The sequence below is a fragment of the Kitasatospora sp. NPDC002227 genome (genome assembly GCF_040296285.1).
GTDB lineage: Bacteria > Actinomycetota > Actinomycetes > Streptomycetales > Streptomycetaceae > Kitasatospora.
Map to the genome: position 1 here is coordinate 56,013 of NZ_JBEOWY010000013.1, position 45,800 is coordinate 101,812.

51 protein-coding genes (1 of these 51 only partly in view) are annotated in these 45,800 nt (G+C 71.6%); 19 read left to right on the top strand and 32 right to left on the bottom strand.

Features of this window, described 5'->3' with window-relative positions:
- Positions 1 to 490, bottom strand: the 5' portion of a protein-coding gene (locus tag ABT095_RS14480; protein WP_350529710.1) for a helix-turn-helix domain-containing protein. It extends 1,358 nt beyond the left edge of the window; the window shows 490 of its 1,848 coding nt (coding positions 1-490); the start codon lies at positions 488 to 490; its stop codon lies beyond the left edge, outside the window.
- A gap of 185 nt (positions 491 to 675) precedes the next feature.
- On the opposite strand from ABT095_RS14480, the gene ABT095_RS14485 reads away from it, so the two are divergent.
- On the top strand, positions 676 to 1,617 hold the full coding sequence (locus ABT095_RS14485; RefSeq protein WP_350529711.1) for a helix-turn-helix domain-containing protein: 942 nt from the start codon (positions 676 to 678) through the stop codon (positions 1,615 to 1,617).
- 201 nt (positions 1,618 to 1,818) lie between these two features.
- On the top strand, positions 1,819 to 2,631 hold the full coding sequence (locus ABT095_RS14490; RefSeq protein ID WP_350529712.1) for a hypothetical protein: 813 nt from the start codon (positions 1,819 to 1,821) through the stop codon (positions 2,629 to 2,631).
- Between the two features lie 240 nt (positions 2,632 to 2,871).
- On the opposite strand, the gene ABT095_RS14495 is transcribed toward ABT095_RS14490, so the two are convergent.
- The 6 genes from ABT095_RS14495 to ABT095_RS14520 all read right to left on the bottom strand — a co-directional run bounded on the left by ABT095_RS14495 (position 2,872) and on the right by ABT095_RS14520 (position 9,284).
- Complete coding sequence (locus ABT095_RS14495; RefSeq protein WP_350529713.1) at positions 2,872 to 3,615, bottom strand: hypothetical protein; 744 nt, start codon at positions 3,613 to 3,615, stop codon at positions 2,872 to 2,874.
- 145 nt (positions 3,616 to 3,760) lie between these two features.
- Positions 3,761 to 5,425 carry a DUF4209 domain-containing protein gene (locus ABT095_RS14500; RefSeq protein WP_350529714.1) on the bottom strand — a complete coding sequence of 555 codons (1,665 nt, stop codon included), beginning with the start codon at positions 5,423 to 5,425 and terminating at the stop codon, positions 3,761 to 3,763.
- A 392-nt stretch (positions 5,426 to 5,817) separates the two neighbouring features.
- Positions 5,818 to 7,440 carry a hypothetical protein gene (locus tag ABT095_RS14505; RefSeq protein WP_350529715.1) on the bottom strand — a complete coding sequence of 541 codons (1,623 nt, stop codon included), beginning with the start codon at positions 7,438 to 7,440 and terminating at the stop codon, positions 5,818 to 5,820.
- The gene (locus ABT095_RS14510; RefSeq protein ID WP_350529716.1) at positions 7,397 to 8,173 is read right to left on the bottom strand and encodes a hypothetical protein; all 777 of its coding nucleotides are present in this window, start codon (positions 8,171 to 8,173) and stop codon (positions 7,397 to 7,399) included. The genes ABT095_RS14505 and ABT095_RS14510 overlap by 44 nt, the downstream gene beginning before the upstream one ends.
- A 160-nt stretch (positions 8,174 to 8,333) precedes the next feature.
- The gene (locus ABT095_RS14515) at positions 8,334 to 8,519 is read right to left on the bottom strand and encodes a hypothetical protein (RefSeq protein WP_350529717.1); all 186 of its coding nucleotides are present in this window, start codon (positions 8,517 to 8,519) and stop codon (positions 8,334 to 8,336) included.
- A 96-nt stretch (positions 8,520 to 8,615) separates the two neighbouring features.
- Positions 8,616 to 9,284, bottom strand: a complete 669-nt coding sequence (locus ABT095_RS14520; RefSeq protein ID WP_350529718.1) for a hypothetical protein — start codon at positions 9,282 to 9,284, stop codon at positions 8,616 to 8,618.
- 407 nt (positions 9,285 to 9,691) lie between these two features.
- Here ABT095_RS14520 and ABT095_RS14525 point away from each other — a divergent pair, with 407 nt between their 5' ends.
- Positions 9,692 to 10,258, top strand: a complete 567-nt coding sequence (locus tag ABT095_RS14525) for a hypothetical protein (RefSeq protein ID WP_350529719.1) — start codon at positions 9,692 to 9,694, stop codon at positions 10,256 to 10,258.
- A gap of 91 nt (positions 10,259 to 10,349) precedes the next feature.
- On the opposite strand, the gene ABT095_RS14530 is transcribed toward ABT095_RS14525, so the two are convergent.
- The 21 genes from ABT095_RS14530 to ABT095_RS14630 form a co-directional block, all read right to left on the bottom strand.
- Positions 10,350 to 11,354 (bottom strand): hypothetical protein, encoded by a 1,005-nt coding sequence (locus tag ABT095_RS14530; protein WP_350529720.1) that lies wholly within the window; start codon positions 11,352 to 11,354, stop codon positions 10,350 to 10,352.
- Between the two features lie 220 nt (positions 11,355 to 11,574).
- Positions 11,575 to 12,147 carry a hypothetical protein gene (locus ABT095_RS14535; RefSeq protein WP_350529721.1) on the bottom strand — a complete coding sequence of 191 codons (573 nt, stop codon included), beginning with the start codon at positions 12,145 to 12,147 and terminating at the stop codon, positions 11,575 to 11,577.
- Positions 12,148 to 12,321: 174 nt separating this feature from the next.
- Positions 12,322 to 12,885: a Pycsar system effector family protein gene (locus tag ABT095_RS14540; RefSeq protein ID WP_350529722.1), complete on the bottom strand. Its 564-nt coding sequence runs from the start codon at positions 12,883 to 12,885 to the stop codon at positions 12,322 to 12,324.
- A gap of 93 nt (positions 12,886 to 12,978) precedes the next feature.
- The gene (locus ABT095_RS14545) at positions 12,979 to 13,569 is read right to left on the bottom strand and encodes an AAA family ATPase (protein ID WP_350529723.1); all 591 of its coding nucleotides are present in this window, start codon (positions 13,567 to 13,569) and stop codon (positions 12,979 to 12,981) included.
- A 204-nt stretch (positions 13,570 to 13,773) separates the two neighbouring features.
- A complete protein-coding gene (locus ABT095_RS14550) occupies positions 13,774 to 15,102 on the bottom strand; it encodes a hypothetical protein (protein ID WP_350529724.1) in 1,329 nt (442 codons plus the stop codon).
- A gap of 57 nt (positions 15,103 to 15,159) precedes the next feature.
- Positions 15,160 to 15,522, bottom strand: a complete 363-nt coding sequence (locus ABT095_RS14555) for a hypothetical protein (RefSeq protein ID WP_350529725.1) — start codon at positions 15,520 to 15,522, stop codon at positions 15,160 to 15,162.
- Between the two features lie 663 nt (positions 15,523 to 16,185).
- Positions 16,186 to 16,386 carry a hypothetical protein gene (locus ABT095_RS14560; protein WP_350529726.1) on the bottom strand — a complete coding sequence of 67 codons (201 nt, stop codon included), beginning with the start codon at positions 16,384 to 16,386 and terminating at the stop codon, positions 16,186 to 16,188.
- Positions 16,379 to 16,726: a hypothetical protein gene (locus ABT095_RS14565; RefSeq protein WP_350529727.1), complete on the bottom strand. Its 348-nt coding sequence runs from the start codon at positions 16,724 to 16,726 to the stop codon at positions 16,379 to 16,381. Before ABT095_RS14565 ends, ABT095_RS14560 begins: the two co-directional genes overlap by 8 nt.
- The gene (locus ABT095_RS14570; protein WP_350529728.1) at positions 16,723 to 17,187 is read right to left on the bottom strand and encodes an HAD family hydrolase; all 465 of its coding nucleotides are present in this window, start codon (positions 17,185 to 17,187) and stop codon (positions 16,723 to 16,725) included. Before ABT095_RS14570 ends, ABT095_RS14565 begins: the two co-directional genes overlap by 4 nt.
- A 592-nt stretch (positions 17,188 to 17,779) precedes the next feature.
- Positions 17,780 to 18,805, bottom strand: coding sequence for a hypothetical protein (locus tag ABT095_RS14575; RefSeq protein ID WP_350529729.1), 1,026 nt, complete (start codon positions 18,803 to 18,805; stop codon positions 17,780 to 17,782).
- Between the two features lies 1 nt (position 18,806).
- Positions 18,807 to 19,268: a hypothetical protein gene (locus ABT095_RS14580; RefSeq protein WP_350529730.1), complete on the bottom strand. Its 462-nt coding sequence runs from the start codon at positions 19,266 to 19,268 to the stop codon at positions 18,807 to 18,809.
- Positions 19,265 to 20,449, bottom strand: a complete 1,185-nt coding sequence (locus tag ABT095_RS14585; RefSeq protein ID WP_350529731.1) for a hypothetical protein — start codon at positions 20,447 to 20,449, stop codon at positions 19,265 to 19,267. The genes ABT095_RS14580 and ABT095_RS14585 overlap by 4 nt, the downstream gene beginning before the upstream one ends.
- Complete coding sequence (locus tag ABT095_RS14590; RefSeq protein ID WP_350529732.1) at positions 20,446 to 20,577, bottom strand: hypothetical protein; 132 nt, start codon at positions 20,575 to 20,577, stop codon at positions 20,446 to 20,448. The genes ABT095_RS14585 and ABT095_RS14590 overlap by 4 nt, the downstream gene beginning before the upstream one ends.
- 48 nt (positions 20,578 to 20,625) lie before the next feature.
- Positions 20,626 to 21,282: a hypothetical protein gene (locus tag ABT095_RS14595; RefSeq protein ID WP_350529733.1), complete on the bottom strand. Its 657-nt coding sequence runs from the start codon at positions 21,280 to 21,282 to the stop codon at positions 20,626 to 20,628.
- 264 nt (positions 21,283 to 21,546) lie between these two features.
- Positions 21,547 to 21,774, bottom strand: coding sequence for a hypothetical protein (locus ABT095_RS14600; protein WP_350529734.1), 228 nt, complete (start codon positions 21,772 to 21,774; stop codon positions 21,547 to 21,549).
- Between the two features lie 180 nt (positions 21,775 to 21,954).
- The gene (locus tag ABT095_RS14605) at positions 21,955 to 23,829 is read right to left on the bottom strand and encodes a hypothetical protein (RefSeq protein ID WP_350529735.1); all 1,875 of its coding nucleotides are present in this window, start codon (positions 23,827 to 23,829) and stop codon (positions 21,955 to 21,957) included.
- 179 nt (positions 23,830 to 24,008) lie between these two features.
- Positions 24,009 to 24,470, bottom strand: a complete 462-nt coding sequence (locus ABT095_RS14610; RefSeq protein WP_350529736.1) for a hypothetical protein — start codon at positions 24,468 to 24,470, stop codon at positions 24,009 to 24,011.
- Positions 24,470 to 24,718, bottom strand: a complete 249-nt coding sequence (locus ABT095_RS14615) for a WhiB family transcriptional regulator (protein WP_350529737.1) — start codon at positions 24,716 to 24,718, stop codon at positions 24,470 to 24,472. Before ABT095_RS14615 ends, ABT095_RS14610 begins: the two co-directional genes overlap by 1 nt.
- 143 nt (positions 24,719 to 24,861) lie before the next feature.
- Complete coding sequence (locus ABT095_RS14620) at positions 24,862 to 25,374, bottom strand: hypothetical protein (protein WP_350529738.1); 513 nt, start codon at positions 25,372 to 25,374, stop codon at positions 24,862 to 24,864.
- Positions 25,375 to 26,253: 879 nt separating this feature from the next.
- Positions 26,254 to 26,451: a hypothetical protein gene (locus tag ABT095_RS14625; protein ID WP_350529739.1), complete on the bottom strand. Its 198-nt coding sequence runs from the start codon at positions 26,449 to 26,451 to the stop codon at positions 26,254 to 26,256.
- Positions 26,452 to 26,527: 76 nt separating this feature from the next.
- Positions 26,528 to 26,893: a helix-turn-helix domain-containing protein gene (locus tag ABT095_RS14630; RefSeq protein WP_350529740.1), complete on the bottom strand. Its 366-nt coding sequence runs from the start codon at positions 26,891 to 26,893 to the stop codon at positions 26,528 to 26,530.
- 218 nt (positions 26,894 to 27,111) lie between these two features.
- Here ABT095_RS14630 and ABT095_RS14635 point away from each other — a divergent pair, with 218 nt between their 5' ends.
- From ABT095_RS14635 to ABT095_RS14660, 6 genes are all read left to right on the top strand, one after another.
- A complete protein-coding gene (locus tag ABT095_RS14635) occupies positions 27,112 to 27,591 on the top strand; it encodes a UTRA domain-containing protein (RefSeq protein WP_350529741.1) in 480 nt (159 codons plus the stop codon).
- Entirely contained in the window at positions 27,588 to 28,376 is a 789-nt protein-coding gene (locus tag ABT095_RS14640) for a GntR family transcriptional regulator (protein ID WP_350529742.1), read from the top strand. Before ABT095_RS14635 ends, ABT095_RS14640 begins: the two co-directional genes overlap by 4 nt.
- Before the next feature lie 1,159 nt (positions 28,377 to 29,535).
- Positions 29,536 to 32,064 carry a hypothetical protein gene (locus tag ABT095_RS14645; protein WP_350529743.1) on the top strand — a complete coding sequence of 843 codons (2,529 nt, stop codon included), beginning with the start codon at positions 29,536 to 29,538 and terminating at the stop codon, positions 32,062 to 32,064.
- A gap of 185 nt (positions 32,065 to 32,249) precedes the next feature.
- Positions 32,250 to 32,852, top strand: coding sequence for a hypothetical protein (locus ABT095_RS14650; RefSeq protein WP_350529744.1), 603 nt, complete (start codon positions 32,250 to 32,252; stop codon positions 32,850 to 32,852).
- A gap of 290 nt (positions 32,853 to 33,142) precedes the next feature.
- Positions 33,143 to 33,373: a hypothetical protein gene (locus ABT095_RS14655; protein ID WP_350529745.1), complete on the top strand. Its 231-nt coding sequence runs from the start codon at positions 33,143 to 33,145 to the stop codon at positions 33,371 to 33,373.
- Between the two features lie 189 nt (positions 33,374 to 33,562).
- A complete protein-coding gene (locus ABT095_RS14660) occupies positions 33,563 to 34,294 on the top strand; it encodes a hypothetical protein (RefSeq protein ID WP_350529746.1) in 732 nt (243 codons plus the stop codon).
- Between the two features lie 128 nt (positions 34,295 to 34,422).
- On the opposite strand, the gene ABT095_RS14665 is transcribed toward ABT095_RS14660, so the two are convergent.
- Positions 34,423 to 34,644 carry a hypothetical protein gene (locus ABT095_RS14665; protein ID WP_350529747.1) on the bottom strand — a complete coding sequence of 74 codons (222 nt, stop codon included), beginning with the start codon at positions 34,642 to 34,644 and terminating at the stop codon, positions 34,423 to 34,425.
- 96 nt (positions 34,645 to 34,740) lie between these two features.
- On the opposite strand from ABT095_RS14665, the gene ABT095_RS14670 reads away from it, so the two are divergent.
- The 3 genes from ABT095_RS14670 (at position 34,741) to ABT095_RS14680 (ending at position 35,685) form a co-directional block, all read left to right on the top strand.
- On the top strand, positions 34,741 to 34,902 hold the full coding sequence (locus ABT095_RS14670; protein WP_350529748.1) for a hypothetical protein: 162 nt from the start codon (positions 34,741 to 34,743) through the stop codon (positions 34,900 to 34,902).
- Between the two features lie 124 nt (positions 34,903 to 35,026).
- Positions 35,027 to 35,362 carry a hypothetical protein gene (locus tag ABT095_RS14675; protein ID WP_350529749.1) on the top strand — a complete coding sequence of 112 codons (336 nt, stop codon included), beginning with the start codon at positions 35,027 to 35,029 and terminating at the stop codon, positions 35,360 to 35,362.
- Complete coding sequence (locus ABT095_RS14680; RefSeq protein ID WP_350529750.1) at positions 35,359 to 35,685, top strand: hypothetical protein; 327 nt, start codon at positions 35,359 to 35,361, stop codon at positions 35,683 to 35,685. Before ABT095_RS14675 ends, ABT095_RS14680 begins: the two co-directional genes overlap by 4 nt.
- 718 nt (positions 35,686 to 36,403) lie before the next feature.
- Here the strand turns inward: ABT095_RS14680 and ABT095_RS14685 are convergent.
- Positions 36,404 to 36,631, bottom strand: a complete 228-nt coding sequence (locus ABT095_RS14685) for a hypothetical protein (RefSeq protein ID WP_350529751.1) — start codon at positions 36,629 to 36,631, stop codon at positions 36,404 to 36,406.
- 503 nt (positions 36,632 to 37,134) lie between these two features.
- Here ABT095_RS14685 and ABT095_RS14690 point away from each other — a divergent pair.
- The 6 genes from ABT095_RS14690 to ABT095_RS14715 all read left to right on the top strand — a co-directional run bounded on the left by ABT095_RS14690 (position 37,135) and on the right by ABT095_RS14715 (position 43,095).
- Positions 37,135 to 38,400 (top strand): ParB/RepB/Spo0J family partition protein, encoded by a 1,266-nt coding sequence (locus ABT095_RS14690; RefSeq protein WP_350529752.1) that lies wholly within the window; start codon positions 37,135 to 37,137, stop codon positions 38,398 to 38,400.
- A 24-nt stretch (positions 38,401 to 38,424) separates the two neighbouring features.
- Positions 38,425 to 39,369 carry a ParA family protein gene (locus tag ABT095_RS14695; protein WP_350529753.1) on the top strand — a complete coding sequence of 315 codons (945 nt, stop codon included), beginning with the start codon at positions 38,425 to 38,427 and terminating at the stop codon, positions 39,367 to 39,369.
- A 275-nt stretch (positions 39,370 to 39,644) separates the two neighbouring features.
- The gene (locus tag ABT095_RS14700; RefSeq protein ID WP_350529754.1) at positions 39,645 to 40,016 is read left to right on the top strand and encodes a hypothetical protein; all 372 of its coding nucleotides are present in this window, start codon (positions 39,645 to 39,647) and stop codon (positions 40,014 to 40,016) included.
- Between the two features lie 121 nt (positions 40,017 to 40,137).
- Positions 40,138 to 40,533, top strand: coding sequence for a hypothetical protein (locus ABT095_RS14705; RefSeq protein WP_350529755.1), 396 nt, complete (start codon positions 40,138 to 40,140; stop codon positions 40,531 to 40,533).
- A gap of 5 nt (positions 40,534 to 40,538) precedes the next feature.
- Positions 40,539 to 41,057, top strand: coding sequence for a hypothetical protein (locus ABT095_RS14710; protein WP_350529756.1), 519 nt, complete (start codon positions 40,539 to 40,541; stop codon positions 41,055 to 41,057).
- 673 nt (positions 41,058 to 41,730) lie between these two features.
- Positions 41,731 to 43,095 carry a DUF2637 domain-containing protein gene (locus ABT095_RS14715; RefSeq protein ID WP_350529757.1) on the top strand — a complete coding sequence of 455 codons (1,365 nt, stop codon included), beginning with the start codon at positions 41,731 to 41,733 and terminating at the stop codon, positions 43,093 to 43,095.
- Between the two features lie 170 nt (positions 43,096 to 43,265).
- On the opposite strand, the gene ABT095_RS14720 is transcribed toward ABT095_RS14715, so the two are convergent.
- Together ABT095_RS14720 and ABT095_RS14725 are read right to left on the bottom strand one after the other, a co-directional pair.
- The gene (locus ABT095_RS14720) at positions 43,266 to 43,496 is read right to left on the bottom strand and encodes a hypothetical protein (RefSeq protein WP_350529758.1); all 231 of its coding nucleotides are present in this window, start codon (positions 43,494 to 43,496) and stop codon (positions 43,266 to 43,268) included.
- An 83-nt stretch (positions 43,497 to 43,579) separates the two neighbouring features.
- Entirely contained in the window at positions 43,580 to 44,224 is a 645-nt protein-coding gene (locus tag ABT095_RS14725) for a hypothetical protein (RefSeq protein ID WP_350529759.1), read from the bottom strand.
- Here ABT095_RS14725 and ABT095_RS14730 point away from each other — a divergent pair.
- A partial coding sequence (locus tag ABT095_RS14730; RefSeq protein ID WP_350529760.1) for a tetratricopeptide repeat protein occupies positions 44,195 to 45,800 on the top strand: 1,606 nt, incomplete at its 3' end. The genes ABT095_RS14725 and ABT095_RS14730 overlap by 30 nt on opposite strands.

The following is a 45,800-nucleotide window of genomic DNA, read 5'->3' on the forward strand; positions in this document are numbered from 1 at the left end:
GCGGTGCCTCGGCGGGTTCGGGCTGCACGGGCGCTTCCGCGGCGGCCCGGTCCGCCGCGGCGGGGAAGCCGGGCGGCAGGTAGGTGGCGACGAAGTCCGTGAGGGCGAGGCCGTAGTGCTGGATCAAGAACCGCTCGGAGACGGTTGACGGCCGGCGGCGCGCTTCGGGAAGCAGTTGGTACGCGGCGAACGGGCCCGCGAACAGGGCGATGGCGGGCACCTCGTAGTGGACGGCGACCCGCTCGCAGTCGCTCAGCGTCCAGCCGGTCTTGCCGTCGAGGCGGCGGCTGGTCTTCGGACGGTCGAGGCCGATCGCCTCGGCGAGCTTCGTGATGGACTCGCCGGTCCCGTCGAGCAGCGCCTTGATCGCCAGCCGCACGGATTCGTCCAGCCCGGCCGGCTCCTGCGAGTCCGGCACGCAGGCAGCGATCTCCGACAGGCCCGCAGCGGCCGTGGCGAGCGCACCCACCGTGCGCAGGGGTGAAGTCATGGCAATATCATCTCATGCTCGTGCAGAAAATGCAAGTCAGTGTACTCAAATCTCGTACGTGTGATTTATGCACGAGCTTGCGGTGATCCCTATTCACTCGAAAGGGTCAACACGGCCGAGGCGGCGGGAGCCGGCCGATAGCCTGCTGCCCACGCTGGCCGCGCGGCGCCGGCCCGAGGACGTGGGTGCGCAGCATGCTGGAGCGGTGGGACAAGAGCAGTGAGCGACGGCTGCTGCGGGCGGTCGACGCTGCCACCGCACTGCTCTGCGAAGGAGTGGGCCCGGTGGGCCTCACTGTCCTGCAACGGCTCCTGGCCACCGCGTTCGAAGCCGGCGCGGGCACCACGGACCCGGCCCTGGAGCTCCAGATCGCTGGCGACATCGTCAACTCCCTCTGCTACGACGAGCCGTGGGACGAGCCGCAGGCCCGCGCCTGGCTGGCCGACGCACACCTGCAGCGTGCGGCGCTGCGGGCCACGGCCGCCGGGGAGGACCCGGTCCAGGCCCGTGCCGAGCTGGAGGGCCACCGCTGCTGGGAGATCCACCAGCTCGACGCGCTGGCGCGCCGGCTGCGCCTGTTGCACGCCGCATCCGGCCAGAGCGCGAAGTGGCTGGCGGAAGGCGCTCGGGTGGAGTACCACCACATCGCCCGGTGGATCGCGGGGCGCACCCGTCCGGACGCCCGGCAGCGTACCGCCCTGGCCCGCACCCTGGGCATCGCCGCCGGGTGGTTCGGAGTCCAGCGCGACTCGGTGCCCGACATCGGCCTCTACCGCTCGGTCACCGGGTGCCCCTGCGGCGCCGGTGCCGACCGCTTCGCGCTGGGCACGGTGAACGGCGAGACGCTCAAGACGTCCTGGACGAGCCAGGGCTGGTTCTGCGTCGGCTGCGGCACCCCGTGGATGGCCGAGCACGACGGCCGGATCTACGCCGTACCCGTCCTGAGTCCGGTCGGCGGCGAGCTGAGGTTCCTGGCCGTGCTCGACACGGTCAAGAGCCCGGCCGCCTGCGGGCCCGAACTCGCCCTCCCCTGGCCGCCGGCCCACTGGACCGCCCCTGCAGGGCTCCACCGCCGCGGAGCCGCGCAGGTCCCCGCCCTCTACCGGGCGGCGCCCCCGCGCCCGTAGCGTCGGCCGCTCGGGCGATCGCGGGACGTTCCGGGGACCGCGGCAGGGGCATCGCTCACTGGCAGCATCTGCCAGCCTGCGGTTCGGGTGGGCTCCGCAGGCTGGCCTGGGCATCCACCTTGTAGCGATCGCTACACATTGAGCGTAGCGATCGCTACAGTGGTCCGGGAAGCCGAGAACCCGTCAGAGGAGCTAACCGTTATGGGACTTGAGGTCATCGAGGTCGAGCGCTCGCAGCCCGGCGTCCGCGAGCAGGGCGTCTACGTCGCCGCAGCCCCCTGGGGCTGGCTGGAGTGGCGGGACCGATCCAACCGCAACCACACCTGGCGGGAACGCGGCGGCCGAATGTGGCTGATGGATGGGCGGTCCACCCTGGCCTACGCCGAGCGGCAGTGCTCCCGTGACGACTGGGAGGCCGAGACCAAGACCGCCGCCGGCCTGGTCGAGCCCTGGCTGCGCGTGCTGCGCATCCTGGCGGCCGTGCCCGCGCTGGAGGAGCAGATCGCCGAGCTCCCCCAGCTCGGGAACGTCGCGGCAGACGACCACGACGAACTCCTCTACGGCGAGAACGACTACATCGTCGGGGCCATCCGCACGCTCACCGAGGCGGCCACCGACGAGGAGTCCGAGCAGGCCACGGGCGCCCCGACCGGTGCCCCCGCGCTCGGGTTCCCCGCCCGTCCGGGGCGAATCGACATGCGCAAGCTCGCCGGCCTGGTCGCCGAGCGGAAGTCCGCCGAGCTCCGCACCGCCCAGCTGGTCGCCCTGGCCGCCGCGGACCTCGGGGCGCCCGCCCCGACGGGCTGGGAACTGCCCCGGCCCACCTGGGACCCGATGGAGGAGGGGGCGCCGCTCGGCCGCCACATCGCCCGGAACCTGCTCGCCGGATGGGCCGCTGGCCGCGACCTCCGCGACCCGCTGCTCGCCTGGGCCAAGGCCACCGGCGTCACCGCCACCGAGATGCAGGCGGTGAGCGGCATCGCCCGCACCACCATGAACCGCGCCGGGAAATAGCCCTGCCTGTCCGACTCGCCGCCTGCGGTCGAGCTGGCAGTCCTGATCTTGGCGAACCAAGGCGTGGAGAGCCTGGTCGGGCAGAGCACCTGCTGCCCGGCCGGCAGGCGATGAAGGCCGCAGACGACTCCGACGAGCGGGCCCTGGCCGGCGCCGCGAACGCCCACGCGACGGCCGACCTCCTGCTGTGACGGTGCCGCCTGGCGGCGTCAGCGGGCCGACCTCCCCGGACGCCGGGTCCTAGAAGCGGCCCTCCTTGTCCAGGTTGATCAGCATGACGATCCACACGGCGGCGGCCCGGACCACGCCCAGGGCCTCGATCCGGGTCAGCTTCACGTCCTTCTGGCCGCCACCGTGGCGCACCCACGGCATCGCGGAGCCGAAGTTGTGGAGCTGGTTGATCGCCTGGCACAGCGGGGTGCGCTCGCCCTCGGGGAACAGGCGTCGCAGACCCGCATTGATGTCCTTCTGTCCGGAGGCGATCTTGACGACGCCCTCCAGGGTGTTGACGGCCAGTGCGACGGCCAGGCGGTCGTCGCCGGCCTTCTGGGCGACCAGGGCCTTGGCCCAGTGCTCGCGGGCGGTGGCGTACTTCCCGGCGAGCAGGGTCAGCGGGCCGGTGGTGGCGTCCTGGACGTCGAGTTCCTCGGCACCCTCGTCGTCCTCGATGAAGGAGCCGTCGATCATCACGAGTCCGATCCCGGCCTCCTTGAGGATCTTGTTGACCCGTTCGTCGTAGGACGACCACAACCCCCTTCCGTTTGAGCGCAGAGCCTGCTCCAGCAGGTCGAAGACCTTGGGATCCGGCAGCCGCTGCAACTGCTCGTTGACCCACTCGGGCAGGTCCCGGCCCCACAGGCCGGCGGGCACCGGGACGTCGAGCCAGGCCGCGAGGGTCGGTACCGCGTTCTCCTCCTCGGCGTGCACGAGGTCCTGGAGGACTCGGCGCAACCCGGGCGGGGCTACCGAGCGTTCGTGACCCATCGACGTTCCTCCTGATCAGCGCGGTGCTTCAGGGGCATTGTGGCCGACCGGTGCAGCCGGGTGCAGCCCGTTTTGCGCGGCGGGACGGAACGGTTGACGACCGCACCCGCCCCGCCGGGGCGGCCCGGTTGCGGCTGGCTCTCGCTCAGAGGGGGCCGTCCGTCGTCGCGGGTGCCGTGCGCTGCCCGTGGGCATGGCTGAGCAGGTACAGCGCGGCCTGCAGAATGAGCGCGGCGTGGTGCCTGGGCGGGGTGTCAGTCAGGCCGTGCAAGGTGTCGTTGCGCAGGTTCATTCCGCGGTCGGAATCGACCAGGAGGAGTTCCAGTGCCCTGCTCCAGTCCGCCGGGTACCTCGCCTGCTGCATGCTCTGGAGCAGTTCGTTCAGCATGGCGACCCCACCGGGCCGGTGACCCTGGGCCACAGCGACGACGGAGACCCTGGGGCGCAGGAGCTGCCGGAGGATGTCCTCGACCCTGGGCAGGGCGACGCACACTGCGGCGTCGAAGTCCTCCAGCCAGTAGTGAAGGAAGGCACGGGCGAGGGCTAGTGCCCGAGGCTGGGGCAGCACCGTCTCGTGGACCAGGGCGGCGGCCACGTCGAACTCATCGGGCCGAAATCGCTCGTGGATGCGGTGGAGCTGAATGGCGGTCAGCACCCCGTACAGCTGCAGGCCGTGAACCTGCATCGCCACGGCGGCGGCGTCGGGGGCGTCGACGGGCGGGTGGACGAACACCGGCCCGGCCGGGTTGATGCGCGAGCGCGGGATCCGCAGCAGGCCCTCGAGCGCGCCGTCGGCCTCGGCCTGTTCCTGCGCGCGCATCGCCGGGTGGGCGTCCGGCACGGTCAGCCACAGCGCACTCCGCAGGTCGGGGGCGGCGTCGACCAGCGCCCGCTGCCCGGCGATCAGGAAGGGCGGGATGGTGTGCACGTTGCGAATGGTGGTCCACTCCACCGTGGTGTGCTGCAGGGCCCTCTCGGCTCGTGCCCGCAGGCTGGGCAGGCCCCGCTTCTGCGCCTCGGTCGCCGCCCGGGTCCGGAAGTACAGGCGGCGGTGCCCGGAGTCGGTGTCCTCGGCTGCGTCGAGGAGGGCGTGGACCACGGCGGAGTCGATCTCGGCGTAGCGGCTCTGGGGCGCGTCCCTACGCAGCACGTCGAGGAAGCCAATCCGGTCGTCCACGTCCTGGACGAAGCGGTCGGCCGCCCGCTCGGCGAAGTCCGCCACGTCGTACTTCATGGCCTGCAGCCCCTTCAGGACGACCAGGAGGACCCGGCCCTCGTCCTCGGCTGCGCCCAGGAGTCGCTCGGCGAGGGCGACGGCGTCCGTGATCGCCTGGTCCCGGAGGTCGTGCTGCTTGAACTTCAGGGCCAGCTCCCCCGCCGTCGTCAGGCACGCGGCGGCCCGCGGGAGCGCGTGGCCGACCTGGGCACCCGTCAGGAGGTGCCGCGCCGCGTCGAGGTAGCCGCCGGCCGCGCCGCGGACATGATCGGGTGTTCGGCCGTGACCGGCGTCGAGCAGCAGGTGGTGGAGGTGGCCACGAACGAGGGGGTTGTCCACCTCGTCCGCGTACAGGCTCCAGATCTCCAACTCGACCGGTGACGGCGGGGCCGGCGGCGTCGGCCCCGCTTCCTTCCGGGCCCTCGCCACGTCGCGGGGGTGACGGAGCAGGGCCGCAACGAGGGCGTCCCGCTGCTCCACAGCCGCGTTCGAGCCGGCGTCCATGGTTCTGAGCGCGAACGCGGTAGCGGTGTGGGAGGTGGAGTTCTGCGCCTTCGTCAGCATGGTGAGCACGCTCGGCTCGATCCGGAGCACGGGGGCCTCGCTTTCGTCACCAGCAGTATCGGAGTCGGCGCAGCCCGGGCCCACCCGTTTTCGCGCCTCCGGCTCAGGTGTCCTGCGCCTTGGGCAGCAGCGTTCGAGCGCGGCGCCCGTTGCTGGTGGTCGGGGCGACCCCACGGGCCCCCGGCCCTACTCGAGTCCAGCTGCCTGAAGTTCGGCCAGCAGCGCACCGACCACCCCGGGCGCCGGGTCGTCCCTGCACCCGTGCCGCGGCCTCTGCGATCCGGTTGCGGGCCACCTCGCCCAGATCGCGGGCCTCGGCCCCGAGCTGGTCGAGGTAGGCGGTGTGCCCCGGTGGCGGAGTGAGGTCGTCCATACCGACATGATTGACCATCAGGACACCCACCTGCGGGCCTTCGGACCGCTCAGGCCAGTTCCACCTCCAGGAGGACCGGGTGCGGGCCCTGTTCGTTGCCGCGGTTGTCGGCCAGCAGCAGGACTCGGCCGTCACCGCGAAGTACGAGTGCCGTCGCCCGGTTGAGGCCAGGTAGGCGGCACACCAGTGAGTGCCGGTTGGTGGCCACGTCGGTCCGGTGGACTACAACGGCCGCCCCGCCCGGGTCTGGGCCAGCGCTGAGGATGGTCTGCGCGTCCAGGGCGAGCAGCGCGTCGCAGCGCGCCGGCGGCCCGTCGCGCCAGGTAGCCGAGTCCAGGGCCATCTTCTGCTCGATGTCGAGGTGGCCGCTCCTGCTGCCGCCGACCAGGTAGAGCCGGCCATCGGCGGTGAAGACGACATTGTCGACCTGACCGCTGAACTCGATGGTGTGCCGTTGCTCGTCGCCGAGCCGGTCGCCGACCCGGACCAGGGTGTGGGAGCCCCGATAGACAGGGCCTGTGGGGCCGGTTGTGGAGAACGCCCATACGCTGCCGTCGGGGTGGGCGAGCAGGCGCCCAGCGCCGGTGATCGCGCCGGCGAGCGCTTCCAGCTCGCCGTCCCTGCGGGACACGACGACCTCTTCGGTCAGCACCAGGAGCTCGCTGTCGCCGCGGAGCTGAGCGCTGCTCCCGTGCCGTCGACCCGCGAGTACGAGGTCCTCCCTGGTCACTGGGTCACCAGTCGTGATGTTGAGACGGTGCACGCCGCCGTAGGTGGTCACCAGTACCTCGTGCTCGCTCACGCCGGTGAGACCAGTCGCCTCTTCGAGTGAGACGCCCGCCCACAAGGGGCGGACCGTTACTCCTGGGGCGTACTCGGCGCTTGGCAGAACGGTGTCGGGCGCTGCGGCGCGCCAGCCAGGCATGAAGGTCGGCAGGTCCGGGGTGAGCAGGTTCGTGACGCTCACGTAGGAGCCGCCGCGGCGGGCGGTGACGGTGTGCAGGCGGTCGAAGAGCTGGTAGGGCGTGAACAGGCCCGACACCAGTATCTCGACGTGGGTACGGTCCAGCAGCACCACGGTCGGGTCCGTCTCGGCGTTCCTCAAGACCAGGTCGATGTAGCCGGACATGGAGAAGAACGCCGGGCGTACCCCCGGCGGACGGGTCTTCAGGCGCCTTTCGATCTTTCCGATCGGGTCGTCGTTCACCGCGTCGTTCAGCCACTTCGCCTCGGCGATGTAGCGGACACCGTCGACCGCGAAGACCACGTCGATCTCGTCACGGCCGTCCAGGCCTCGGTTGTCCGCCCGCGCCTCGGCGCCGCCCGCAGTGAGCACCTCGGCGAGGAACTGGTTGAACTCCCGGCCGCGTTTCGCTTTGGCGACCTGTGTGTCCGGGACGTCTCGCAGTGCGCGGTACCTGTTGATCAACTGAAGTCGCTGAGAATCCACACCGGCATTGTGCGGCCCGGCGCGCCGCGCAGGGGGCGGGGCGGGCCGGGCCGTGACCGAGCGCAGTGCATGGCTGGTCCTGGGACCAGGGCATGGCCGCCGCTGTTGGCGCCGATCGCGGTGGTGCGACATAACGAAGGCCACGCCCGGGATGGGCAGGGCCTTGGCGGCGCGGGGGTCAGAGGGCTGACGCCAACGTGATGGCGTGGCGGCCGGCTGCATCGGCCCGCTCGATCGCCTTCGCGTGCCGCTCCTGGTCCGGGCCGGAGCGGGTGGGCGTCAAGCTGATCGCGTCGGCCGCCTCGATGGCTGCGAGGTAGACCTCGACGGCCGCCGCGAACGAGTCCATGGCCGCGCTGCTGCGGCTGGCGGCCATGTCCTGCGCCAGGATCCAGAAGCTCTTGGCGAGCGCCTTGTGGTCGGGACCGTCGACGGAGGTCAGGAGATAGGTACTGGCTGCGACACTGGCCAGTGCCCGCCGAGCCCGCACAGCCGATGCCCAGGTGGCGCGGTCGAGGTCCGGGCCGGGCAGCAGGTAGTGTCCCCGGGCCTTGGCAAGGTGACGGGCGACCGCGGCGCGTCCTCCGTCGACCCGGGCCCGCAGCAACTCCAGGGTGGCACTGATGATCACCACCAGGGCGGCCATCGACACGATCATGGGCTGGAAGAAATGGGGCTGCTGCGCGTCCGGCTGCATAGCGGCCATCATTCGGGGCATCCACCAGCTCAGCCCTACCGCTACGGCGGTGGCGAGGACGGCGCTGATGAGAACCCCGCGGGCACCCAGCGCCAGCCGCCCGTAGTCGAAGCCCGCGGTCCGGGGCAGGGGTGCGGACGGGTCGGTGAGCACCTGGGGGTGCTGTCGTGCGAGCAGACGCACCGTCTCCCCGACCTGCTTCGGCAAACCGGGATCCACGATGACGGCATCACCCTGGCCGGACCGGAACAACCCCATCAGCACTCCCCATCGCAAGCCGCCACATGGCGGTCCGCTCATTATGGGGCCGTCGGCTGACAAGCCCCAGGGTCGAGGAGGTCCGCGAAACCGGCGTGCGACGGGGCACACGCGCCGGACGACGCCGCGCAGGAGGATCCAGCCCGTACGCGCCGAAGACCTACTCGAACCCCGAGGCCCGCAATGCGGCGAGCTGCTCGCCGACTGCCTCTGGCGTCGGGCTCTCGTGCACTCGCGCGGAGGCTTCCTCGATCCGGCTGCGGTCCTCCGCACTCAGATCACGCGCCCGGGCCCCGAGCTGGTCAAGATGAGCGGTGTACCCCGGCGCGGGGGTGCGGTCGTCCATGCCAACATGATGGCCCGTCAGGCAGTGCCGCGGAGGGGTTCACCGATCCGGGGGCACGGAGCCTGACGGCCGGCCTGGTTGGCGGCGTGACAGGGGCTACCGCACCGGGGGCTCGTCGCCCTCGGCCCCGGACCCGGCCTCCCCCGGGTGCTCGTCGATCTCAGCCTTCACCGCGGCCCAGCGCGCCGCGCTCGCGTCCAGTTGCTGCTCCCGCCGGGCGCTGTCGCGTTCCCGGCGCCGTGCCCGCACGTAGGCGGCCACCGGCTTGTCGGGCGGGCACTCGGCCGCCCACCGGACTTCCTCGGCCAGGTCGGCGGCGACCGGCATGGCCTGCTCGGTAGCGGCGGCGGCGTAGTGGAGTGCCTGGGCCACCACCGCGAGCACCGCGTCAGCGAACGCGGGGGTGGTGAGCTTGTCGGTCGCCGCGATGTACGCCATCGGAAAGTGCATCTCCGCCGCGGGGGCCATCATCGCCCACTCGCCGGCCGGCAGCTCGGTCGGGTGCAGCCTCTGAACCAGCATGCTGGCGTGGGCGTCGACCCGCCGCTGCAGGCTCTCGTCGTCCGGATCACCGCTGAGGTGGTCGGCTTGGCCGACCTTCACGTGCACGGTGAGCTGGCCGCAGGCGTAGCGGGCGGTCAGGTCCCGGTCGATCTGCACCTGGTCAAATCCGGAGCCCAAGGCGAGAGGTGCGACCTGCCGCAGCCCCGGGAACGCCATGGTGACGGCGGAGACGATCTGATCGGTGGCGGTGCTCTTGAACACGGCGGCTCCTCGTAGATGGTGACGGGGGTGCACACCCGTGGCGGGGCCCGGGTGTCGCCCTGCGCCGTGCAGGGAGGGCAGTGCGCGCCCGAAGGGGCGTTGAATGATCCAACCCCGCGCATGCGGGGAGAAGTCGGCCAGCCATCACCTGGCCGGCGGCTGTCGCTGAGTGACGGGCCGCCCTGCGTCATGATGGCAGATCGCCGGGGCGGGGGGTGCCGCAGCGGGTAGTGGCCGCGGAACTGCCTGGCCGGAGTCCACCCGGCCGGAGCCTGGCGGCCTCGGCGTTCGCCCGCCGGGTGCGACCCTCGCTCCCGCTGCACCGCTCAGCCGTCTCCGCGACGGGCTCGCGCCCCGCGTGCCGCCAAGGGCGGTGTCCGGCTTCCGGCCGGCTCGTTGGACGGGGTGTGCGCAGCCGAACTCCTGCCCGCGCCCGGGGCCTTGGCCCCCTGGCAGCGGCCAACCTGGCAGAGGTCACTGACCCGGGCGGGCGGCTGTCGCCTGCGGTCTCCGGCACGGTCTCGGAGCAGCGGGCCGCTCTCGCCTCCTACCAGGCCGCGGTTGCAGACCTCCGGGAGGAGCTGGACGGGGTCGACGAGGAGGTGCTCCGGGGCGAAGCGGTGGAAGGCCGGTGCCACGGTGACGAGGGCTTCGCGCATTCGGTGGACCGGACGGTGAAGAAGTACCTCGAGCTGGCGGCGGACTGGGACGCGCGGCTCCGGGAGCTCGGCCGGCACCTGCTCTGGCTGTGTCCGGGTGGACTGCCGGAACGGCTCGCCGAGTTCGGGCAGGCCGAGGCCCGCGCGATCCAGGAGGCGGTCACCGGCGTGCACCGGGCCGTCACGGTACTCCACCATGGGGAGAGCGGGCCCGACGTCGACCGGCCGGGCTGGTGGCTCCCCGCCGGGGACGTCCCCCAGGTGCCGTCCGGCGGGCGCGTCCTGAACCTGCCCGGCGCGGAGCGGGCCAGCTGACCCGGCCGCCGAGCACAGCTCCAGCCCCTGGGCACCGGGACCGGCTCGCAACGAGGCCGGCCGCCAGGCGAAGCGGTCCTCCCCCGCTGCTCTAGGGGAGCTGACGGTTGGTGTCCGAGCGGGTCGGCAGCACGGTGGCTGCGGCGTCCTGGGCCGCCTGGAGCGCGTCGGCGAGGGCCTCGCTCACCACCGCGGCGGACGCGCTGAGCGAGGTGATCCCCTCCACCCCGATCCGCGCGGCGGCGGTCCCGGCCACCAGATCGCGCACCTCGGCGCTGCGCGCCTCGATCCCCTCCGCCACCGCCTGGTCGGCGGCGAGCCGGTCGACCTCCTGGGCTCGGGCAGCGTAGTCCTCCAGCGCCTCGACCTGTTCCTTGGCTCCGGCCAGGACAGCGTCGAGCACCTCTCGCTCGGCCGCCAGCAGCTGGTCGACCTCCAGGCTGTCGGCGACCGCCGCGGCGGCGGCCTGCGCGGTCCTGCTGTAGCGGTGAAGGGAGTCGGCGAGGTCCCACAGCAACTGCGAAAGCCGGATCTGGTTCGCGGCGCCAAGGCCGCCCAGGTCGTCCTGCTGGAGCCGGGAGGCGAAGATGGTGTCGGCCGCGTGCTGCGCCCGGCCGAGCAGCAGGGCGGCGTCGTTGCTCAACCAGCTCGGATGGACGTAGCGGCCACGGGCCTGGTCGATGTGGTGGTTGATCTCCGCGTCGTGGCCCGTGTCCAGGAACACCTGGAGAGCCGCGAACGCGGCCCCGGCGATGAACAGGATCAGCCCCATCGCCAAGCCGGCGTCGACCGCGTTCCGCATGAACTTGTCGAAGGGCTCGTACGTGCCCATGTCGATGTCCTCGCCGAGCCCCCCGCACGCCTTGAAAATCCAGATTCCCAGCGCAAGGGCCCCGCCTCCCGCGGCCGTCCCCAGGCTGCGGCGCAGCAGCTTCCCGTTGGTGCGGGAGCGAAGTCCCAGCCGGCCCGTCTCGTCGGCGTCGGCGAGGAGTTCGGGGCAGGCGTCGGCCACGTGGACCAGGGCGTGTTGCGTCTGGGCCGGGACAGCGGGGTCGAACACCGGCCTCGCCTCGGGCTGCTTGCTCAAGTCGGCCATCGGTACTCCCGGTTCGCGCATCGTCAGTAGCCCGCTGCGGTGGGCCGCGAACGTGCAGGCCGGTCGAGGGCCGCTGCTCCGTCCTCGACCGACCTGCGGGCATGGTAGCGCCCGGCCCTGTCGGTCAGCCCAGGGTTTCTCGGCGGGCGGTGCGGGCGGCGCCGCCGGTCGTGGCCGGCCGAAGGCGTCGCCCGTGTTCCTGTGCGGCCGGTGGTGCGGACTACTGCACGCCGGCCATCAGCACGCGGCGCAGGTACTCGTCCGCCATGCTGCGCGGCCACTGGGAGACGGGGTGCGGCATCCTGTCGAGAAGCCAGGCCCAGCCGCGGGCCTCGACCGCATCCAGCGGCTCGTCGGCGTCCTCGCGGGCGTCCAGGACGTCGTAGGTGGCGGCCGGGGGCGTGCCCGTCGCGAGGGCGTAGCGCTGGCGGCCGAGGTCGATCTCGGCCGCCCAGCCCGTGCCGTGCCAGACCGCGAAGTACCGGCCGACGCTGGCCGGGCCGACGCGGTAGAGGCTCTCGGCGAGGACGTTGCGGCACCACGCCGTGGCGGTCTGCGGGTCGGGGAACCGGGTCCACTGGTTCATGGTGTGCGGTGCGATCTCCCCCAGGCACCCGAGGACGTCGCGCCGGCCGAACACCCCGAAGTCGGTGCTGACGGCCTGGACGCGGTGACCGCGGTACGGCAGCTCGAGGAGCACGGTGCCGGCGGCGAGGGCTGCGGCCAGTTCTCGGTCGGAGGGGTGGCCGTCGGGGCCGTCGCCCTGCTGCTGGGGGTGCGGAAGTGCGTTCACGCTTGTGGTCCCTTCTGCGCGCCGTCCGGCGCGCGCGATGTGCCGTGCAGCTCTCCCGGACTCGTGCTCCGGCCACCGGGTTGCCGCCGGAGGTCGGGCCGGACCGATTGTGGCCGGTGCGCTCCGCGGGCGGCACCGTTTCCCGGCAACACCCGCGGAGCGCACCTGCTGGGGCTACGCGGTGAACTTCGTGATGATCGCGGCCAGGCCGATGGCGACGATGGCGAGGATGGAGCTGACGTTGGCCCAGATCAGCAAGGTCATCTTCCATTCGACCAGCCGGCTGAGCTTGTGCAGGCGCTCGGCCCGGTGGTCGACGGCGAGGGCGGCCGGGATCTCCTCCGGCCTCATCGCCGCCCAGCGGGTGAAGCTCGTGGACCGGGTGCGGTCGAGACGGGGTGTCACCACCACGGTGGCCAGCACCGTGGCGACCAGGGTCGCGGCCATGCCGACGGAGGCCAGGACGAGGGCGGCTGGCGGCATCTTCGGCATGAGGGCGATTCCGGCGATCGCCGCAGTGGCGGAAGTGAAGATCAAACTGCTCTTCGGCTCCGTTCGCAGCAGGTCGCCGGTGACGGCCGCCAGCTCGTCGGCGAGGGCATGGTCGGTGGTGTAGGCGGACGGCGTGCCGCCGACGCCGGCGGTGGTCTCCGCCGTCGCGCTGCCGCTGGGGGTCGGGTTGGGCACGGTGGGGGTCTGCCCGGCGGCCTGGCCCGTGGTCGCGTTGGTGGCGCTCATCCGTAGTTCTCCTTCGTGGTGGTGGGGCGGGCTGGGGCCGGGCCGCGCCCGGAGGCGCTGCCCGGCGGTTCGGTGCGGAGCTCCGCGTGCTGGTCAGGTGCTGCGGTGGTGGAGGATCTCGTCGAAGCCCTCCACTCGCAGGAGTTCCAGGAGTTCGGCGGCGTCGCCGATCTCCCGGTGCTGCTCGCGCAGGACGTCCTCCGGTACGCGCAGGTGATCGGGCCTGAGCGCGTTTCGCTGGACGCTGGTCTCGACCGGGGTGTCCACCCAGAGCGCGACGGCTCGGCGGCCGTGCGCGTGGGCGAGGTCGACCAGGTGCCTCCTGTGGTGACTCAGGCTGGACACGTTGTCGATGTACGTCGTTCGGCCCCGGCTCAGACGCATGGTCAGCAGCTGGTGCTGGAGCAAGATCGCGTCGGCGGTGGCCGACTGGTCACCGGCCGCCGAGATCAGGGCGCGGAGGCGGTCGAGGCTGACGACCTGGTCCTGGACGCCGGCCAGGAGCGAGGACTTGCCGGAGCCGCTGGCCCCGATCATCACCACGGCATCCCCGGCTCGGACCGGCCCGAGGACCTGGCCTTCCGGAACCTGGTGACCGCTGTCGAAGGTGGTGGTGCGGACGCTGCCGGCCGCTGTGCCGCGCTCGACCTGGTGGTCGTGCTCGGACGGAGTCGTGGTGGTCATCGAGGGGTTCCCTTCGCTGTGGAACGGCAACGGCCCCGTCCGCACCGCCGTCCGGCGGTCGCGGGCGAGGCCGTGGTGGCGGTGGTCACGCGGCGGGCAGGGCGCGGAGCACAACCGGGCGGTCGCCGGTGCGCTGCCGCGCCATCGTGTCGGGCTTGCGGGAGCGGGGCTGCCCACCATTGGGCAGCCCCGGGGTGGCGTGCGTCACTTCCGGCGCCCGCGCCAGCGTCGGCGGGCGCCGGTCTCGGGCTGCTCCGGCTGGGAGCGGACGAGGACGACCGGCATCCAGCCGTCCCACGCCTCCACCCCGCCGATCCGGCTGCGCAGCAGGGCCACGGCCTCCGGGCTCATCCCGGCGAGATCGCCCAGGCGCTGGTCGCGATCCGCGGTGCCGTCGGCCGGGTCGCTCCAGCCGTCGATCGTCAGCAGCAGGCCCGCGACCGCGCGGCGCAGCTGGGGGGTGCTGTTCTGGGCGGCGAGGTCGGCCAGGCGGCGGAGTTCGGCGCGGGCTTGCTCGCGCTGGAAGGTGCGGAGCCGGGCGAAGTGGGCGGGCAGGCCGACGAGCCGTACGCCCTGGTTCGCGGCGGTGCGCTCCTCGCCGGGCTGCAGCAGCACGGCCAGATCCTCGTTGGTCCAGCCCGGCTGCAGGCGGGCCTCGACTCCGGGGTGCTCGGCGTACCAGTCGGCGGCGTCCACGACCCGCAGGCCGGCGGCGGCGGACTGCCGGAAGAGGTGCAGCCCGATCCTGGCGCTGGTGACCAGCAGCGTGAACCTCGGCGTCGCGGACTCCGGGCGGACCAGGCTGTCCCCGGAGCTGCCGTGCAGCTGGTAGACGGTCTCGCGGGCGGCGTCGTCCAGTTCGGCGTCGCCCGCCAGCGCGAGGGCGCCGGGGGCGAGACCGGGGTTGAGCCGCTGCAGCTCGCTCCACGTGAGGTAGCGCTGCTCCCTCTCGGCCCGCTCGTCCAGCGCCCGATTCAGCTCGGCCTCGTCGGGCCGGTCGTCGGGGAAGTAGCGGCGGACGTCCTTGACCAGGGTGGCGATCAGGTCAGCGGCGGCAGCGGCGGCCGGCGTCCAGTCGAAGCACCCGGGACGGCCGGGGACCGGCGCGAACCCGTCAAGCATCTCGGGGATGAAGAACTTCAGCACGGTCATCAGGTTGTTCATCTGCGCCGCGCTGGCGTAGCCGAAGACGAGCCAGTCGTAGCGGTCGATCAACTCCGGCTCCCTGTTCGGCAACTGACTGCCGGCCGTCACCGAGACCCCCGACAGGAGGTGCTTCGGGAAGTCCTCCGGGTCCTTGGGGCCGGAGTAGAGGGTGCGGCTCTCGTAGGTCGCGTTCCACCGGGCGGTCAGGTCCCCCGACTCGGGGTCGAAGCTCACCTTGATGTACTCGGTGGCCTGGCGCCCGCGGCCGTACGCCTCGTTGTCCCGGGGCGGCCGGATCCAGGTGTCCGGGCTGACGAGGCGGACGGTGACGCGGCTGTCGGCGGTGCCGGACTGGGTGGTGGTGCGGGCGGTGGCGGTGGTGACCATGGGTGTGATCTCCTCGGTGGTCGGCGCTGCGGAAGGCGGTCGTCGGTGCGCAGCGGCTCAGGTCTGTTGGGTGGCGCGGGAGTGGTCCGGGCAGGTGGCCAAGGCGGCGAGCCGCAGGGCCTCGGTGGCCTGGCCGGTGAGGTGCACCGCCCGGTCGAGGGCCTCCTGCGCGGTGCGAGCCTCGGGTGTGCCGGGCAGGTTGGTGCGGGCGAGCGCGGCGAGTCTGTGGACGTCGGCCAGGAGCTGCGTGTGGTCGTGGTGCGCCTTCACCAGCGGTCGCTGAAGGTCGGTCGGCTTGCTGAGCGGTGTGCTGGCGGGGCGTGGGCGGTGCCAGTTCGACCGGGGCCGCCGCATTGATGCGTTGAGGAGCAGCATCATCTGCACGGCGGTGAGGATCGGGCGGCGACTGGGTCTGAACACGGCGGTGGTCTCCTGGTACTCGATCGTGCGGCCCGGACCGGGGCAGGCCGCCCGTGGCGACCGTGCGCAGGCTGGCGGCCGGCTGCGGCCGGTGGTACGTGGGCATTCTTTTTGTGGTGCTGCCGCGCTGTCCCCGGATCGCTGGGTTTGCCGCACGATCGGGCGTGCGGCAGACCCCGGGCAGCGCGCAGGTCTGGGGCTTCAGGCGCCGTAGAGCAGGACTCCCGCGACCGCCAGGGCGTATGCGGCGAGGCGCGCAGGGGTTCCGTCGGCCTGGACGAAGCAGCCCAGGCCCAGCACGGCGATGACCCCACCCAGTAGCCGGAGCGCCAGCAGGCGCGATCGCGGTCCCTCGGACGGGGGGAGCCAGGGACTCACCACGGACCGAAGGGCCCGCACGGGACGGGAGTTCCGTGCGGTGGGCAGCATCAGGGCGAGCAGGAGCGCGGCGAGAGCCAGGAGCGCGGCAACTCGCAGGAAGGTGGACAACGCGGAGACTCGATTCTTCGGGGGTGCTCGCCAGCGCCGCGCCGACGAGCACGGGGTGGATGGGCCGGGCGGGCCGGCTGCACCAATCGCAGCTGGCCCGTCCGGCCCGAGGAGATGCAGGAGATGGCACTGCCGAGGTCCGGCAGGTGCCCGTCGGCGTAGCGGCGGCGTGCTCTAGCCGCCGCTGATCACCCGGGCCATGGCCTCGAAGGCGTCGAGCGCCCGGGTGTCGAAGGGCCCGCACTGGGCTTGGATGTCCGCACCGAGCTGGTTGTAGAGGCTGGCGGCCTCGCGGCTCCTGCCTTCCTGCGCGGCTTGCTCCGCGGCGGCCGTCCGGCGCTCGATCTCTTCGTCGTCGAGGCCGTGGTCACTCACCGGGGACCGTCTCCACCGGAAGGGCGGCACCGGCCGCTCCGCCGGGGCCGGCGGCCCGCTGCTGCGCCGGATCGGGACCGACCCGCTGGCGCAGCCGGTGCAGTTCCGCCTCCAGCTCCAGCAGACGCAGCAGCACGTACGGGGCGCGCTGCCCCAGGACACCGACGAGGTTCTGGCAGAACAGGTCATCGGGCTCGTGCTCGTGGCCCTTCATCTGCAGGACGATCTCGGCGGTGGCCGCGATGATCGCGGCGGGCGTGGCCGTCACGTCCGCCGCCTTCAGCGCCTTGATGAGGTCGGCGCGGACGGCCGGCTGCAGGAGCTTCAGTTCCCCGGTCACCCCTGCCTCCCGGCGGACAGGATTTCCGAACGGTTGTAGGGGAGGGCGGAGAGGGCGGTCGTCCAGCCACCCGCCGCCTGGTCGAACCGGACGGCGTTGTCGTCGACGTACGCGACCGCGCCCGGCTTGACGTTGGTGACCAGCACTCGGCTGTCCTGCCAGTAGGCGTGCCGCTGCGCGCACACGACCGTCTCCAGTCCGGTGTGCTTCTCGACCCAGCGGGCGACCTCGGGGTGCAGGTCGTGGTGACGGGCGGTGACGATTGCGAGGGACCATCCGCCTGCGGCCCGGAACTGCAGCTCCTCGAGGGCGCCGGGGATCGGCGGTCCGTAGACCTCGCCGCCGCGCCATCCGTCGTTCTGGTCGTGGATGACCCCGTCAAAGTCGATCATGAGGGTTCCGGCGGACGGGGAGCCGGCCCTGGCGAGGGTCAGCGCCCGGTCGTACAGCCAATCGGACATGTTGCTTCCTGTTCTGAGGTTGGGTGCTTGCCGGCCGTCCGAGATGCCCTGGGCAGACGTCGGGAGGGGTGCGGCAGCTGGTGCTCCCGCACCCCTCCCGGGGCTGGTAGGGCGGCGGTAGGGCCGGTAGGCAGGTCGGTAGGAGTGCAGGTCAAAGGGGTGGTAGGCGCGGTCGGTAGGGGATGCGGGTGGCCCTGCGGCGCCGGGGGAGAGGACCTCTTGGAAGGGGCTCGGGAAGTGCCGATGCGCGGGCCCTGCCGCCCCTCGTCGAGCGCTCCTGCAAGCGTGGCCGGGAGGGTCGCTGGGGAGGCCGGACGAGGCCCTCCGGGGGCCTGCCCGCCACTCCCTCAAGGCCCCCCGCAGGGCGGTGCCGCGGGCCCTCCCCCGGGGGCCGGCCGGGCCGCCCGGGAGCTCCTCCGCGAGGGCTCGAGTAGGGGGTCCGACGGGGGTGGCTCACGCCTCTCCCCCGCCGGCCGATCAAGGCCCGACGGTCACCGAATGTGACGGCACCTGAAGAGGAGGGATGACCGGAGGAACCCGCGGTCCATGCCGGGCTCACGCCCCGTGCGGTACGCCCTGCGCGTGCGCAGGGCTAGACCGCGCCGGCGGTGCGCTCCAGCGCGGGCTCGGCCTCGTCGTCCCTGGGGGTGTTGTCGCGCACCTGCTGCAGGGGCGGCACCGGAGGTCGGCCCAGGTACGCGGTGAGGTCGTCGTACCGCACCGCGTTGCGGTTCTTCTTCCCGGCCGGGGTGGGCAGCTTCGTCTCCCGCAAGGGGATCTGGAGGCTGCGCAGGTACGCCCCGAAGTCGGCGGCGTCCCAGCTCCGCAGGGCTCCCTCCTCCTGGAGGCCGTGGAGCAGGACGTCGACGTGAACTCCGGCGAGCCCCTTCTGGTGAGCGACCGCCACGGCCTGCTCCACGTACCGGCTGATGGTCGCGGCCATCTGCTCCGGAGTCACCTTGGGCTTCTCCGCTGCCGCCTCGTCAGCCGGCTCGGCGTCGTTGTCCTCGTCCTCCTCCTGCTCGTCCTCCTCCTGCTCGTCGGCGGAGGCATCCGGCGCCAGGGGCGTCGGGTCGTAGATCCACGCCGCGCCGCAGGCGAAGACCACGGCGACGGTGACCGTTACCAATGGCGAGGCCCGGCCGAAGTACCAGCTGCCGTACCCGGCTGCGGTCAGTGCTGCTCCCCGTGCCAGGGGCGGCCCGAGCGCCGCCACCAGCTGCTCCCACAGGTCCTCCAGGTGCCCGGACGTCCCCTCGGCGGGGCCTGCGGGCTCGTCCGGTTTCTCCTCGGGCTCCCCGCCGCTCCCCTTGCCCGTGGCCTTCCGTGTGCTCTTCGGCGGCTTGCCGGTCTGCTTGTCGGCGTCGCGCCGGGCGGCGAGCGCAGGTGCGAAGACCGCCACGAAGTCGCCCTTCCTGACCCACAGCCACGTCTTCTTGACCAGCACCAACGAGCCCCGGAGCAGGCCGAGGTAGGCGTGCGATCCGATCACGTAGACCTTGAGGTCCGGGACGGAGAACAGCGGCGGGGCCTCGCCCGGGGCGGCCTCCAGCGGTGTGTCGGCGGGGGCCTCCAGCGGTGCGGCTTCCCCGTCCGCCGTCTTGGTCGTGTTGGTCATGTCAGCTCCCCAGGTTCCAGGACTGCACCAGGTGGGTGATGGAAGTGGGGACGATGGCCAGCCAGCTGCCCGAGATGCCCCACAGGATGGCGACGGTGTAGCCGCCGACGATGGCGCCCAGCCGCTTGTGGTCCCACAGGCAGAGCCAGCCGGTGACGATCGCCGAGACGGCTCCGGCGCCCCACTTCACGATCAGCCCTCCGAACACGGCGTGGATCACACCGGCGAAGATGTTCCAGCCGGCGGCGTCGTAGAGGCTGGCCGAGAGGAAAGCCAGGATGGAGAAGAACTCCCACTTCATCTTGCTGTCGATCTTGCTGCGGAGCTTCTTCGACCGGACGAGGAAGAAGATCAGGGCGGTGATGGTGGCGGCGGCACCGGCAGCGGTGAACGCACCGAGGCCGAATCCGCCGAGGTTGGTCGCGTGCCCGGGGTCGAAGGTGGGCGGGGCGGAGAGGTTCACAGGGATGCTCCAGTCACGGTGTGGACGATCGGGGTGGTGCAGACCGCGACGATCGCGGTAGCCATCGGGATGCGCGCGATCCAGCCGGGCAGGGGGCGCATGTTCCGGGTGAGCCAGGACAGCCAGGCGCTGACGGCCAGGACCCCGGCGCCGGCGGCGGCCGGGATGCCGAGGGTGCCCAACCAGCCCTGCCGGGCGAGGAATTCGGCGATCTCACCCCGCATCCCCCACCCCCACATGTCGGCCGCGACGATCGCGGTGGCGCGGACCACCCAGCGGCGGACGGGGATGACGTCGCAGACGTAAGGGGCGACGAACCAGGCGGCGGCCGAGGCCCCGGCGATGACGACCAGGGCCCCGACGCCGGCGGGGTCGTGGATCGCGACCTCCAGCGGGTACGCAGCCCAGGGCATGAAGCCCAGCCCGCCGCCGACGACGGCCGGGCTCAGGTACTTCACCGCCCACCGGACCCGCGGGCGGTTCAGGCCGCTGGACTTGCCCGCCGGGCGCAGCACCGGCGGGATACGGTCGAACCAGCGGGGCGGCTGCGCCTGCTCGTCGCCCACGGTGAGCTCGACCGTCACCTCCTGCTCGATCGGCTCGGCGTCGGGCTCGGGCTGGGCGGTGTCGTGCTGGCCCTTCCTCAGGCAGTCGCCGCCGCAGTGGAAGCCGCAGATCCCGCAGCGCCCTGCCGGGGCCGACGGGTCACTGGATGCCGCCCCGGTACCGGGAGGGGTGTTCCCGCCGTCGGATCCTCCTCCGCCGGCGCCCTGCTGCGGGGCGTGTGCCGGGCGGGCGGGGGGTGCCGTCGGCTGCTGCGGGATCGTGGTCCTGACGGTGACCCTCGCGGTCACCGGGGGTACGGGCGGCGGCGTGGGAAGGTCCGCCGGAGTTTCGGGGACGGCGGTGTCGTTTCGGGCCATGGCCTTCGTCGCCAGGTCCCGCCACCAGGCCGGGTTGGGGTCGTGCGCGGTGTCGGGAACCGGCGGCCGGGCCACGGGCGGTGCCGCGTCGGTGATCGTCGCGAGGCCGGCGCGGTCCTGGTGGTTGAAGGGCGGGAAGTCGGGCATCGGGGGCTGCTCGGCGGCGGGCAGGACCCGCGTCGGAGTGATCACGCGGGCGTCCGGCGGGGTGCTGTTGCCCTCGTCGGCGGCGCCGGGGGCGAGGATCTGATCGGTCATCGCGCCACGCCCCGGCCGAGCGCGTGGACGATCAGCGCGCTGAGCAGTGCCCCGTACGCGGCGGCGGCGCCGGTGAACAGGAGGGCGAGAAGGATGGGGGTGAAGTACTGCATGGCCTCGGCGAACATGGCGTGGCCTTCCGGATCGGTCGTGGGGTGTGGATTCGGGGACGTGGGTCAGGTCAGGCGGTACACGGCCGTGGCGGCCAGGTCAGTGACGGCGAGCAGCAGGCCGAGGTAGAGGCCGAGCGCGACGGTGTCACCGCGGGAGCTCCCGGTGGGCCTGCCGCTGAGCCAGTGGCCGGTGACAAGGGCGCCTACCAGGGCCAGTGCGCCGAGCCAGCCGGGGGTGGCCCGTATGAGCAGGGCGACAGTGGCGGCGACAGGGACGGCCGCAAGGTGCTTGGCAAACCAGGTGCTCTGCTCGCCGGCTTCCTCGTTGAGGCCGGCGGTCACGGGCATCGGCAGCGGGCGCGGGTCCGCGGCTGCGGCAATGGCGTTGGCCTGCTCCCAGAGCCGGGTCGACTGCAGCCCGGGGTACTGGGCCCGCAGCCGGGTGCGCAAGTCCGGGAAGCGGCCTTCGTCCGGGGCGTCGGCGCGCTCCTGCGTCAGCAAGGCGGCGATGGCGTGCGGGTCGGGCGGCAGGAGCGGCAGGCTCTGCCCGCCGGGCTTCCAGTCACCAACGGTGATGACGGCGTCCCGGTGGCGGGGGCGTTCGTTGCGCTCGGCCTGAAGGTTGAGGGCGATCACGGCGGCCTGCTGGCGGTCGTCGATGGGGCCGATGCGGACGTCGGCTCGGTCGGTGTGGCTGATGCGGATCTCGTGGGCGGGCATGGCGAAGCTCCGGTCGGCAGATGGCGGGTCGAGCGGCGGGGTGGAAGTGAGTGGCCTGCTCGGCGCGGCAGAGCGATTGCCGGTGGGTGCCCCGCTCCCCTGTCCGAGGTCGGGCATCGTCCACACGGTCGGTAGGCGTCGAGTAGGCCGATATTCGCGCAGGTCAAGGCGGTAAGCAGGGGCCTACCTACCGGCAGGTCGCGGGCAGGGCGGGCGGCTTCCGCAGTGGCCGGCCGGGGGGCTGGCCACCACGGGATGGGCCCGTCAGGCAGCTCGGGCCGGGTGCTTCGTGTCGGTGCGGGGCTGCGGCCGGGGCGGCTCGGCGGCCTTCGGGACGGCCGTGTCGGGGGTCGTTTCCAGGAGCGTCTGCGCCTCGTCGGCGGCCTCCTGGCGGGCGCGGATCCGGTCCGATATCGGCCGGATCACCACCAGCCCCAGCAGGGTGGAGCCGCCGGCGAGCGCGGCCGAGACCAGAACGTGGCTCAGGGTCATCGCGGCATTTCCTAACTCTCAGTCATCGAATCTGGGGTGCCGGGCGGCCAGCAGGAACGTCGTGCCGGCCTGGAGCTGCCGTTCTGGACCGCCGCCGGACGGAGCACGGGGGCGGCGGCCCAGAAGGGCGAGGTGCCGGGAGCGGCGTAGCGGGAGTCCCGACGCCCAGGGCCGGAGCAGTCAAGCTGCGGCAGCGGCGGCACTCGCGAACTCCCTCTCCTTGGGCTGGGCGGGGAGCCGGTTGTCCGCCGCGGGTGCGGCGGACGCCGAGTCCTGCGCCGGCGCGCTCTCCGCCTCGGTCTCGGCGGCCAGGGTGGGGGCCAGCTCCATCGCGGCCTTCGCCTTGATCTGGCCGACGCCCAGACGCTTCTTGACCTCTCGGATGCTCAGCGGCAGCTGCCCATCGGCGTTCAGGTACGGCAGCAGCTTCCGGGCGCGGCTGAGGTCGTCCTCACCGTCGTCCTCGAACTCGTCCCCGCTGTCCTCGCCGTTCACCGCCGTACCCGTCGGCGGCTGAGCCGTCAGGGCGGGCGCACCCGGGTGATCGGCGGAGGCGTGGCGGTCCGGCTCGTACACGCTGTCGGGGCCGGGCACGTACTCGTGCTCGACCGCCTCGGCGGGGCCGGGCGTACCCGCCTGGGGTGCGCCCGTACCCGGCTCGGCGGCGGGCGTACCCGCACCCTGGCCGGTCGCACCGGCCGTGACCTGCGAATTCATCCCGGGTACACCGTCAGCAGGCGTACCCGTACCCGGCACTGCGGGGGCGGGGTACACGGTCGTACCCCACTGCGCCGTACCCGGGTACGCCGCCGTACCCGGCTGTGCCGTACCCGAGTACACCGCTGTACCCGGCTGCTCCGTACCCGGGTACGGCTCTTCGACCGGCCGGGTACGACCCTCCGTACCCGGGTACGCAGGCATCGGCGTACCCGCACCCGCCTGTCCCGCCGCCGGGTACGGGGCGGCAACGGCCGGGTACGTCTTGTACTCGGGTACGGGCCCGCGGGTACCGCCGGCCGTGTCCTGAACCGGCGGCGTACCCGGGTAGAGCCCCGTACCCGGCTCGGCCGTACCCGGCCCGTCACCGACGTAGGACCGAAGTACGGTCTCGACCGCCGCGCGGCGGCGGAAGTCGACCGCCGCAGTGTCGGGGGTACGGACCAGGCGCTCGAGGTCGGCCAGGATGTGCGTCTGGTCAACCAGCGCGACCCGGGCCTGAGCAGCTTGCGCGCGACGGACCGCCCGGGCCCGCGCCCGGTCTGCAGACCTGCGCTGCGCCCCGGACTCCTTGTCCTTGGCCCGCTCGTCCATCAGCCGCACCCTGTACAACCGGGTGGCGGCGGTCTGGATACGGACCCGGCGGGTGGCGTCGGCCTGGGAGAGGTTCTCGTCGGCGGCCAAGGCGAGCGCCACCTTGACGCCCTCGACGGGGTGGAGCATCCGCACCATGCGGATACGACGGTCGAGCCAGTCGCCGGCCCGGCGAGCGAGCTCGCGGGCCGCAGTCCGCTCCTCCAGGCTGCCCAGCTCGAACAAGATCGCGGCGATGATCGGCCAGGGCGCGCGGGCCACGGCCTCTCCGAGGGTCGCGCCCTCGGAGGCGGAGAAGGCGGAGGAGATGAGGGCGAACACCCATACCAGCGCACCGCTGATGCCGGGCGGCTGGCCGGCTCGGGAGCGGCGCCGGGCCCGGGCGCCGCAGATGTAGGCGGCGACGTCCAAGGCGACGAAGGGGAGCCAGTCGAACGGAGAGGACAGCCCGATCAGGTCGCGGCCCATCTTCCGCAGTCCGTTCGAGGACAGCCCGGCCGCGGCGGAGGCGACGGCGACGGTCCACAGGTCGTCGGAGCGCCGGCCGCGGGCGTCCGCGCGCAGGTTGCGCTCGGCGATCTGCTCGTCGGACATGGTCAGCTCGTCCTCGTAGGTCCGCTCCGCCTTGCGCCAGCGGTGCAGGATGAGCAGCGCGGTGGCGACGGCCACCAGGACCCCGGCGAGCAGATCGGTGTGCGAGGCCAGCCAGTGGGGGGACGGCAGCAGGGAGAGAGGGGTGGACATTTTCTGGGTCTCCTGGTCGGGCCCGGTGGGCGGGAAGTGCGGGACACGGCCGACTCGGTGGGGCTCGAATCGGCCGGCTGTCCAGCGGGGAAGGGGAAGCGCCCACCGGGTGCGGCTGGGCGGGTCGGAGCAGGCGCGGTGGAACCGGCGCCGAGGACGCCGCCGAGATGCAGGCGGACTCACACCGGCAGGTGACTGCCGGTCAGGATGTGGTGGACCAGGCCGAGGCCGAGCCGCGCGGAGCCTGCGCAGCCCTCGGCCCGGCGGTCGGTGAGCAGGAGGTAGGCCAGGTCGTCGAGGCGGTTGGTGAACCGGGACATCTCTGCGCTGGTGGCCGCTCCCGGCCGGGCACGGCCGGCACTCAGGAACGCCTGGAGGCGCAGCAGCCGGACCAGCCTGCCCAGCTGGAGGAACACCGCTCGCAGCTGGCCGTCCACGGAGACCACGGACTCGTTGGTGTCCAGGTCAGTGATCGCGTTGAGGAACTTCAGCGTTGCCGCCAGGACCTGTGACCGAAGTCCCGGCCGCTCCAGCGCACGGCGGAGCAGCACGGGGTCCGGCGGGTGCCGCTCGAAGCGCTGGGCGGCGGCCTGCGAGGCGCCGACCAGACGCTCGGCGCGGAAGGTGACGAACGGTGGCATCAGGTCCGGGCCCGGTTCCGGGCGGCGCGGCGCTTCATCGCACGACGCTCGTCCTCGCTCATGCCGCCCCAGACGCCGGCGTCCTGGTTGGTCTCCAGTGCCCTCTGCAGGCACTGCTCCATCACGGGGCAACGCCTGCACACGGCCTTGGCCTCCTCGATCTGCAGCAGGGCCGGGCCGGTGTTGCCGATCGGGAAGAACAGCTCGGGGTCCTCTTCGCGGCAGACAGCGCGGTGAATCCAGTGCATCGTCGTCTCTCCTTCTAGGAATGGCGGGCCGGCCCGGTTGCCGGGCGGCGGATGACTCGGGTGAAGCCGTGGTCAGGTTCCGGGCACCCAGCGGCCCGGGCAGGGCTTGAGGTGCTGGGCCTGACGGGTGGACCGCGCGTCGCTCACCGCGGACCGCCGTCCTCGCGGACCGGGAGGCCGTCGAGCGCGGCGAACCGGCGCATCAGATCCGCCTCGAGCAGATCGAGAAGAGTGGGGTCGGCGGCCAGCACCGCGTCCTGCACCGGCCGGCACCCCTCGATCGGGACGTCGGCCGGGCAGCACAGACCCGCCAGGTGATCAGCGCGGGCCTGGTCGAGCGGCGACAACGGCGCCGGGTCGGCGCCGTCCACGAGCTCGGGCAGGTAGACGCTGTCGGGCCCAGGCACCATCACCGTGACGGTGCCGTCCAAGCAGGAGGCCCGGTAGGCCCATCGCCCGGCGCGGACGGCCAGCCAGAACTGCAGCCGGTCCACCCTGCTGGCCAGGACGTGGAGGTGGAAGGCGTCCAGCAGGCCGGTGGCCCCGGAGGCGCCGAGCGCGAGAAGGGCAATGCCACCCTTCACGGCACGCAGCGAGCCGATCAGGCCGCCGCGGAAGAAGCACGGCACCTGCGGTGCCGGGGAGAAACCGTCCATAGCGACTCCGTTCGGACCTGTCCGGCCCCGCAGTGGGTAGCCGGGCCGGCGCCGGGTGTCGGTCGCAAGCGCTGCGCCTGCGGAGGCCGGGTGATCCGGAACCCCCCAGAAGCCGTACGGAGAAAGGCGGTTGGCGCCCATCTCGGCTGCGGATCCTGGGCAGCTCCGGAGCGAACTGCGACTCGGCCGCCGCTCCCACGCGGGAGCGGCGGCCGAGTCGAACAGGTACTCCGGGTGGAACTAGGAGTGCGTGACGGCCGCGCCCCCGTGTCAGGGAGGCGTGACGGCCGCTTACCGCCCGGCCGAGGCCGGGCGATCGCGCCTGGATGGTGAGCGGGGAGGCGGGCCCCGCGGCCAAGGTTCGTGCGTCTCGATCAAAGGCTTGATTGATCACCTCGCAGCGGCGTCACGCTCGCGGCTGCGGGGTCTAACTCTTTTGCCACACTGTTGAGTTGAGAAGTAGGCGGGCACTTCCATGGAACGGCCCCCTCGGGCCGGACTTCCGGGCGCGTCGTGGTGGTGCAGAGTGCTGAGGCCCTGACGGGCCCGCCGCACACTCCCGGCGCCGCTCTATTGGCATGGCCATGACAGAGCGGTTCCGAGAGCACACGCCGGGACGGCGTACTGCGGGTGGTGATCTACGAGGCGCGCTGCGCCTACTGCGTGCCGCTGCCCTGTGGTACGGGCTCCGGCACGGGCTCCGGCTGCGCCGGAGCCTTCGACCAGGCCAGGAAGAGGTCGGCCTGCCGGGCCTGCTGCTCCTGCTGAGCTTCCACTACTGGTCGCCCCCCTCCGACTCGGCGGACGAACCCTCCGACGAACCGGAGTCCTCCGGACCACGGCCCCCGATGTAGCTGCGGAACTCGGGCTTGAGCGTCATCAGGCACCCCCGCCCTCGACCGTGTACGGGCCGCCGAAGTTGCGCCGGGTGTGCTGCTCGGCGCCGGGCTGGTTGTAGGGGTCCGGGGTGTACGCGCGCTGACCGAAGTCGGCGCTGCGCGGGTCGAGGATGACCGGGGCGGGCGCGGGGTGCACTCCTCGTGATTCTGCGGGCGTCGGCTGGTGCATGATGTTCATGTGGATCTCTCCTCGCGAGTTGATTCCCGGAGACCTCGGTGACAGCTGCTCAGGCGGAGCCGAGGTCTCTTGCTTTTCAACTACTGCTGTGCTCCAGGCCGTCGGCCTGCTGCTGCCTGACCTTTCGCATCTCGTCGATCGACCAGACCGGGATGCGAATCCCGCCGCCGCGCCGGCCCGTCCCGCCCTCCTGCGGCGGATCCGACCCCAGGCGTTTGTGCGCCAGCAGTCCGGCCTTGATGTAGCGGTAGATCGTGCAGGCGTGCACCCCGAGGAGCGTCGCAGCCTCCTGGACCGACACATCCGGTCTCGGCGCCGCCTGCTGGCGGACCGCGGACCGGCGTGCTCGCCCTTGGTGGCTGGCCAGACCGAAGCGAGCTCCGGAGCTGACCGCAACACTCCTCGCAGGCGAACGCCCAGGCGCCGAACGGGCGGCATCCATGTGCTTTCTCCCCTGCGTGGATTCCCAACACCTGAACCGTACTGCTTTTTGCGAAAAGCAGCAAGCTTCTCATTGGGTCTCCGTGCGCCTGCCTGGGCTTAATCTGGAAACCAGCAAGGTGGGACGACTAGGACAGTGGGGGTAGAGACATGGGCGGAGCTGGGTGGACAAGCAGCTCATCGCGGTACGTGGGCGTTGAAGCCCCTGGTGAAGCGTGGGTGGAGGAGGCGGCCGAGGCCGGCCGCCGGGGGACCCACCGGATCGTGGAGGCCGGGGTGGTCGAAGCACCCGACAGGGTCGCGTACCTCCTTGGCGTGCCGACCGGTTCGCCAGTTGGCGTCCGGCGCCGCGCGGTGGACCTCGACGACGTGACCGTGGAGCTCACCGACTCGTTCTTCCAGTTCGACGTGGCCGACGGAACGGCGCTGATTCGGCCTGCCAAGATCAAGGGCGGCCCAGAGAAGTTGCTCCGCGAGGCCGGGATCGAGATGCCTTGCGTCGCCGAGGAGATCGAGGCGAGGCCGGCCATCCAGTCCGAGATCGACCAGCTGCACCTGCCGGCCGACGTGTGGGTGCTCGTGATGCACAGGACCTGCGCGACCGCGGACGGCCGCCCGATCCAGGTGGACGTGGTGGTCGCCTCTGCCCTCCACCAGCGCTTCCGCTACGAGATGTACGCAGACGGGGAGGCATTGTGACAACTGATCAGGGCCGGCCGAGGAAGGCGGATCGGGAGGACCCGCGCGCTGTTCACCAGCGCATCGCGGCTGACCTTCGTGACGAGATCCTCTCGGGCGAGCTGCCGCGGGAGGCGCGGCTGCCCTCCACGGCTGTTCTCATCGACCGCTTCGGCGCCTCTAATGCGTCGGTCCAGAAGGCCGTGAACCTGCTGAAGGACGAGCACCTCGTGACGTCGCGCGCAGGGGCCAGTACCACGGTGACCTACAGGCCGCGACGGATCATGGTCCCCGCCGCTTACTCGGCTCCGGCGGCACCGGGTGAGACGTACCGCTGGATCTCGGAGGCGGAGGGTCAGGGCTACAGGGCCACGATCGAGCTGCTATCCGTCGGGAAGGTGGCGGCTCCGCGCGAGGTCGCGGCTGCCTTCGGTATCGAGGCCGGGGAGCTGGTTGCCCGCCGGGCCCAGATATTGCGCCTGGATGATCAGCCGGCCGAGCTGGTGCACTCCCACTACCCGCTGGCGATCGCAGAGGGAACTCCTCTCCTGGAGTTCAGGAAGATCCGGGGCGGCACACCGGCGCTTCTCGCGGCGATGGGCCATACGCCGGCGCCGGATGGGACCGTCGACCGAATCTCTGCATGCATCCCGACCCAGGAGCAGTTCGTTGCCCTGCATTTGCCGGGAGAGCTGGTTCCCGTGTTGCGGACCTTCCGGGTCGTGCGCAGCACCAAGGACGTGATCATCGAGGTCACCGTCATGGCGAAGGCGGGCCACCTCTACGAGCTCCAGTACACGTTCTAGAGGGTCGCCTTGCTGCTTTTTGCGAATGGATGTACCGTCAGCCAGGCATGATCGCGCCAGCGGTGGCGCAGCGACACACGCGAGAGGCCAAGCAAACGCATGGCGATTGCCGTGTGTGATGGGTTTAGGATCAGAATCCGGCCGTAGTGGCTGACTGGGAGTTGGAATCCCCAGCAAGCTGGACAAGTCGGACAAAAAGAATAGGCCCCCTTGGGTCGCCGGCGGGGTTGGAAGTCCCGCACGATCGGCGGCCGGGGGCCAGAGTCGGGGGCCGTGTATCAGACGGCTCCGGGTGACTCGTCGCGAAACACCTAACTCGAGGATGGTGTAGCGCTGTGAATCAGCGTACCTGGATTGTGGTCTCGGGGTGCAACAGCACCCGGCCGATGTCGCGCAGCGGAACGCCGCGCCCGGCCAGCCCGGTCCAACCTGTCCTCAGGACTTCCCCGCTGAGCGCCGCCCTGCGGCCTGCTGCGGGGTTCACTACTGCGCGTGACGCCCGATCGGGACGTATCCGCGTGGAACAGCTCGCGCTCCGAGTCGTCAGGAGCGCGGGTTTCGCCGTAGCTGCCGAGTGCAGTCGGCCCGGTGCGGGGGTGTGGATGACCTAGCCCCTCAAGGGGCGGCGCCCATCTCGCTGTTCCTCCCTTGCCGGGGAGGACTTCGCGTAGCGCCGCCCGGGAGCAATCCGGTTGTCAGCCGGCTCGCGCCCAGATCGTCCATGTGAGGGACCGCCCTGGCAGGGGCCCGTCGCCTCTCGCACCCTTATTCGGTTTCTTCCCAGGAACCGCGTCAAGCCCGGTGAGGGCTCTTCTGCGTGCTCTCGCCAAGAGGCGATGAACGAGGCCATCATGCAGCAAACGGCTGCCGTTTGCCACTTCGGCATGCCCGAAAGTCCGTTGAGCCGCTGCTTTTCGGACTTCCTCCTCGCGCCCTTGCGCCGTCGTGCGATGGCGCCGTTCGGTGCTGCCCGGTCGGCCGGACAGGGGCGTGGGTGGTGAGCACACCAGCGCGCGCGTACGACGGACCGCCGGCTCAGGTCCCCCCACAGCGAGCGGCCGGCCCGGCCCTGCGGCTGGTCCCTGGCCAAGGCTCCGAGGCACCCGCCCCGCACCCGCTCGTCCTCTCGCCGATGATGCGGTCCCGGCTGAGCGCGGCGGTGCGAGCGCTGCTGGCATTTCCCGGCCTGAAGGAGCAGAACGACTCGGTCCGGCTGGCCGCGGTGGTGCTGATGGCCCGCACCCCGGTCACGACCGGCGTGGTGGAGATCCGCAAGGCGGAGTTGGGCCGCTGGTGCGGCACGGGCCGCGACAACATGAAGCACGTGCTGCGGGCGCTGCGGGGTGCCGCCCTGCCCGGCGACGTCCAGCCGGTGGCGGCGAGCGTCCCCGGCACTTCCGACGGAGGTGAGGACTCCCTGCGGCTGAAGGTCCTGCCGCTGTGGAGCGCGATGTCTTCCGCCCTGGGCCCGGCCGGGCGCTGCCCGGAGACGGGGGAGCGGGATCCGCTGGCCCTGAGCCAGCGGGAACTCGCGGTCCTCTTCCGCGTGGTCGAGCACCTCTTCGCGCCGGGGTGGGCCTTCCGGGACGGCCGCGATCCGGTGGTGGGTCTGCTGGCCTCACGCACCGGTCGCGGAGCCAGCACGGATCGACTCGCCCTGCTGCTGCTGGTGCTCTCGGCGTCAGCCCGGGGCCGGGTCCGGATGTGCGGCGGCCGGGTGGACACCCACGTCGGACGACCGGCGGTGACGCTCTCGCGGATGCTGGGCTGCTCCCCGGCTGGCGCCGCGCACGTCCTGGTCCGCCTGGAGGAAGCAGGCGTGCTGACCCGTCCGCGCCGTGGCGCGTCCGGGCTGCGCTCGCGTGCCCGGATCGTGATCCCGGCAGTGGCCGCCGCGCACCAGGACGACAACGCCACCTCGTCGGCCGGCCCGGCGCTGCGGTCCGTCCCGGAGCCCGCCGCTGCCCGGACGAAGGCGTCGTCCTGCCCGAAGGCCGCGCAGCCGCCAGCTGCCCGGGAGCGGCCGTCCGCAGATCGCTGGTGGGAGTTCTGCGGCGAGCCCGAGCTCGAGGAGCCGCCGGTCGCCGATCCTGCCCTGGAGGACGGGTTCGACACCGACCTCGGCTTCGCCGGCAGCCCCGCCGCTGCTACCCCACCCCAGTTCGCCGCTGCTGTCGGGGAGAACACCCAGGTCACCGGCGCGCCGGAGTCTGAGAAGCCTGCTGTAGGAGACCTCGCGGCTGCTACCCCCCTTCACGCCCTGCACTCTCCGGTGGTTGAGGTAGGTGGTCTTGCTCGCGCTGTAGATGGCTTTTCCGGCGCGTGCGCCGTTGGGGCTGAGGATGTCCGGCCGGAGCGCGCGGGTGCGCGCGAGGGCGAGCCCGGTAACGCCGCACCGCAGCTGACCCTTTTGGAGAGCTCCGGCCACCCGCTTCGCGGGGAACAGCCGAACCCCGACTCGACCGACTTTCAGCAGCGCAAGCAGACCCCTGGCCGGGAACGGCGGGGCCGGCACCTGCAGTCGGTCTCGGCGGTCGCTCCTCCTGCGGACCTTGTCCAGGCCCTCCTCCCGGTTCTTCCGGTCTGGGAGCGCCTCGACCGGCCGTACCTGCGCGACCAGGTGGTGGTCGAAGCCCGGAAGGCCCTCGGACGGATCGCCCTGTGGTCCGGCTCCGGCCTGGCCGTCGACCTGCTGGCCGACCGCCTCAAGGACCGGCTCCACCAGCAGGGCGGTCCCGCGATGGTCACCAACCCGTTCGGCTGGCTGATTCGCAAGGGCCTGACTCAGCGCCAGATCTGCGGCTCCGCGGCGTGCGACGACGGCATCGACCTGACCTGGGGAGCCGACTGCGCGAGCTGCGACGGCCGCCTGGCCGACCGGCGCTCGCTCCGCCGCGCCCTGATCGCCCAGGTCGTCGCATCCACTCCCGACGCCACCTTCGAGGACCGCGGGCCCGCGATCGACGCGCACCTGCGCCGGCATGCCGAGCTGCGGGCGGCAGACCTGGCTGCAGCTCTGGAGCGGGCCGAAGCAGACCGGAAGCGCTCCGAGGAGCGTCAGGCGCAGCGGGCGGCGCAGCGGTTGGCGGCGGAGCTGGAGCGGCAGGCCATGCCGTGCTCGCGGTGCGGCGCGCAGCAGTCGGCCGGGCTGTGCACCGGCTGCTCAGCTCAGCTCGCCGCCCGGGCGGCGCTGGCCGAGGCGGTCGACCTGGAGCTGGCCGGCGGTGCCGACCTGTCCGACCGTGCGAATGTGCGGGAGGTGATCGCCCGGGCCCGGAAGAACCTGGACGCGGCGATCCGGCGGGAGCGGGCGACCAACGGGCTCGGTGCGGATGCCAGCACTGCGGCGCTGGCCCTGAGCGACATGGTGACGGCCCAGAACTGCGCGGGCATCGCCCGGACGTGGGCCCTGCGCGAGCTGGCCCGGAACCCACAGGCCACGGAGGAAGGGCAGATGGCGCACGACGCCGTCATGCGCGTCGCCCACCGGTACGACAACCGCGCCGCCGCCAAGCGCGAGGCCGTGGCGCAGGGGAGGGCCGCGATCCGCCGCACCGCCGAGTACCTCCTGAACCGGCGGCTGGAGAAGATCGCGAAGCTGCGTGAGCACGGACGACCGGTGCAGCCCGCACCACTGAGCCGTCGGGCGGTTGGTGAGGCCCTGGCCGCTGCCGAATCCGGGAGGTGAGCGTGCCGTCCAGGAGGCCCTGCGGTTCGGGTGGAGACCCGCCATGCGGCGGCCTGAGCGGATACGCGGCGACCTCGTCCCGGAGACGGCCTGGTCGACCTTGAAGAACCTCCTCTGCCCGCCTGTCGAGGCTGGAAGACTGTCCCCCGCGGCGGAGTCGAACCGGCCGGGGGAGAGGATCACCAGTGGAAGCGGAACGCTTGGGCCACCATGTCGTCGACGGTGTCGCCTTGGACGTCCCTGCAACTGCGGAAGCGTTCAAGCGCCGATTCGAGGAAGCCTTCGACCGACAGCAGCTCTACGTGGTCGTCGGACTGGCCGGGGTGGCCGGACTGCTCGTCTTCATCGGGCAGTGGGTCGACCTACTCGTCCTCCCGGCTCTCTTCGCCTTCGCCTTCCTGGTGATCGTCATCGTCGGGATCGGCCAGCAGCGCATCCTCGCCCGGGGCGAGCGGAGCATCCTCGCCGGCCATCCCTGGCAGGTCTGGCCGTGCCGCGTGCAGGTACTCACCCGGGCGGAGGCCCAGGCGCTGCCCGGCCGTAAGCGGACCGGTGCCACCGCCGTCCGCGTACACCTCCTCGCCCGCAACGGGGCCGTGGTGCGGTCGGGCAAGACCCGCCTACCCACCAAGCTCTACGGAGCAATGGCCGACGGCATCGGCACGGTGTGGATCTGCGGCGACCTGCGGCAGCCGTACCTCGTCGCTGCTCCCGGCGGCACCGACTGGGCCTATTGCCACCCCGACGCTCCGCCGACCAGCAAGGTCCACATCACCATCCGCATCTGATCAGGCCCCCGCCGTCCCCGTGCTCGGGTCGCGCGCACCGTGCTCAACACGGCGACGGATCGACGTGGCACGCCGGGGTGAGCGGAATCCGCAGCGTTGCGGAGGGCGCTGGCCAACCGGAGCGAGTGGCAGACGCAGACCGCAGACCCAGGCCGGGCCGCCGCCCCGGAACACCAGGACCGGCCGACCGTGCACAGTTGTCCGACTGTCAGTTGCTGCGGTCGCTGTGTGCGGGGTTCGTCCCGGTCTCCCGCGCTGGCCGGTGCGGAGGAACTGACACACTGGTGATCATGAATCAGTCCATCCGACGGCCACTCTGGCAGCCCTTCTCCGAGCCAGCCGCCCACACCCCTCCGCAGGACGTTCAGGCCCGGATGCTCGCCGCCGAGCGGAGCCCGTTCCTGGAACCGACCTTCGTCCAGGACTCCGCCGAGCCGCGCCAGCCCCCCAGCGCCCGGCGTCGGCTCGGCCCCGGCGCCACTGCCGAGGCCGAACCCGCCCCGGAGCCACAGCAGCCCTGACCCCGCCGGATCCACGGCACCCCAGATCCCCGGTCCGAGCCGGTGAACCGCTGGCTGGGCACAGGGAATCGGCCGACCGAAGCCGATCCGGCCGCAGCGATCGAAGGCCCCACGCGGCCCGGTAGCACCTGCGACACTGAGCGTGACATCGCCTGTGCGGCGGGGGAGTCTCCAAGGGAGAGAGCGCAGTTGAGCAGCTACACCCGGCACGACCTCAAGGCCACCTACGACCCGGAGGGCACCCGCTCCTGGGCGAACTTCGTCCTCTACACCGAGCCCGGTTCTGACGTCGTCACCAGCGGCCTGCACCCCGAGACCCGGATCGAACACACCAGCCCGTACGTGCAGGAGTGGGCCGACCGCCTGCACCGCTCGACCCCGAACGCCCTGCACGCCCTCCTGGTCACCAACCAGGAGCTGCCGCGGCTGTTCGACCCGTGCGTGGATGAGAACACCGCGAGTCCCGCCGCCGTCAGCGAGTCCGGCTGCGTCTGCCGGCGCACCTTTACCGACCCCCAGTTCGGCACGCCTGTGGTCGCCGAGCACCACCGCACCGTCAGCGGCAGCACCGACCGGTGGACCTACCAAACCCTCGCCCCCGTCAGCCTGCGTGACGGCGAGAGCGTCACCACCCTGGTCATCGACCGCGGCACCTTCTGGACCAGGACCAGCCGCAACGTCCTGGCCCTCCTCCCCCAGCACCGCGCCAACGAGTACAACGCCGGCTACAGCGGCGGCGGCCCCCGAGCACTCGCCGCCTACCTCCAGCAACTGGTGGAGTCCGACGGCAAGAACACTGCGGCGCTGCACCCGGGCGGCGGAAACCCCGGCCAACGCCTCCTCGAGTTCACCACGAGCAACGCCGCCGCACGCACCCAGGAGCTGACCCTCGATCAGCTGAGGACCATCGCCGGGACCTGACCGACGGGGAGTACGCGGTGCACACCACCATCAGGTACTGAACCGGCCGGCCAGGCGGGCCGTACGACGAACGGCCGGGTGCCCCACCTTCACGGTGGGCACCCGGCCGTTCGTCGTACGTTGTGTGGTCAGGCGGCGCTGGGGCCGAAGCCGTCGGCCCAGCGGTCCTTGAACTTCTTCACGTCTTCGGCGATCTTCCGGCACTCGCGCAGGACCACGTCCACCGTGAGGGCGATTTTGTTGGCCCGGGCCAGCACCTCTGCCGCAGTCGCCCAGTAGTAGCCCGCCTTCCGGAAGAACCGGCGCCAGCCTGTTTCGTCTTCGCTGCCCGCCTGCTTCTTCGCGGCCATGATCCCCCCTGGGGTTGCGCCGCACGGCACCGTCGCGGTCGCCGTGCCCGGCGCCGCGACGGATCGACGCGGCACCGGGCAGAACGATCGGCACCCGTGCCGGTTACGGCCGGCCCGGCCTACAACGGCCGCGACGGCGACAACTGGTCGCTCACCAACGGGCGAAACGACGTCGCGCTGCTCCACCCGTTGACCGACGAACTGCGTCAACTCGTATCCGACCCGACACCCCGCTACGGGCCAGGCCGTGCGGCCTGAACCGGCCTGCAAGCTGGCCGGGATCTCGAGTCCGCTCCCGCGCTCCGCCTGCGAGCGGCTACCGTCGTCAATACAGGCCCGGCCACGCCGGGACACGCCGACGCAGGGAGAGGGTGGTGTGGGGATGAGCGCCCAGCACGCCGAACACCACGGGGGTGGCCGCTTCGGGCTGCCGCCGATGGACACCGCCCAGGAGCTGCGCGCCGCACTCCGGGCCGGCTACGGCTTCCCCGGCGATGCCGAGAAGTTGGACGCCGAACTCGCCGAGCAGTTGCTGCCCAGGGTGCCTGTCGACCAGGTGGCCGAGGTCCACGAGCTGGGGACCGTCGTCGACCTGGTCACCGTCGCGGAGATCCTCGCCGCCTACCGCGGCCGGGTGCACCTGGCCGCGGACCGCGAGGCAATCGCTGCGGCCGAGGAGGCCGTCGTCGAGCTGCTGGCCCGGCAGGGCGCGGAGTGAGCCACCCCGACCAGCCGGACGGCGAGGTGATCGCCGCTGTCACCGACCGGGCCGCCCAACGGGCCAAGGAGCTCGGCGCCGACGAAGTCCTGGAGATCCTGCGCCTCGAGCTGGAGCACCGGCCGCGCCTGGGCCGGCTGATCCGTACGGTCACCGAGGGCGGCCACCTGGTCGAGCTGTACTCCACCCGGATCGAGGCTGACCCGGCGTCCGGCCGCCCGGCCGTCAATGTGGTGCACGCCTACGCCCCCGCCCCGCCGTGGCCCCCGACGGTACGCATCGCCGCTGTTGTTCCGGAAGATCCGCCCCGGCCTGAACTCTGACCGGCCCAGCCTGCCGCGGTACCTGTAACGCAGGCGTTCGGGTCAGACGTACAGGTTCGTGCCGTGGACGGGGTGGCGACCACGCTCGGAGCCAGCCGAGCGAGCGCGGCAAGCAGTCGCCGGTCGTGCTGCGGACCACGGTGACTGGAGCCCGGCCCGCACCCGCGGCTGCGTACTGCGGAGGTTGAGGGAGCGGCGGGCCTGGCTGTTGCGTGACCTCCGCACCGCGCTGCAGCCCCCGTACCCGCAACTGGCGCGGTGTTCCGATCTTGGTCCTCGCCTGCGGAGCTGCGGACCCCTCGCTTCCGTGCCGACGGCGCTGGGCTGCGGTGCGGATGTCCCTGCGCCAGTGATGCGGCCAAGAGGGCATCCCGTGAGCCTATGCTGCTTGTGATGAGCAGATGGGTGCTACGCACCGCATCTGACCTGCTGAAACGGGGGGTTTGCGGAGGCAGTTCCGCAGCGTCTCGCCCGCTACCCGGCGCTGCCTCGGGCAGGTCCTTGAACCCGTGCAGGTCGCTCCGCCTCCTGCCCTGCAGCACCGCAAGAGGCGGTTGACGAGGGAGGCATTGCGGAAGTGCGGTGTGAGCCGAGCGAGCGACGGGGTCCGCACCCGGCTCTGCACCCGCATCCCGCGACCGGCTCGACTGCGTACCTCTACCGGCCGCCGCACGCCTGGCTCCGCACCGGCGTTCTCCGCCCGGCCAAGGCGCGGTGGCTACCGGAGGTCGCTGTGCGCGACGGCGGCGACGCCGTTGCTCTTGGCAAGGTCGTAGATCTGCTGCTTGGGGAAGAAGGAGGTGCGCCGGTGCCGAACGAGCGCGCCGTCCTCGGTGGTGTAGCGGGAGTCAGCCTCACCGAACCACCATTCACACCTCGGGGTGAACCGGGGAGACCGGGCGGCTGCCGAGCCTGTGGGAGCGACCAGCCGGTGCGTGACCTCCATACCCGCACTCTCCTTCCGCACCCAGGAGCCGCCCGGACGCGACTGGATGAGACACTCGCCTCCCGGGATTTCGTCGACGAAACCTGTCGCTCGGGGAGCCCGCAGCGACGTCGCTGCCCTGGCGTTGGTCTCACCTTCGGGAGCCCGGGCGACTGGATTTCGTCGACGAAATCCAGCGAGGAAGCCGTCCAGGGGGCCACGAACGTATGCAGTTCGCCCAAACGAACGGTGCGACTACCTGAGAGCAGCTAGCTTGAGCCGACGAGGGCACGCCGCCGGACAGGCGCAGAGGCGCGCATCTCCCCCGCTAGGGTTCTCATGACTATTCACCCAGCGCAACCGGGAGCTATCGGATGTCACCCCGCAAGACCACGGTACGGGCACCTCAACCGCCAGCTAAGACGGAGCAGGCAGAGGACAGCGCCCCGCCGTCGCCTCCGACATTCGAAGACCGCCAGCCGGGCAGCGGTGGCACTGCACCTCGCACTAGCTCACCTATCCCTGTGCCCGTCAACGACGGTGAGCGGTTCAAGGCCCCGTTGGCTCATGTGGCTCCCAACCCATTGAACATCCGCGAGGAATGGGAATGGGAGACCGACGACTTCGAGGACCTCGCCGACAGCGTTGAGGGGATGGGCGTTCAGCAGGACCCCACCGTCAGCTCGATCGCTGCCTACCGGGCGGCGTTTCCCGCTGTAGCGGCAGAGCTCGGACCGGAGGTCTTCTGGGTGCTCGGCGCCGGCGAGCGACGCTACCGGGCAGCACTCAGCAAGGGCCTGACCGAGCTGCCGATGGTCCTGCGCAATGACCAGCTTGCGGTCATGGACGAGCTGATCTGGACCGAGAACAGCATGAGGACCGGCCTGCACCCCCTGCAGGAAGGAAAGCTCTTTGCCCGGTTCCGCGGGAAGAACCTCACCAATGCGGAGATCGCCGAACGGCTCGGCAAGCGCAATGAGGGACTCAGCGACAGTGCGATCACCAAGAAGATCCGCTTGCTGGAACTCCCGATGGGCCCGACCCGGGTTGCGGTCGGCCGCCGCGAACTGGGCGTCGACCCTGCCTACACACTCCTGGTTCGATATGGCGTTGACGGCGTAGACGCTGCCTTCCAGCGCATGCGTGAGCAGAACATCACCGTCAAGGAACTCGTCGCCCGAGAGTTCCCGAAGCCTGCACCCCCCGCCCCTGCTGCCTCGTCCGCCGCTGGCACCGAAGTAGCAGCCGAGGGCCAGACTGCTGCCGCCGCGCAGCCAGCGGCTGGGGCATCAACTGGTTCCCCCGCCGCCGCCCCCGCAGCCGGCATCCCGGCCCAGGGCGGATCGTCGGCTGCGACCGCGACGCCCCCAGTTCCGGCCGTGGTCAACGAGCCCCAGATTTCGTCGACGAAACCGGCCGGGGCCACGACTGAACCGCAGACCCCCACCCCTGCGGCCGAAAGCAACCGCCTGGCCGCCGCCAAGAACCTGCTTACCGCAGAGCGGGACACCCGTTCCAGGATCGAGCGACTCGCAGCTGCGGTCACTGCCCGCGCCACCGACGCCGAGAAGCACATGGCGGCGCAACTCCTGGACGACTACGACAACGCCGACCAGGTCCTCGTGGCCGAAGCAATCGCGATCGCAGCCGCCGAACTTCGACTGCGCGCACAGGAACCCGCTGACTGGACGGACATCCAGTACCTGCACGATCTGGAGGCGGCCGGATACCAGCCGACAGAAGCCGAGAAGACGCGAGTCCTTCCGGCCGGATCTGCTCATCAGAACTAGGGCCCAGGTGAAGGAGCCAACGCCATGACGATGCAACGACCGCGTCTCTACCCTCCGCCGGGGCCCCTCGTGATCGGATTCGCCAACGAGGGAGGCGGAACCCGGAAGACCGGAACCTGCGTCAACCTCGCGGTTGAGCTGGCCAGCCGCGGGATCTCCACCGCAGTCCTGGACGGCGACCAGACTATGGCGGCCAGCTGCTACCTCGGCTACGGCGTGACGAACAAGAAGTACAACCCCCTTCGGGTCCGTGCCGTCCACGAGAAGCTCGACTCGATGACCAATATCTACGACGTGCTTCACGGCCGCGCCACCCTGCTGGAAGCATCGGTCCCGGCGCGAACCCGGACCGTGCCGTTCCAGCGGTGGGACAAGCTCGTGGACGACGAGGACAGCAGCTTCGCCGAGATCCCCAACCTTCGGCTCATCCTTGGCTCCCGCTCCATGGGCCAGGCGAGCAACGACCTCAAGAGCCACCTCCTGGGCAGCCCCGACGAGCAATGGCTGCGCCGGGCGATCGTGGAGATGCCCCCCGGCGCCGTCGAGGTGATCATGGTTGACTTCCGCGGCACCTTCGACACCTTGGAGTACTCGGAGGTCGCAGCCTGCGACTTCGTGGTCGGCTGTGTGAAGCCCGACCAGAAGGATGACGACACGTTGTCCACGCTGATCGACTTCATCGACGAGGCACAGAAGCGGTACCAGTTCTCTGGCGGCGCCGCCGACCTGCGCTACGTCATGCTCAACGGGATCAAGCGAGGCCAGGGCAACCACTGGGTGGAGATGGAGGAGGAGATCATCGGCTTCTACGGCGACCGAGTCCTGCCGACCATCACAGAGGCAGTGCAGATCGCCGAGAGCGTCAGGGCACAGGAGCCGGTGCTCTACTGGTGCGATCCGGCGTCCCGGCCGGTGAAGGAGTTCAAGGCAGCAGCGGACGTCTTCGAGAAGCTGGTACGGGCGGCCTAGATTTCGTTGACGAAATCGCTGTGGGGCAGGGGAGCGCAGCCCTTGCCCCACAGCTGTTCCTGGCCCAGTAGCGTCACCTGCAACAGTCGGCGGATGCCCTGGCGGAGCCCCGACACGGATCACAGAACCGCGACTTGGCACCTCCGCACCGACGCACCGGAGGCCCGGGAGAAGGGCGGTAATGCTGCTGGCAGTCCGCACCCGGCCCGTACGGACCAAGCGCTGATCGCTAAGGTGGCGCCGGCCCATCCGTCCCGTGAGATCAGGAGACCAACATGCCCCGGCACGAGTTGAAGCCCCTTCCCGAAGCGGAGCACTTCGCCATCGCGATCGGCTGGGACGGACCCCTCGCCACCTTCTACGCCCAGGTCCTCGACAGCGCGGCGGAGGAGGAAGACCAGGAGGTGCTTTGGGAGGGCACCGAGCCCTACCAGTACCCCGAGCCTCATCCCCTGATCGAGCTGCTCCGCCGGTACGCCGAGATCCCGGACGGTCTGGCCGACGACCTGAAGGGCGACGCGGCCTCGGCCGGCGACGCTTTCCCTGGCCGCGCCGCCACCGCTTTCGTGGCCGAGCACTCGCTCCCCCGGGGCACCGACCCCGCCCAGGCCCTGAAGCTCTTTCAGGTGCTTGACCGCGAGCGCTGAGCACCAGTCGCGACGAGCGCCGGCCGCCGCGCCATCCGGACCCCGCCCGGGCCGATGGCCGATGCCGGTCCGGCTTCCGGAAGCGCCCCCGCAGCCCATCCAGTCCCGATAGCGTGACGACATGACGTCAGACGGACTGGACCGGGCCTTTGCCGAACACGGTGACCGGTGGCTGGGACCGCTCTGCGGTACGTGGCCGGACGCCGGCGATGCCGACTGGGAAGCCGTACTCGCCGAGGCCGGCTCCCGCCTCGCCGCCGTCCTGGACCAACCCGCTGGCGCCTCCTACCGAGACGTGGCCGAAGGACTCGCCACTGCCGCCACCGCAGCCCGCGGACTCCCCGTCGCGGATCCGGCCACTACCGCCCGCACCAAGGGGGGAATCCTGGTTCGCCTGGAGCGTGCCGAGCAGCTTGCCGACGAACTTCGCCAGCAGACCATCACCCGGGCCGCGCACGCCGACGGCATCACCGCTGGCCGGGAACCGGAACTGACCCGACCGGAGGCGCAGCGGTGAGGTGGTTGCGGGATCGGGTCTCCCGTCGGCGGGCTGCCCGCTGGCGGGCCGACCTCGAGCAGGGCGTCGTGAAGGTGCCCACCGACCTGGCGCAACGCCAGGAGTACGCCCGGGTTCTGAAGGACTTCAACCTCTACGACCTCCTGCCCCCGGACCTGCACGACCGTACGGATTCCTTCCTGGCAGCCGTGCGCAACTGCGACTCCGTGATGGAGGCCGTCATGGAGTGGAGTGTTCGGCTCGGGCGCCGCCCGGAGCTGGAGCCCGGCGAGTTCGCCGCCCCGGACCCCGACTGGGTCGCCCGCCGAACCGGCCTCACCGAGGGCATGGTCATGACCGCCGTCATGGCGTTCCTGGTGGCCGGCCTCATCCTGGTGCCCCGCGAGGGCGTGTGGGTCCTCGGCCCCCGGGAGATCCCGACCGACCCCCGGGAGATCGAGGCGCTGCGGGAGAACTTCTACGGCGCGCTTGCGACCGTCCTCCGCACCGGTCTTCACTCGGTGGCCCTCGACCAGGAGCCGTAGCGCAGGACCGCTGCCTCGGACCCGGTGCCCTTCCTCGGAGGAGTCGGCTCGGACCGCCCGGTGCGGAGCTCCGCAGCGGAGCCAGTCGGCCGTGCCCGGTGTCGGTCGGCCGCGACTGCGTAACTGCGGTGTCGCCTCCGCAGTGCGGACGCCGGGTGCGTAGAGGTCTCCGCACCCGCTGCGTGGCGGGTGCGGAGGCGCCGTGGCCCCAGCTGAACGGCATCGGCGGGCGGGCTGCGGACGGAGACCTACGTCTGGGCGGCGGGCCCGCCGTGGGGTGAACGAGCGAAGCGGGCGCAGCCACGGCAGGCACAGGACGTTCCGCACCTGGGACGCCCCGGTCGGGGGCGCGGGGCGCCGGTGGTGGACGTTCGGGCGGGGTGCGCAACTGTTCCGGCTGCGCCCGCGCGGCCCGTACCCGGTACTTGCGCGGGACTGCGGGACCGGATCTGAAGTCCCGCAGTCGGGCTGCGGACTCCGCACCCGGCGGCAGCGGGACGGCCTCTCCTGGGTGCGGGGTCCGCAGTGGTGGGAGCTAGATCACGAAGCGGGAAAAGCCGCACAAATAGCCAAAACGGGGCGTAAGGGACAGTGCGAAGCGATTGTCCCGTGCGTCACACGGATGTGGCGTGACATGGTTGGGTCTGGCTCAGGTTTCAGGAGGTAGAACATAGTGACCAGGCCGACTCTGAACTGGGGACACAAGCTGCTGGCCGCAGTGGTGGTGGTGTTCTGCGGTGCCGTCGCCGGCATCGGCTTCGTCGGCTCGTACACCGCCGTACGCGCCCTCGCCGAGCGGCACGGCTTCGGCGACTTCTCGGCGGTCTTCCCCGTCGGAGTGGACGCCGGCATCGTCGGCCTCTACGCCCTCGACCTGCTCATGACCTGGCTCCGCATGCCCTACCCGCTGCTCCGCCAGACCGCCTGGTTCCTGACGGGCGCCACCATCGCCTTCAACTCGGCATCGGCCTGGCCGAACCCACTGGGCGTCGGCATGCACGGCGTGATCCCCGTGCTCTTCATCATCGTGGTGGAGGCCGCGCGCTACGGAACCGGCCGCTGGGCCAACCTGACCGCCGGTGCAAAGACGATGGAGGGCCTCGGAATCACCCGCTGGTTCCTCGCCCCGATCAGCACCGCCCTCCTGTGGCGACGCAAGCACCTCTGGGGCATCCACAGCGCCGACGAAGCCATTCTCCTGGAGCAGCAGCGCCGGATCTACCGGGCCCGTCTGCGCTTCAGATACGGCCGAGGGTGGCGCCGGGCAGCGCATCAGGACGCACTGCTGCCACTGGAGATGGCGAAGTACGGAGTCCCCTTCGCGGAGACCGCGGCCGAGGGGCTCGCCGCCGCCGGCATCACCACCGGCCCGCTGACCAAACCCTCCAACAGCCCCGCCGGAAACACCCTGCCGAGCGGCGAGCGGCCCATGCTGGAGAAGGTGCCCGCACCGGCCGACCGCACCGGGCGGCCGGAACACGGCAGGCAGGCTCAGTTCGAGCCGGCAGGCGAGGACCCGGCCATAGATTCCGCCACCGCCCAACTCGAGCCCGCGGCGGCTCCGCACGCACAGGTCCCCGAGCGCAGCGCCGAGATCGAGCCCGAGACCGCTCCGGTGCCAGTGGCCCCCCAGCAGCTGGTCCTGGACACGGCCGACCCCGCCCAGCAGCCCGTCGTCGCAGTCGAGGTTGAGGCCGAGGTCGAAGCCGAGATGCTTATGCCCGCGCTGCCGGAGGGGGAGGACCTGATCTCCGCCGACCAGCCCGAGCCGGCGGTCGACCAGGAGAGCCAGAACAAGGAAGACCTCTACTACACCTACTGGTGCGAGTATGTCCGCGAGCACGGCGACTACCCCACGAAGAAGCAGTTCGTGGACTACATCTTCAAGAAGCACCGCGTGGCCGGGCAGGGCGGCAACCAGCCGGTCAGTCCCCGCTCCCTCGACCGCTACTGGCCCAACATGCAGTCGCGGTACAAGAAGGAGTTCGAGACCCCGCAGCACAGCGACCCGCTCACCGGTCAGCTGGCCGGAGTCTGAGACCCGCACCTCCACGAAGGCGCCGGACCCCAACCGCGGTCCGGCGCCTTCGTGCTGAACGGGCGATGGTGGCCCGGCCGGGCGACTCTGCGTCGGGCTGACCGCTGGAGTCCAGACCGACTGTCATCTGGGGGAAGGTCAGGAACGTGAGACATTCCGGCGGGTGATCGTCAGCGCGGCGGATTGCGTCGCAGGATCCGCAGGAATATGTCCAGGTGGTCCAGCAGGGTGGTGAGGGTGCGGTGGGCTGCGGTTCGACGATAGGGGCTGCGGGACCATACGGTCGGCAGGATCACGCCGACGTACAGCAGTCCGAACATGACCAGGGCGGCGGCGCCGATCGGTCCGAGGACCCCGGCCGCGTAGCTGAGGAACGCGTGCAGGGCATTACTGATCGTCATGTCGGGCCTCCTGAGAGCGGGTCCTGCCCCGGCCGACTGCCGGGGTAGACGGCCCCGAACATGCCTGTCCAACGGGGTGTCAGTCAGCCTTCCGCGAGCAGTTGGACGATTCCGCGCCATAGCGGCTGGTCGGTTCCTACGCTTAAGCGATGTCCAGGGCGGGCGTTCTGGACGGGTGGACACCTAGGGGCGGCATGAGGAGCGGACACCACGACGGCCTGGAGGCGGAGTTCCGCGCGGATCTGCGCCGACTGGGAGAGCTGCATGGGCGGCATCTGGCCATGACCTTGTCGCAGCGGGTGATTGCCCACCAGATCGGTGCAGCACCAACCACAGTCGGCGAATGGCTGAAGGGCAGCCGCCTCCCCCAGCGGTCGGACGCCCTCACCGAACTCGTCACGCTCCTTCGTGCCGCCCTCGCCGAGGCGCACATTGAGATACCGCAAGGCGACCAACACCTCCTGGACCCCGACACTTGGCGCCACCGGCACCAGGCGGTCGCCGAGCAACGCGCCGAGGCAGTCGGCACAGGAGTGCAGCGCGCCCGGGCGGCCGCCGCGCTCGCGGAAGCCGAAGCCTGCGCGCGCCTCGCCGCCCTGCCCGACAGACCGCGCCCCGTCGCGCACTGGAGCGCGCAGCAGCTCGGCGTCCACCCCGCCATTCTCGGCACCCAAAGCGCCGACGCCGGTGGAGGCTTCGTGCTCCCGGACTACGTCGAGCGCGGCCACGACCGGCAACTACGTGCCCAGCTGGAGGCCGCAGCCGCAGACCGGCAGACGGTACTGGTGGTGGTGCGCGGAGAGTCCTGCACGGGCAAGACCCGCACCGCGTTCGAGGCCATCCAGAGGTGCCTGGCCGACTGGCAGCTGGTCTTTCCCAAGGACACCGACAGCCTCCTCGCACTCCTGGCCGCCAGCGTCCTCGCCCCGCGGACCATCCTGTGGCTGAACGAGGCGCAGGACTTCCTGACAGGCCCCGCGGGTGAGGCCGCGTCAGCCGCACTGCGCCGTCGGCTGGAGCAGCCCGGCCCGGTGGTGGTGCTCGCCACGCTGTGGCCGGCCTATCACCGTGAACTGACCGCCACACCCCCACGCGGTGAGGCTGACGTCCATGCGCGGGCCCGGGCCCTGCTTGGTCCGGTGGCCCCGGTCGACGTGCCGGGAGTCTTCACCGGCCAAGCCCTGCGCAACGTGCGCTCCCGCACCCACCCCTCCCTGGCCACGGCCGTCCGCACCAGTGCGAACGGTGCGATCACCCAGACCCTGGCGGCCGGACCCCAGCTTGTCGACCGCTACGAGCAGGCCGGCACACCCCCGGCCTGCTACGGCAGAGCGGTCATCACCGCCGCCATGGACGCACGCCGCCTCGGCCACACCTCCCCGCTCCCCGCCGAACTCCTCAAAGCCGCCGCCCCCGGCTACCTCACCGACGAGCAGCGCGCCGCGGCCGACTCCGACACCTGGTTCGCCCACGCCCTGGTCTACGCCCGTACCAAGGTCAAGGACGTCGTGGCCGCGCTGAGCGAGGTCCCTCACCCAACCGGCATGGGCGCCCTCCCGGACTTCTACCGTCTCGCCGACTACCTCGACCACCACGCCCGAACCACCCGGCAGCTGGTCTTTCCACCGCATGCGTTCTGGACGGCCGTACAGCATCACGCGGCCACCCTGCCCGAACTCCATGCCCTCGCCGGCGCCGCCGCTCAGCGAGGCCGCTACCGCATCGCCGAGCGGTTGTACCGGCAGGTCCCCGACGCCGACGCCACCGACACCTATGCCCTGGCTCACCTGGCGGTGCTCCGGGAGGATGCGGGGGACCGTGAGGGCGCCGAGTTGCTGGCGCGGCAGGCCGCCGACGGCGGCTACCCCGACGGCCTGGCCAGCTTGGCAGAGTTCCGGGAGGAGGCGGGGGACTCTGAGGGGGCCGAGCAGTTGTACCGGCAGGCTGCCGACGCTGGCTACCCTGACGCTCTGATCAACCTGGCGCAGCGACGGGAGAAGGCGGGGGATCGTGAGGGCGCTGAGCACCTGTACCAGCAGGCCGTCGACGCTGGCTCCACTGGCGCCCTGACCAGCCTGGCAGACCTCCGGGAGAAGGCGGGGGACCGCGAGGGCGCCGAGTTGCTGGCGCGGCAGGCCGCCGACGCCGGCCACCGCTACGCTCTGATCAGCCTGGCGCAGGGACGGCAGATCGAGGGGGACCACGAGAGCGCTGAGCACCTGTACCAGCAGGCCGTCGACGCTGGCTCCACTGGCGCCCTGACCAGCCTGGCAGACCTCCGGGAGAAGGCGGGGGACCGCGAGG

Excerpts from the sequence above, each read along its gene's own strand:
- ABT095_RS14655 (WP_350529745.1), top strand. The coding sequence starts at position 33,143 with ATGAATCAGTCCATCCGACGGCCACTCTGGCAGCCCTTCTCCGAGCCA.
- ABT095_RS14700 (WP_350529754.1), top strand. The coding sequence starts at position 39,645 with ATGCCCCGGCACGAGTTGAAGCCCCTTCCCGAAGCGGAGCACTTCGCC.
- ABT095_RS14610 (WP_350529736.1), bottom strand. The coding sequence starts at position 24,470 with ATGCCACCGTTCGTCACCTTCCGCGCCGAGCGTCTGGTCGGCGCCTCG.
- ABT095_RS14495 (WP_350529713.1), bottom strand. The coding sequence starts at position 3,615 with ATGGGTCACGAACGCTCGGTAGCCCCGCCCGGGTTGCGCCGAGTCCTC.
- ABT095_RS14510 (WP_350529716.1), bottom strand. The coding sequence starts at position 8,173 with ATGGGGTTGTTCCGGTCCGGCCAGGGTGATGCCGTCATCGTGGATCCC.
- ABT095_RS14625 (WP_350529739.1), bottom strand. The coding sequence starts at position 26,451 with ATGAACATCATGCACCAGCCGACGCCCGCAGAATCACGAGGAGTGCAC.
- ABT095_RS14675 (WP_350529749.1), top strand. The coding sequence starts at position 35,027 with ATGAGCGCCCAGCACGCCGAACACCACGGGGGTGGCCGCTTCGGGCTG.
- ABT095_RS14630 (WP_350529740.1), bottom strand. The coding sequence starts at position 26,893 with ATGGATGCCGCCCGTTCGGCGCCTGGGCGTTCGCCTGCGAGGAGTGTT.
- ABT095_RS14615 (WP_350529737.1), bottom strand. The coding sequence starts at position 24,718 with ATGCACTGGATTCACCGCGCTGTCTGCCGCGAAGAGGACCCCGAGCTG.
- ABT095_RS14595 (WP_350529733.1), bottom strand. The coding sequence starts at position 21,282 with ATGCCCGCCCACGAGATCCGCATCAGCCACACCGACCGAGCCGACGTC.
- ABT095_RS14600 (WP_350529734.1), bottom strand. The coding sequence starts at position 21,774 with ATGACCCTGAGCCACGTTCTGGTCTCGGCCGCGCTCGCCGGCGGCTCC.
- ABT095_RS14515 (WP_350529717.1), bottom strand. The coding sequence starts at position 8,519 with ATGGACGACCGCACCCCCGCGCCGGGGTACACCGCTCATCTTGACCAG.
- ABT095_RS14550 (WP_350529724.1), bottom strand. The coding sequence starts at position 15,102 with ATGGTCACCACCGCCACCGCCCGCACCACCACCCAGTCCGGCACCGCC.
- ABT095_RS14505 (WP_350529715.1), bottom strand. The coding sequence starts at position 7,440 with ATGCAGCCGGCCGCCACGCCATCACGTTGGCGTCAGCCCTCTGACCCC.
- ABT095_RS14695 (WP_350529753.1), top strand. The coding sequence starts at position 38,425 with ATGACGATGCAACGACCGCGTCTCTACCCTCCGCCGGGGCCCCTCGTG.
- ABT095_RS14530 (WP_350529720.1), bottom strand. The coding sequence starts at position 11,354 with ATGGCCGACTTGAGCAAGCAGCCCGAGGCGAGGCCGGTGTTCGACCCC.
- ABT095_RS14545 (WP_350529723.1), bottom strand. The coding sequence starts at position 13,569 with ATGACCACCACGACTCCGTCCGAGCACGACCACCAGGTCGAGCGCGGC.
- ABT095_RS14620 (WP_350529738.1), bottom strand. The coding sequence starts at position 25,374 with ATGGACGGTTTCTCCCCGGCACCGCAGGTGCCGTGCTTCTTCCGCGGC.
- ABT095_RS14605 (WP_350529735.1), bottom strand. The coding sequence starts at position 23,829 with ATGTCCACCCCTCTCTCCCTGCTGCCGTCCCCCCACTGGCTGGCCTCG.
- ABT095_RS14685 (WP_350529751.1), bottom strand. The coding sequence starts at position 36,631 with ATGGAGGTCACGCACCGGCTGGTCGCTCCCACAGGCTCGGCAGCCGCC.
- ABT095_RS14575 (WP_350529729.1), bottom strand. The coding sequence starts at position 18,805 with ATGACCAACACGACCAAGACGGCGGACGGGGAAGCCGCACCGCTGGAG.
- ABT095_RS14490 (WP_350529712.1), top strand. The coding sequence starts at position 1,819 with ATGGGACTTGAGGTCATCGAGGTCGAGCGCTCGCAGCCCGGCGTCCGC.
- ABT095_RS14585 (WP_350529731.1), bottom strand. The coding sequence starts at position 20,449 with ATGACCGATCAGATCCTCGCCCCCGGCGCCGCCGACGAGGGCAACAGC.
- ABT095_RS14590 (WP_350529732.1), bottom strand. The coding sequence starts at position 20,577 with ATGTTCGCCGAGGCCATGCAGTACTTCACCCCCATCCTTCTCGCCCTC.
- ABT095_RS14665 (WP_350529747.1), bottom strand. The coding sequence starts at position 34,644 with ATGGCCGCGAAGAAGCAGGCGGGCAGCGAAGACGAAACAGGCTGGCGC.
- ABT095_RS14720 (WP_350529758.1), bottom strand. The coding sequence starts at position 43,496 with ATGACGATCAGTAATGCCCTGCACGCGTTCCTCAGCTACGCGGCCGGG.
- ABT095_RS14570 (WP_350529728.1), bottom strand. The coding sequence starts at position 17,187 with ATGTCCGATTGGCTGTACGACCGGGCGCTGACCCTCGCCAGGGCCGGC.
- ABT095_RS14705 (WP_350529755.1), top strand. The coding sequence starts at position 40,138 with ATGACGTCAGACGGACTGGACCGGGCCTTTGCCGAACACGGTGACCGG.
- ABT095_RS14540 (WP_350529722.1), bottom strand. The coding sequence starts at position 12,885 with ATGAGCGCCACCAACGCGACCACGGGCCAGGCCGCCGGGCAGACCCCC.